Source organism: Hymenobacter sp. BT491, assembly GCF_014349165.1.
GTDB classification, from domain to species: domain Bacteria; phylum Bacteroidota; class Bacteroidia; order Cytophagales; family Hymenobacteraceae; genus Hymenobacter; species Hymenobacter jejuensis.
The window spans coordinates 1-57,519 of the sequence record NZ_JACSJJ010000011.1 but is presented as its reverse complement, the minus strand read 5'-3'; the positions used below and the strand labels follow the sequence as shown (position 1 = coordinate 57,519).

Sequence of the window (57,519 nt, the reverse complement as noted above, 5' to 3'; positions counted from 1 at the left end):
GCTCACCAATAAGCTTACGGTCGGCATACCGGAAGGCTTTGTGCCCCTGCCCGACGACGGCATCGCGGCCAAATATCCGTCGCCGCGCAAGCCGCTGGCGGTGTTTACCAATCCCAGCGGGCGCGTCGATTTCAGCGTAGCCCAAAAGCCAACGACCTTTTCGAGCCGCGATTACGCGCTGCTGCTCAAAATCTACAAGGCCAGCATCCAGAACATGTACACCAAGGTGGATTTTCTCAGCGAAGACATTCGCACCGTCAACAAGCGCGATTATGTAGCCCTGGAGTTTGTGTCCAGCGTCACTGACAACCGCCGCGGCAGCAACCTGCCGCCCGTGCGCCGCTACCAATTTGTGCAGTACACGATCCAGGGCAATCAATTGATGGTTTTTACCTTCAACAGCCCCGCCGAAGAGCAACCGCAATGGCAACCCATTGCCCAAGCAGTTATGCAGAGCATTGCCCTGAAAGACTGATCGTTAAAGAGTACTGCTTTCTTCCTTGAGAACGTCATCCAGAGCGCAGCGAAGGATCTCTACCGCTTCGCTGAAGTTATTATTCGTGTAGAGATCCTTCGCTGCGCTCTGGATGACGGGAGAGGCTTTTGCTTATTTTACAAATATCTGATAATAAGCCAATTATAAGTCAACCAAAAAGCCACCTCAGTTGAGGTGGCTTTTTGGTTGCTGCGCTCGAATTGCGTTACGCTTGCTTAGCGAACTGCACGTTGATGCTGAGCTTTATATCTTCGCCGACCACGATGCTACCGGCTTCGGTAATGCCGTCCCAGGTTAGGCCAAATTCTTTGCGGTTGATTTTGCCGGTTACTTCAAAGCCCGCTTTGGTGTTGCCGTAGAAATCAACGGCTGAGCCGCCGTATTCCACGTCCAGCGTTACGGGCTTGGTTACGTCTTTGATGGTGAGGTTGCCCTCCAATTTATACTCGCTGCTGCCCACCTTGCGGAAAGCCGTCGATTGAAACTTAATTTCGGGGAAGCTGGCGGCGTTGAAGAAATCTTCGCTCTTCAAGTGCGCATCGCGCTGCTCTTGGTTGGTATCCACGCTATTAACGTCGAGCGTGAAGTTGATTTTTGCGTTTTCAAAGTCGTCGCCTTCTGTCTCGGCTTCGCCTTGAAATTGCTTGAACGTGCCGGTTACCGTAGAGATAACCAAGTGTTTTACTTTAAACTGCACTTCGGAGTGCGTTGGATCAAGCGTCCATTTGGTGGCTACTGCTTCCATGGGAATATGAGGTTGAAGGTTGGGGATGAAAATTGAAGTTCCTAGCTGATTGATGTAGGTACAACAAATGTACGTACATCAATTGTTCCTTGCAATATCTTTCCGCGTATTTATTTTTATTTCGAATGACGCTTTCTCTTTTCAGCGATGAGCACTACATGCGGGAAGCCCTGAAACAGGCCCGTTACGCCCTCGAGGAGGACGAAATCCCGATTGGGGCGGTGGTCGTGCTGGAGCGGCAAATCATCGCCCGCGCCCACAACCAGACCGAGCAGCTGCGCGACGTAACCGCCCACGCCGAAATGCTGGCCCTGACGGCCGCCGCCAACCACGTCGGCAATAAGTACCTCGCCGACTGCACGTTGTACGTCACCATTGAGCCGTGCGTGATGTGCGCCGGGGCCAGCTTCTGGGCGCAGGTGCGGCGCGTGGTGTACGGCGCCGCAGAAGAAAAACGCGGGTTTCGGCGCTACGGCAACTTGCTGCATCCGCGCACGGAGCTGGTAAGCGGCATCTTAGGAGCCGAATGCGGCGCCCTGATGAGCGAGTTTTTTGCCCGCAAGCGTAAATAACTACTTTTGATCGCGGGCCCGGAAGTTCTCGTAACCCCACCAGGCCCTTCGTTGTTAAGAACACTGACCAGTCCTTATTCCTTCCATCCCTAAAACCCAAAACACATGGCTTTCGAACTGCCCCAACTGCCCTATTCATACGATGCGCTCGAGCCCAACATCGACGCGCAGACGATGGAAATTCACCATACCAAGCACCACCAGGCGTACGTGACCAACCTGAACAACGCCATTGCAGGTACGGATCTGGAAAATAAGTCGATCGAGGAAATCCTACACAACATTGCCGCCGCGCCGGCCGCAGTGCGCAACAACGGCGGTGGCCACTGGAATCACTCGCTGTTCTGGACCATTCTGTCGCCTAACGGCGGTGGCCAGCCCTCGGGTGCCGTAGCCGATGCCATCAATCAGGCCTTTGGCAGCTATGACAAGTTCAAGGAAGAATTTACGAAAGCCGCTACCACGCGCTTCGGCTCGGGCTGGGCATGGCTGTGCAAGCAGCCCGATGGCTCGGTACAAATCTGCTCGACGCCTAACCAGGACAACCCGCTGATGCCCGATACGGGCTGCAAAGGCACCCCCGTGCTGGGTCTCGACGTGTGGGAGCACGCGTATTACCTGAAATACCAGAACCGCCGCCCCGACTACATCGCGGCATTCTATAACCTCATCAATTGGGACGAAGTGAACCGTTGCTTCCAACAGGCGTAGATATAACTGATTGACTGTCAATTAGTTAATGAAAAAGGCTTCTTCCTGTCGGAAGAAGCCTTTTTCATGCCCCAACGTAGCCTTTCTACAGGGCCACGCCGCCCTGCAACGCGCGGTAGACGATGGCCAGCACCAGCAAAGCGACCACTGGCACCCATGCTGGCGTCCGTACTAGGGACGGAGTTTCGGCGGCGCCAAACGAAGGATTGCGCAACGCCTGCCCAAATGCGCTCCCCAGCACCAACGGACTCATAATCGGGTAAATGATGCTCAGCACCGTCGGCAACGGCCAGGAAAGCACAGTGATCACGATCGAACCTACTACCCAGGGCCAGAAAACGAGCGCCTGCATGGCGCGCCGCTTCGTCAGGAAAGCCTCTTTCGCCGCCTGCCCTTCTACGGTAGGCACGAACCGTAAAAACCAGTTGCCTGTGCTCCGAATGATCACGACCAGCACCGCCGCCGCCAGCACTGCGGCTAGCACTGCTCCCCACGTAGGCACGTGAAGCAACGTCATGACTTGGCCCAAATCGCCGTAGGGCACAAAAGGGCTGGTCATGACGTAGCCGAGAAAATTGATCACGCCAAATACGCCCAGATACAGGCCAAACAATGCCCTACTACTCCCCGACCGGCTGCCGCGGGCCAGCAGCAGAAATAGTATGCCCTGCCCCAAACTCAGCACCGGACCCGCCAGCGCAATCAGCAACGACGCCCGATCGGACAGGTTTGGCGTCCGGCTGTCGACGTAGGAATTATGCAGCACCGGCGCGCCACCCAACGCCCACGACATCAGCGCATGCCCCAACTCGTGCAGCAGCAACGTGAGCAGAAACGCGGTCGTGTAGAGGCACGCAGCCTTCAGCACCAGTCCTTGGTCACGCGCTTGCATAGAAAGGGATAGTTAATAGTCAGTAGAGAAAATCTTTTAATAAGTATAAGCATTTGATAACCAAATACTTATTATTTATTTCACAAACAATAAGGCTGCCTGCTGCACTTGCAACAGGCAGCCTTATTGTTTATACAATTTATGCCTGCTCCGCGGACAGCAGCGGCTCGGCGTGCACGTTGCTTATTTCTTGCGGGTTGTGCTTGTGTTTAAATAACACGACAAACAAAACGGCAATCGCGAAAGCGTACAAGGCAAACGTTATCCAGATGCTGTGCCAATCCTTGGCACCCGTGGCGTCGGTGAAGTATTGTTGGATGATAATGCCGCTGAGCGAACTACCCAGCACGGCCCCAAAGCCGTTGGTCATCATCATAAACAACCCCTGCGCGCTGGCCCGAATGCTGGGCTGCGTCTGGGTTTCGACGAACAGCGAGCCGGAAATATTGAAGAAGTCGAAGGCCATGCCGTACACAATGCACGAGAGAATAATCATCCAGAGGCCCGAGCCAGGATTGCCGTAGGCGAACAGCCCGAAGCGCAGCACCCAAGCGATCATGCTGAAAATCATCACCTGCTTGATGCCGAAACGGCGCAAAAAGAATGGGATAGCCAGGATGAACAGGGTTTCGGAAATCTGCGAAATCGACATGATGAAGGCCGGGTGCTGCACAGTCAGCGTATCGCGGTAAGCCGGCACCTTATCGAAATCATGCAGGAACGTGTCGCCGTAGGCGTTGGTCAACTGCAAGGCCGCTCCCAGCAGCAAGGCAAAGATGAAGAACGTAGCCAGTTTGCGGTCGCGCAGCAACGCGAAGGATTTGAGACCCAAGGCATCGACCAGCGAACGGCTCGGGGTGTCTTTGGAGGGCGGTGGGCAACTGGGCAGGGTAAATGAGTAAATACCCAGCAGAATAGCCGCGCCGGCGGCCACGTAAAATTGGCTGGCCGACTTTTCAAAGCCCAAAAAGGTAACCGCCCACATGGCGGCGATGAAGCCAATGGTGCCCCACACTCGGATGGGCGGGTAATCTTTCACGACGTCGCCGCCGTTGCCTTTCAGTACCGAATAAGAAACGGCGATGGACAAGGCGAGCGTGGGCATGTAAAAAATCATGTTCAGCAGCATCACCCAGAACATAGTCGACGGATTGTCAACCATGGGAATGGTAAACAAAACTAGGCCGCCCAGAATATGCAGCAATCCATATAACTTTTCCGCATTCACCCATTTATCGGCAATGATGCCCATGATGGAGGGCATGAATATCGATGCGATGCCCATGGTGGAAAATATGGCCCCAAACTGCGCACCCGACCACTGCTTCGTTTGAAACCAATACGCACCAATGGTTATTAACCACGAACCCCAGATAAAGAACTGTAAGAAGCTCATCACAATAAGACGCAGCTTAATATTCATGCAGGTTTAGTTTGAAGATGGAAAAGTGGGAATTGTGATCCTAAAGATACAAGAATTCACTCCGAGGGGATTGCTGTCGAAATCTTTCGTGGGCCGCGGAAATGCCGAGGCAATTTCTCCGCTTTCACTCAACTTTATAGCGCTCACTGCGCCCGCGTAATAAGTTAACTCTCCAAGGCGCACGTATCATATAAACCACTGATAGACAATTATTTATACATCCACCTTAGAGTTAATGTGTCGCATTGAAGAGCTTGCTGATTCTTTTAGCTAACTGGCAGCAAGAGATTTTTTCGTTCGTTATGTAACACCTTAACCAACAACATATTATCTTTAAAAAGCGCCGGCACACCTCACTTTAGTATCTACTTAGTATAAAATCAGCATAAACTGAGTATATTTTTAGCATAACAAAAAACCCGCCCTGCACGATGCAGGGCGGGTTTTTTGTTATGCCAGCGAGGCAATTTAGAATTGCTCGTCGGCTTTGAAGAAGAAGTTGCCTTCGATCTGAGCGTTTTCGTCTGAGTCAGAGCCGTGTACGGCGTTGGCTTCGATGCTCTTAGCGTATTTTTTCCGGATGGTGCCCTCGGCGGCCTGTGCAGGGTTGGTAGCCCCGATCAGCGTGCGGAAGTCGGCTACGGCGTTGTCTTTCTCCAGAATAGCGGCTACGATCGGGCCCGACGACATGTACTTCACAAGGTCGTTGTAGAAGGGGCGCTCCTTATGTACCTCGTAGAATTGACCGGCGCGCTCCGGCGTCAGCAGTACTTTTTTGAGCGAAACAATGCGGAAGCCGCCTTCCTCGATCATGCTCAGGATGCCACCAATGTGGTTTTCCTGGGTAGCATCGGGCTTGATCATCGTAAACGTGCGGTTGGTTGCCATTCTGTATGGGAATTAAGACTGAAAAATAAATTGGCTGGTGATGTTGCGGGCGCAAAAGTAGCCGAAGATGAACGAAAATTTGCTGAGCGCCTCAAAAACGATAGGCCAGTTCGGCTCCTCAACCGCTTTGGCGTGGCACCAAGAGGCGACCGTGTCTTCCGATCGAACCTAATCTTGGCGCTAGTTTGTTGGGGCAAAGTATCTTTGCAGAATATTTCCGACTTTTGCCGTCTTGCACACGGCGTAAACCACCGACTTTCAGCCACCTATCAGTAGGCAATGTCCACTATCACCGCCCTGCAGGAGCTACTGGCGCAGCCCCGGCAGATTTTTATCACCACGCACCACAAACCAGACGCCGATGCCTTAGGCTCGTCGCTGGGACTGGCGGGTTACCTTCGTAAAAAAGGCCACCACGTAACGGTCGTAACGCCTTCCGACTATCCGGACTTTCTGGCTTGGATGCCCGGCAACGAAGACGTCATCATCTACGAGCGCCGCGAAAATGATGCGCAGGTACAAGACCTGATCAACCGCGCCGAGGTTATTTTCTGTCTCGACTTCAGTTGCCTCAACCGCATCAACGAGATGGGCGAATACATTCGCAACGCTCCCGGTAAGAAGGTGCTCATCGATCACCACCAAGACCCGGAAAACTTTGCCGATCTCGATTTCTCAAATCCTAAAGCGGCCGCTACCGCCGAGCTGATTTTCGAAGTGATCCGCGATTTGGGCGATCAATCGCTGATCGACGTGGGCATCGGCGAATGCCTCTACGCCGGCATCATGACCGATACGGGCTCGTTTCGCCATCCCAGCACGTCGCGCAACGTGCACCTAATCATTGCCGAACTGCTTGATGCCGGCATTGACCTTTCGGCCGTGCACCGCCGCATCTACGACTCACACAGCGAGATGCGCTTGCGCTTCCTGGGCTTTGTGCTCAAGGATAAGCTCACTGTGCTACGCGAATACAACACCGCTTACATTGCCATCACGCAAGACGAATTGCGGCAGTACCAGTCCAAAACCGGTGATACCGAAGGACTTGTGAATTTTGCCCTCAGCATCGAAGGCGTAGTATTTGCAGCCATCCTGATTGACCGTGGGCAAGCCGTAAAGATTTCCTTCCGCTCGGTGGGCGACTTTTCGGTAAGCGATTTTTCGCGCAAGCATTTTCAGGGCGGCGGTCACCACAACGCGGCCGGTGGCATCAGCTACGACCCACTCGACGTAACCGTGCAGCGTTTTCTGGACTTGTTGCCCCAGTACCAAACCCAGCTCGTGACGGCACCTTTAGCAGTTGCGCCGCCTTCGGCGTAACTTGCCCCTAGTTCGTTTTTAACCTTCTTCCCTTTTCATGCTCTTTTCACGCAATTTTCTAAGCCTGGCCCTCGCAGCCGGCGTTCTGGGCCTCGCTTCCTGCAATAAGGGCGGCGGTGATTTCGCCAAAACCAAATCCGGCATCGAGTACAAAATCTTCAAGAAAGACGGCAAAAGCTACTCTGCAGCTGGCGCCGCCGACACCAGCGGCTACAAGTCGCGGGTGGGCAAAATCATGGAGGTGCACGTGGAGTACCGTACCGGCAAAGACTCGGTGCTGCAAAGCTCGCGCAAGCAGCTGATGGGCTTCCCAACGTTTGTACCCCTCCAACCTCTGACCCAGAAAGGCACCGAGCAGGAAGCCTTCTCGCTGCTGCAAGCCGGCGACAGCGGCGTGTTCCGCCTGAACATCGACACGATGTTTGCCCGCATGAAGCAACCCGTACCGCCACAAGTGACCAAGTACGGCAAGACGCTGATGCTCTACATCACGGCCGTAAAAATCGTGGACGAAGCAACTGCTCGTACCGAGGCGCAGCAGATTCAGGGCCAGGTGCAGCAAAAGATGGCGGGCTACGCCAAGCAGCAGCTTAAGAAAGACGATGTAATCTTGCAGGACTACATCAAAAAGAACAACCTGAACGCTCAGAAAGACACCTCGGGCTTCTATTACATTGTTACGCAGCCGGGTACGGGCCCTAAGCCGAAAGCTGGCCAAACGGTTGCGGTGACTTACAAAGGCACCTTGCTCGACGGCAAAGAGTTTGACTCGTCGGACAAATCCGGTGGCAAGCCGATCGAATTCCCGATTGGCATGGGCCAAGTGATTCCGGGCTGGGATAAAGCCCTTCCGCTGCTCAACAAAGGCAGCAAGGCTACTCTGCTGATTCCTTCTTCCCTTGCTTACGGCCAACGCGGGTCGGGCCCTATCCCGGCTGACGCACCGCTCCGGTTTGACGTGCAACTAGTTGATGTTAAATAACTTATGAATAATCGGCCCTGGGTTGCAACCCAGGGCCGATTATTTTCCTCATGTTAGTATGATGCCTTCACTTTTCCGCCCTGCCCTATTGATTCGTTTGGCGGTGCTGCTCTTACTAAGCACCCCGTTGCTCACAAGCTGTCTTTCCACCAACGACGACCTTCAAAAGGCCTACGACGAAGCCCAGAAGCACGCCGAAGCCCAGAAACCAATTGACGAGGCCACCATTCAGAAGTACCTCGCCGACAGCATCAAAACCTTCACGCGGCAGACTTCGGGCTTGTATTTTGTGCCTCGCCTCGCGGGCACGGGTACCACGGCCAGAGCCGGCCAAACGGTGTCGGTGCTTTATACTGGCTCACTGCTGAACGGACAGGTTTTCGATGCTTCTTCCAAGCACGGCAACGTTCCGATTTCCTTTGTATTGGGCACTGGGCAGGTAATTCCGGGTTGGGATGAAGGCATTGCCCTTATGAGCAAAGGCTCTAAAGCCACCCTGCTGATTCCTTCGGGCCTAGCGTATGGCGCGCAAGGCAATGGCCCTATCCCGGCGGATGCAGTGCTGCGCTTCCAAGTGGAACTTGTTGATATCAAGTAACTTACCTTCACTCATGAACATTCTAATCGGGAGAGGTATTCTCCTGCGGCGCTTGGCCGTGCTGCTGCTACTGATTCCGTTTCTGTCGAATTGTAAGTCTACTAACCCTTACGACACGAAGGCGGTTAAGCAACACCGCGAGGCCCAACGTGCACTGGACGAGACGCAAATCCAGAACTACCTGACTACCAATAACATCAAGAACTATACGCGCACGAACTCTGGTTTGTACCTGATTTCCGTTGCCGATGGCACGGGCGACCTGATCAAGTCGGGGCAGCGGGCGCAGGTGCAGTACATCGGCCGGACGCTGAACGATGGTCTTACGTTTGACTCATCCTACGACAACCGTACGCCTTGCCAATGCATTGACGTGCTGGTGGGTAGCGGCGCCGTTATTACGGGCTGGGACGAAGGCCTGCAGCTCATGCGCAAAGGCGATAGCAAGATCCTGATTATTCCTTCGGAGCTGGCGTATGGCTTCAGCGGCGACGGCATCCACAACCCACCAGCGGCCATCGGCAATGATCGTGTGCTGCTGTTTGAGATGAAGGTTACCAACGTTCAGTAATGCTAGCTGAGCTTGGTCGAAGCATACTGTGTATCGTGGTGCTGCTCGCAGCCACCACGGCCACTTATGCACAATCCACGCCCGCAACCGATACGTTGCGCACGCTGAGCGGCGCTCGCTACGTGGTGTCGCAACCCGGCAACGGCACCCCAGCCAAGGCCGGCCAGCAGGTAACTGTGTTGTACACGGGGTTCTTGCCCAACGGACGGATTTTCGATTCTTCCGCTACCGAAGGACGGCCCTTGAAAATCCGCCTCGGCCGCAACGAAGTGATAAAGGGCTGGGAAGAGTTATTGCTCCTGTTGCCGCCCGGTGCCCGCGCCCGCGTCTGGATTCCGGCCGCGCTGGCGTACGGGGCCAAAGGCACCCGCAACCCCGACAACCCCGATGAATACCTGATCGCGCCCAACACGGATCTGGTATTCGACATCGCTGTGCTGAAGGTGAAATAAGGTCCTTGCCTGGTTTTTCAAAGCCCAAAAAGAAAGCCCGTCTACATGTAGACGGGCTTTCTTTTTGGGCTGCTTTCTAACCCAAATATGTCTCACAAAATGCGAAATGTAGCATACCAAGGGATGGGTACCCTCAGTTTCATCAATACATTACAATGACTGCTGTAAGCTAATACAGGCCGCTTCGAAGCCTCAGTCTCAAATTTCGTCCAACCAGCAGCAAAATGCAGCGCGGGCGGTAAGTTCGACCAGTTCGTTTTTAACATTGGTAAAAAGAAGAGCGTGGGTTATTCAGGACCTTTGCCCCTACACGTTTCTTAGCAGCAATGCAGTGGTTATTTTTGGTACTGGCCGGGTTGGCCAAAGCCGCATTTAGTTTCGGCTTGGGAAAGGCCAAAATGACTGCGGTCGCTGAATCCGTCGGGCGGTACGCTGCCTTTGCCGGCCGTGCGGTGCTGAGCTTTCATCTACCCACCCTCAGCTTAGCGCAATTTGAGTTTGGCGCGTACGCGGCTCAGCGTAACCTGCGTGATGCCCAGATACGACGCAATGTGCCCCAGCGCCACGCGGTGCAGCAAGTGCGGGCTCTGCTGCAGCAAGTCCGTGTAGCGCTCCTCGGCGGTGCGGAACTGCCGGGCAATGAGCTGCTGCTCGGTTTGTCGCCACACGCGTTCCGCCAAGACCCGCCCCCAGTTGGCCAAGTGCAAATCCGTCTGATACAATTGCTGGAGCGCGTGCGTGTTGAGTCGGTACAGGTTGCTGTCTTCCAGCAATTCGATGGTTTCGTAGCTCACCGCCTGCTCGGTGTAGCTGCGAATCGAGACGAGTACGGTTCCCTCAAAGGAAAACCAAAAGGTCACCTCCCGGTCCGCCCGCCGAGTGTAGGCCCGCGCCAGCCCGCGCTGCAACACATAGACGTGGTGGGCAAGGGCATCGTCCCGAAACAAAAGCGTGCCTTGCGGCAATTCGACATACTCTGCTAAGGCGAGCAGCCTATCGAGCGAGGCCTGCGGCAACGGATAGGTGGCGTGCAAAATCTCGGAAAGGGTCATGCGCAATACCAGAATAGAAAAATAACCGGGGTCGCCCGCCCGGCGGAATTCGAAAAATAGCAGCGCAATTCAATAGCGCCACAACCCGTCATCCTTTTTCACCACCATCCAACGAGCACATGAAGCCCATCACCATTAAAAGAGTAACCCTGCTAGACGTTGACCGCTTGCAGCAGATTGGCCAACAAACATTTTTCGAGACGTTCGCGGCCAGTAACTCCGAGCAGAACATGAAGACTTATTTGGAAGAAGGCTTCTCAATTAAAAAACTAACCACGGAGTTACAGGAGCCCAATTCGGAATTTTATGTTGCCGAGCTGGCGAATACCGTCATTGGATATCTAAAATTGAACACCGGGCCAGCACAAACAGAGCGGCAAGCGGACAACGCATTTGAAATTGAGCGGATTTATGTGTTACAGGCGTTTCACGGGAAGAAGGTAGGGCAGTTGCTCTACGAAAAGGCGCTGCAACTGGCCACGCATGCCCAAGCCAACTACGTGTGGCTAGGCGTGTGGGAAGAAAACTCGCGCGCCATCCGCTTCTACCAGAAAAACGGCTTCGTTGCGTTTGACAAGCACATTTTCAGGCTGGGCGATGAAGATCAGACCGACATTCTGATGAAGCTGCCTCTATCCGGAAACCGCTAACGGACGGCTCTACAAAGGCGGATGCTAAAGTATTGCGTTTTGTACCATGCGTTCCGCTTTTTGAGAGGTCTCCACAAACTATTCAGCCAGCACTTCCGACAGAATATCGAGCGAGCGAATATCCCCGAGCTTTTCGATGTGCAGCTGGTAGTAGCGAATCAGCACGTCGAGCAGCTCGCGGCGGACGCGGCCGTTGGGGACGGTGGCATGGGCCGGATCGCGGAGCAACTCGTCGAAATACTGCTCAAACTCCCGCAGCCGCAGTACCGCCGGCCCGGTCGCGCTGCTGCCCGCCACGGCCGGTGCACTGGAAGCAAATGCCACCTGCGACGTGATTTCTTCGCCGGATTCGGCTCCGAAACCCAGGTAGTTGGTCAGGCGGAGCAGAAACACCAGCGCAAAGTTTTCGAACCCGCTGGCTTGTTGGTCAAAGGACAGAATGGAATCGTGGAGGAAATTAAACAGCGGCTCATTTTCTTCTTCTTCCATCACCGTCCGGCTCACGACTTCCGACAGAAACAGCACCACGCTGCTTTTGGCCATGTCGAAGGGGATGTTGCGAAACGACTCGGAGCAGCGAAATTCTGACAACCGCGTGATGCCGCCCTGCCGCGAGGTGTACGCCACCAGATCCAGCAGGGTAAACGGCTGAAACAGCGCAATCCGGCCCGGCGGCTTGGCCTTGCGCACCCCGTTGATGATGTACGTTTGCAGCCCCAGACGCTCGGTATATACTCGTGCTATGATCGAACTCTCGCGGTACTTGATGTAATTCAGGACGATACCTCGGGTTTTAATCAGCATAGGTTCTTTGTTGGCAGTTGTTACTTAACAAGTATCCGTCGCTAAATGATCAATTTTCGCTCAAAAAGAGCGAAACAGATTATCACATAAATATTTGACAATCAAATATTTATGTGATAATAAAACAAGCGAGTCAATCACTTGATTACCGCCAGCTTGCTGATGCAGCCTTGCTTGCCATCGGCAGTGGCGGAAAGCACCAAGTACACGCCCGACTCGACGCGGCGGCCGTTGTAATCGTTGAGGTTCCAGGTGACGGTGCCGCCCGCGGCGCGCGTCTGGTAGACGAGCTTACCCGCCACGTCGGTGATTTTGACATCGGCGTTGTTGGCCAGGCCCGAAATGCCCACTTGCCCGCCAAAGTTGCTACGCACGGGGTTCGGAAATACTTTGGCGCAATCGGGGCTGCCTTCCGTGACGGTCGCCGACCCGCGATAGGAAACGACGCCCGCGTCGGCTGTCACGACAAAAACTTCGCCGGTGCGGTCGTTAATGTCTACGTCCACGACGCTGTTGGAGGGCAGCGGGCTGTTGGAAGTCGTAAAGTGCTGAATGGCCTCGTCGCCCTCCGCATTGAACAGCCACAGGCCGTTGTCGGTGCCGAACCACTTGCGGTTGGCGCCATCCACGGCAATGGTTTTCACCACTTCCGTAAACAACGCCGGGTAGTTGGCACCCTCGCCCCGCTTCACGGTAGGCGTGCGAAAGGCACTGCCCTGCGTAAAGGCCAAACTCGGATCGTTGAATACGGCCACGCCCTTGGTGGTGGCTACCCAGATATCGCCCAGCCGGTCTTTCACGATGTCGTAGGCATCGGTTGCGGGCAGTCCATCGGCGGTGGAAAAGCTGTGGGTGGTGCGGTTGGCCGGATCGAAAGCGATGACGCCCAGCACCTGCCCGCCGGCCCGCGCCGCCGTCACCCACGCCACGCCGTAGTCGTCGAGCGCAATGCGTTCCAGATTCTCGGAGCCCGGAAAATACGGCAGTCGCTCCCAGGTCGAAGCCGTGGGGTGAAACACAAACAAGCCCGACGTATTGCTGCTTTGGTGGCGATTGACCACCCACACATTGCCGTCGGCGTCGGTGGCGAGGTCGGTGAGACGTGTGTAATTCAGATCGCTGATTGACGAGATGAGCGGGCTGTTGGTGGGCGTAAACCAGCGAAAGCTGCCGGGGCCTTTCCATTCGAGCAGCCCGTTGCCGTAGCTGGCTACGTAGAGTGTGCCATCCGGCGTGCGCACGCCGCGTGACAGGTCCTTGGGGTTGGGAAATTGATTGCGATCCGGGATGGTCTGCGAATTGATGTTCGTCCAGCGGCCTTCCTTGAATTCGTAGAAGCCGCCGTAGTTGTCTTTTTGCAGATAGCGGTCGGCATACCCGCCCGAAAACACGTCCACAGTGTTGGTTTGGGCGTTGGCCAACACGCTAAACGAGGTAACACTGGCGGGCGCGTTGGTCAGAAAATTTTCGGCTTGCTGGCCATCGCTGCTCACTTTCACCAAGCCGTTCAGCAAGTCGGCTACGTAAAAGCTGCCGTCTTTGCCGCGTTGCGCCGCAAACGGCACCCGAATCAACGCGTGCCGAATTTCGCGGGCCGCCGCGCTCGCTTGAGCATTAAACAGCAAGAGCCGGCTTTCATCCGTCACCAGCAGCCCGGCCCGCGTGGGCGTCAGCTGCCGCACGGCGGTGGTGTACACCCGCGGTTCGGGCCGCCACGCGCCGCTGCGGAAAACTTGCAGGTTATCGTTGTTGAGGCCGGCGTACACGTGGCCGTTGTAGGTAGCCAAGGTGCTGAAGCGATCCTCCGCGTCGGTGGTGCGCGTGGGCAAATCGGTGGTCCAGCGGCGGTAATCGAGCAGGTTGTCGCTGAGCCGGCCACGCATAAGGCCTTTGGCCGTGGCGGCGTACAGCGAGTCTTTCAGCACAGTAGTGGCGCTCACCCGGATGGTTTGGCCGTTGGGGCCGATGTTGCCGTAGGAAGCGCGCGTTTCCAGCTTCACCATGTCCAGCACCACAATGCCGAAACCCGCGGAGATATACGCCAGCTTGTTGTTGAAATACACGTGGTAGATGTCGCGGTTGCCCGGAATCTGCTTGCGCACGATGTCGCCCACGTTCTGCACCGTGCCGTCGGGGCGCAACACGTCGAGGTTGTTGTTTTTGTAGACCACCAGCACCTGCCGCGTCACCGAATCGTAGGCCACGGTGCGAACACCTACGTCGCTGAGCCCCTCGCGCCGCGACAGCAACGTGGTGGTATTGAGCGCTTTATCGTAATAAAAAAAGGAGTTCTCCGTGACCACGTACACCCGGTCGCCGGCGTCAGCGAGGGCTTTGGCTCGGTCGATGGGCAAATGCAGCTGCCAGTCGCCGTAGCCGACCGCGTTCTGAGCCAAAACCTCGCCCCCTGCTAATGCGCAGATAGTCAACGTAATACACCAAAGGCAACTGCGTAACGCTGGGGTCATCGGGGCAGGGAACGAAGGCAAAAAGAACGATACAGGAAACGTCCGGCGCCCGGAATTAGTGCTTGGCGGCTACGCTGGCCGCTTCCGGGTTTTTGCCCTTCATGCCTTCCAAAAAGCAGTAGCGGCAGCGGGCTTCGTACGAATCGGTTTCGCCAAGCAGAATCTGGTCTTCGGAGGCAGCAATACGGAACGAATACGACGCAATTTCGCCGCACCGCACGCACACGGCGTGCACTTTCGTAACATACTCAGCCACAGCCATTAAGGCCGGCACCGGACCAAACGGCTTACCCATGTAGTCCATGTCCAGCCCCGCAACGATGACGCGAGTGCCGCGGTTGGCCAGCTGCACGCACACGTCCACCAACGACTCGTCGAAAAACTGCGCCTCATCGACGCCCACCACATCGCAGCCGCTGGCCAGCAGCAACATTTCCTGGGGCAAAGCAACGGGCGTGGAGCGAATGCTGTTGGCGTTGTGCGACACCACATCGTGCTCGTGATACCGAGTATCGAGGGCGGGCTTAAAAATCTCGACTTGCTGGCGGGCGATTTTAGCCCGGTTGAGGCGGCGAATCAATTCCTCGGTTTTGCCCGAAAACATGGAGCCGCAAACCACTTCAATCCAGCCCCGGCGGGGCACTTCGCGGCCATTGCCGACACGGGGTTCTATAAACACAGAATTCTCAGTTGTCAGTTGTCAGTAACCGGGCGCGCCCAGCCTATTCACAAATCTAAAGTACGACTTTCGCCGGCTAGCCTCAAGCCAGAAGTTGCCGCCGCGAGCGGAAGCGCACGTACTCAGGGCTTTCCGGTTCGGCGAAAGTTTTTCGTAGGTATAACAGCTAACCCTTCAAAACTTACCCGGCGTACTGTACATGCGGCAACATAGTAGCCCGAGGCACTTTGCCGGTGACCTGGCCTTCTGGCAACTGGGCCTGGCAGGTGAGCCGTTCGTGCGGAAGTAGCCGGCCGGCTGCGCGGTAACGCAATTCGGAGGCCGTAAGCGGCGTTAGATGTTCGCCGCCGGCTAGTATCTGTAGGCGGCACGTCGTACACCGCCCTTTCGCGCCGCAGGCATGCATCCAGTCGTGGCCGGCGGCCTGCAAAGCGGCCAGCAACGTAGCGCCCGCGGGCACGTCCAGCGTAGCTCCAGGCAGATTTTGCACAGTCAGAGTGGGCATCTTTCCCTAAATTGCCCGTTGAATCAGGCTCTCGATGAAGGACAAATATAGCCAAGCAAAGCGCGAACAATACGGCCGTCGGCTGGCCGCGCACCTCTGCGACCAACACTTCGCCACCCAGCCCGCCGCGACCCTCGATGGGCCGGCTGTGCTCCGTTTTACGCCCATCCGGCAGGTAAATCTGTTTGTGGTGCAGCAACTGCTCGCGCAATGGACCGGCGAAATGGCCCGGCTGCGCAGCCCCTACTTTGATTTTGAAGACGCCGACGTGCGCCAGGCCCTCACGCAGTTCATGAACGTGCTTTCGCGGCGCATCAAGGTGGCGCGGGCGGCGTTCGAGCCGCTACTGGCCCGCGCTATCAGCGATACGCTGGGCCTAGCCGCCGATCCGGCGCAGGCTTTTGAACAGAAGCTGTTGGGCAATCAGCCCTCGCCCACGGTAGCCCAACTGCGCGACAGCCTGCGTTACATTGATATTGACAAGGCTCTCTTTCAGGAGTTTATCGACTCCTTGGCAACGGACAGCCCACTGGAACGCGAGCAAGTGCTGAGCCGCTTCCGGCTGTATCAGGAGGCAAATTATAAGCGCCATCAACCGATGGAAAAGCTAGTTGAGGAGTTCGGCAAGCTGCTGCCCCTTACCGAAGCCGAGCTACGCGAATCAGAACCCGCCGCTACGCTAACGCCCGTTGACGCCCCGGCTCCGGTTGTGCAGGCCCCCGTTGCTGCGCCTGAGCTTGCGGCAGCGCCTGCTCCAGAACCAGAACCGGCACCTGCGAAAGTGATGGCGCCGCCGGTTTTTGACCCCGTGCCTGTGGCGGAGCCAGTGCAAGTAGCGCCTGCTGCTTCAGTGGCAGCACCGCGCCGCCCCTTGGCAGAAGCTACGGCGCCATCCGGTGTACCGCTGCACGCCAAGCTAAAAGCCGAGCACACTACTACGCCGCTTAGCGAAACGCTCCGCCCGGAGCGCTCCAATGCAATGCTTGCGGAGAAAGCGCCGAAAGTAGAATCGCTGCGGGAAGCGATTTCCATCAACCAGCGATTTAGCTTTATCAACGAGCTGTTTAACGGCGAGAACATGGAGTATCACGCTGCTATTCAGCACCTTGACACCCTCCCCGACCCGGACACAGCCAAACGCTACGTCAGCGAAGATTTGGCCGGCAAGTACGGGTGGGTGCGCAAGGAAGAGCACGTCAATAAGCTCCTCAAGCTCATCGACCGAAAGTTTGCCTAGCGCTCGCGCTGCCGTGAACGCTGCCCCAAGCCCCAGTGCACACCTTGGCTGGCGACGGCTGTTGCTGGTGTATCTGTTTGCGATCGGCGTAGTGGCCGGCAGTGCCTACACTATGTACGTGCACTACGATTTCTCCCACTCGCCCGACACACGCAGCTACCTGCGCATGGCCCACGGCGAATTTGGCGGAGTGCGCGTCACGCATCGCTACCGGGTTCTGGTGCCTTTCGCGGCGGCCGGCGTTGCGTGGCCGCTCAACCAAGTGTATGCCCGCATCTGGCCGCAGCGGGCCCACGGCGAATGGCCGCTACGGCTGGGGTTTTACTTTGTTAATACGCTGCTGCTGGCGGCGGCGGGTGTGGTCATGTTTCAAACCTGCCTGCTCTACGAAGCGTCACCGGCTGCAGCGGCTCTGGCAATAGTAGCAGTGCTTACCAGCCGATGGGCTGTGTACATCGCCGGCTTGCCGCTCGTCGATAGCTTGTACCTGTTGGTATTGGCGCTCGCATTTTACGCGGCGCGCAGTGGCTCGGGCTGGGCGTTGGCAGCCTGCCTGTTGCTGGGGCCGCATACCAAAGAGTCTTTCGTCTTTCTGGTGCCGTGGCTGCTGATCTTCGGGCAGCGCGCCGGGCGTTGGCCAGTGCAACTCGCTTTGCTAACCATTTCTCTTATAATCACTTACGGTGTCCGACACTGGATTGACGTGCAAGCGGGCGCGCCGCCGCAAGAAAGCGTAAACAACGCCTTGGCCCACGTTCAGAACCTCACCTATTCGCTCCGGCGGTTGTTTTCGGTGAAAGGAGCCGGCGAAATCTTCAGCATCTTCGGCTTTTTCACGCTGCTTTTGCTGGCAGGCCTGCGCGGCGGTCGAGCCGCCGCGCAGAGCTGGACGCAGCCCCTGGGCTGGGCGGGTGCCAGCTTTTTAGTCGTTGTAGCCGTGCACATGCTACTTTCCGGCGATTTAGGCCGGATGGGCTATCTGGCAGCACCGGTTTTTGCGGTGGCTTTTGCGCTTATTCTTACCCGCCACCCTAGCTTTCAGTGGTTGCAGAGCAACAAGTAAACAGCGAAAGTTAATTACGTAAGTGTTTTATTATCACACACTTATACATCAGGTGATTTAATGGATCTCTTACGAAGTCCGAGGGCTGCACCCAAGGCTATTAATGGGAAGACCGGCACCAGAAACCGGGCTGCACCCAACGGCCCGGTAAGAAATACCACATAGAACACCAATACGGCTACCACTAGCCGCAAGGGCCACGCGTAAGACCTAGAAAGCAGGAACTGGCCCAGCAGTACCAATCGCAAGCCATTAGCTATCGCTATTACCAAAAGCGCAACCAGCAGCGCTACAGGCATTTGGCGCACATACTGCCAGATAGCAGCGTACCCTTTGGCATGCAACTTGGCCAACAAACCCACGTCGGACTGGCTAGAGAGCCCCAAAAAATGCACCCAGTCGAAGCGGCCGGGGTCGAGGAAGCAGTTGAGCGTTCCTTGCATATGTAACCGAACGGCTATCAACGGGTAACGGGCCAATACCGACCAGCTTTGTGCCGTGATGTAGCGCTGCTGTGCAGCAAAAGAGGGCAATCTATTTCCCTTTACAACTACTTCACGCACAAAGCGTTCCGCGGACTCGGTGCCTTCGGTTTGCTGCAACACGCCGCGCACATTGTAACGCAACAGGTTGATTTCAGCAATGCTGGAAAAATGAAAATACCCGGTGCGTTGGTAATTCCAGCCCTGAAAAAGCAGTGCCACCAGCAGTGGCAACAGGCCGCATGCCAACAGCGCCAAACGGCGCGTACGCCAAGCAACTACGGCGCTAATAAGCAAAAAAACGGAGCAAAACGGGTAAAAAACGGGCTTGGTAAGCATCGCCGCCGTCAGGGCCAGCGCGGCGCCGAGTAGGTAATCCAGCTTTTGCCGTTCGCTGTAAGCCCACGCACAATACCAGAGTACCACCACACAGGTTTGCAGCAGCAACTCACTCATGAGCACGTTGGCGTAGATCAACTGTGCAGGATAAGTAGCAATTAGGACTAATAATGCCCCCCAGTTCCAAGGCTTTGGTTGGTGGCGGCGTAGGCAGAGCGCTATCAGGCTTAAGTTGAAGAAGCTCAGTAGGTTCTGCACCAGCAACACTACCCAGGGAAAACCTTCAGAAGTGCCTCCCAAAGCCAGCAGGAACAACGGGTAGCCTGGCGGCCGGATGGTGTATTCCTGCGGGTGCCGGGGCTCGGAGAGCGGCAGCGCGTACAGCTCACCAGCTTGCCGGAGGTTAGTGGCCGCCGTCAGGTAGCGATCAGTATCCGGAAATGTATAGTGTTGATTACAAACCTGATACGCAAAAAAAGCACCGTGTAACACTCCCAGCGCCAGCCAAAACCAACGGGGCACTGCGGGCAGACGTTGGTCGGCGAAGGAGGGGCTGCGCATTACGCTTTGGGCTAGCGAACCAAGTCTTGCTTGCGGTACGCGTCGATGGCCAGCAAAATAAACAGCAGCGTTGTAAAGGACCACAACGACGAGCCACCGTAGCTAAAAAAAGGCAGCGGAATGCCTACCACCGGCGCCAACCCGATGGTCATGCCGATGTTGACGGCGAAGTGAAAGAAGATGATGCTGGCTACGCAGTAGCCGTACGTTCGCCCAAACACAGATTTCTGACGCTCAGCCACATAGATTATCCTGACCAGCAGCGTCATAAACAGCCCGATCGTGACCAGTGTGCCGGCCCACCCCCACTCCTCGCCCACCGTGCAGAAGATGAAATCGGTGCTTTGTTCGGGCACAAAGTCGAATTTGGTTTGGGTGCCTTGCAGGAAGCCCTTGCCCACGAAACCGCCCGAACCAATGGCAATCTTGGATTGCGTAACGTTCCAGCCCACGCCCAGCGGGTCGGCCGAGGGGTTGAGGAGCACCTCAATGCGCTTGCGCTGGTGCGGCTGCAATACGTTGTTGAAGAAGAAATCAACGCCAAATACCATCCCAATTACCAGCGCCCAAATGGAAATGGCCAGCGGCAAATGGTGGCGGAGCACCCGCGTATTGAGCGCCAGAACCAAGGCCAAAATCACAGTAAAAGCACCTAGTAGCCAGAGCTTTGGCACGAGCAGGGCCAATACCAGAATAATGCCGGCAGCGGCAATAATCAGGAGGATAAGCGGCGACATGCCTTCGCGAAAATATGCCAGCAGAAACGCTCCGAACACCAGCGCCTGCCCCGTTTCGTTGGACGCGATGATGAGCAGCGGCGGCAGCAGCGTCAGGCCGGCCAGCGTGAGCTGATCGCGCCAATTTTGCTGCCGCAGGTTGATGCCCGCCATAAACTGCGAAACGGCCAGCGCCGTGGTAAACTTGGCAAACTCAGCCGGTTGCAGACGAATTGGCCCCAGCTCCAGCCACGAGCGCGAGCCCGCGATGGGACGCGCAATGAACAGCGTAGCAATGAGTAACAAAATCATGCCCCCGTAGAGTACGTAGGCAAACGTGTCGTAGGCCTTATAATCAATCACGACCAGCACCACGATCAGCACGACAGCCGTGCCGATCCACAGGATCTGCTTGAACCAGTTGAACGCCATCAGCTCGCCAAAGCTCAAGTGGCTCAGGGGGTTAGCGGGTGCGTCGGGCGAATAGCTGGCGGCATACACATTCAGCCAGCCCAGCCCGACCAGCAGGACGTAAAGCCCGACGGTAACCCAGTCAATGCTTCGGCTATAACGTGCTGGTAAGGAAGCCATTACTAATGTATTCTGATAAAACTTTCTGCGGGCCGCATTACCCATTCTTCCCACCGCTTCCGGTAAGGAGCAACGTTGCCGCGTAGGTATTTTTCCATCATTAGCGCCGCCATAGGCGCCGCCGAAGTGCCGCCAAAACCGGCATTTTCGATGAAGACTGCAATGGCTATTTTGGGATCTTCGACGGGCGCAAAGGCTGCAAATGTGGCGTGGTCGTAGCCGTGCGGGTTCTGCACGGTGCCGGTTTTGCCGGCTACCGAAATGCCAAACTGCGCCAGGCTGGCCAGGTTGCCCGTGCCGTTGCGGCCGTCGACTACTTCCTGCATGCCGGGAATGATGTCTTCGAAATGGCGCTGATCGACGCTGGTGTAGTGCCGCTCGCGGTACTCGGGCAGCGGGCCACCGTTGCCAATGCCGCGCACAAAATGCGGCGTGTAATAATAGCCACGGTTGGCGATAGTCGCCAGAATATTAGCCATTTGCAGACCCGTCACCTGCATTTCGCCCTGCCCGATTGAGAGCGAATAAATCGTGCGGAAGTTCCAGCGGTGCAGGCCGTAGCGCTTGTCGTAGAAGTCAGACGATGGAATCAAGCCTTTGCGCTCGTTCAGCAGATCCACGCCCAACTTGTCGCCCAAACCAAACGACATCACCTGTCGGCGCCACTCCGAAAGCCCCAACCGCACATCTTCGCGGGCGTTGCGCGAGCGGCCGCGCAGCAATGCGGTCCGCATCACTTGGTAGAAATACGGGTTGCAACTGTTTTTGATGGCCACGCTCAGGTTGCGCGGTGGCTCGTGCCGGTGCGTGCAGCGCACTAGTTTCCAGTTGCAGTCGAAACCCGTTTGCGGCGTGACTACGCCCATTTGCAAGGCCACCAGCTCATTGACTAGTTTAAATACAGAACCCGGTGAGTAAGAGGCAGTTAATGGCCGGTCGATGAGCGGACGCTCGGGGTTGTTGAGCAGGTCCATGTAGCGGTTGCCCATGCCTTTGCCGCTGAGCATCGCCGGCTCGAAGGTCGGAGAGGAAACGAAGGCTAGAATCTCGCCGGTTTTGGGATCGAGCGCTACAATGGAGCCGCGCTTACCGGCCATCAGCTCTTCGCCGTACTTCTGCAAGTCGATGTCGATGCTGGTATGTAGGTCTTGACCTGCTACCGACAGCGTATCGAATTCGCCCCCGCGGAAAGCGCCTTTCTCGATGCCGCGGACGTTGACCATGCGATACTGCACGCCCCGACGCCCCATCAGAATGGGTTCGTAGAAAGATTCCAGCCCGGAAATTCCGAGGAAATCGCCGGGCGAGTACTTCGCGTACTTTGGCTTTTCCAGGAAGGTCGGCGGAATGGAGCCCACGTAGCCTAGCGCGTGCGCCAGATTCTGGGTCTGGTACGAGCGGGCCATGCGCGCTTTGATGCTAAAGCCCGGAAAATCAATAAGATTGTCCTGAATAGCGGCCAGCTCCGGCGTGCTTAGATTTTGCACGAGCGGCGAGGCCTTCACGCGCGAAAAAGCTTTGGCAGCCTTCATGGAAGCGCGCAACTCTTCGAGCGGCAATTGCAGCAGCTGGCAGAAACGCGCCGAGTCGAGCTGCTTGACTTCGCGCGGCACCACCATCAGGTCGTACACAGGCGTATTTTGCACAAGCAATTGGCCCTTGCGGTCGTAGATGAGGCCGCGGTACGGCACCTGCACCAGCCGTTGCAATGTATTTCGGTCGGCGGCCAGCTTGTAGCTACCGTCGAGCACTTGGATGTAGAAAAGGCGAGCCGCAAACACCAGCGCGACGGTCAGGAAAATGGCCTGAACTACGTACTTGCGACCTTCGAGGTATTGCAAAGCGATGAATCTGATTGGTATTGGCTTCCGGTCCGGCGAACGGATTTGCAAAGGTACAACGCCCTAAGCGTCTCCTCCATGCTGAACACCAATTACTCCGTAAAAATGCACGCCAGAAATCCGAAAAATTCTTCGCTGAACGGCTTAGCCACAAAGGGATTTCCCGCAACCGAGCAAATTATAAATATCTTATAATCAATAAATTACGTTCTTTACCGCCCGCGACGGCGACTGGGAAAGAACACCAACTGCACAATCAGCAGCGTGAGGCCGGTGAAGAGCGAGCTGACCACGATTTTGCCCAATGTGAGCCCGATGCTGCGCAAGCTACCTAGCTCCAGCAGGAAAAAAGCGGTGTGGTGCAGCACCACGAGCAGCGACAGATACACCATGAACCATTGCCAGCCCATCTGGTGGATGTTGACCGAGTCGGTGGCGTCGTAGCCGTCGCGGGGCGTGAGCAAGCGCAGTACCCACGGGCGCAGATACGTCAGCAGCACGGCGGCGGCGGCATGCACGCCTCCCGTGTCGTAAAACAAATCCATGGTGAAGCCCAGCACAAACCCGAGCAGCAACTGCACCACAATGGGGGTGCTAATGGGCAAAAACAACAGAAACCCCAGGTAAAAAAAGCACCAACCCAGATCGAACAGCACCAGCTTGCTCACGACCAGCACGTGCAGGGCCACATAAAACGCAAACCGCAACACGGTGATTAGCAATACGCTCGCTCCTCTCATGGCCGATCCTCCTCTTCCGGTTTCATGCCTGCTCTCGTCTCTATGGTATCGCGTTCGGCTTTGGGCCGGCTGCTGACCACGTACACGTAAGTCAGGTTGGAAAAATTGACCGCCAAGCGCACGCGCACCGTCCAGAAGTTCTTGTCGGGCTCCTTCACAAAAGAGTCGATGGTGCCGATCAAAATCCCTTCGGGGAATACCGCGTTGAAACCCGACGTCACGATGGTATCGCCGCGCACGAGCTTGTTCTGGCGCGGGATGTTGTCGAGCAAGGCGTGGGTTGGGTCGTCGCCCAGCCATTTGATGGCGCCCTGCGTGCCGTCGCGCTGAATCTTGGCCGAAATAAGGGTTTTGGAGTGCAGCAACGAAGTAGCCGTGGCGTAGTGTTCGCTCGTCACTTTGATGCGGCCCACTACCCCGGCCGCCGCCACAACACCCATCCCGTTCTTCACCCCGTCGCGGCTGCCCACATTAAGGGTGATGTAGTTATCCACATTTCGAAGCGAATTGTTGATAACTCGGGCCGGAATCAGTGGATAATCCGGATCGTGGGCCGGCAACGGGCGCAACCCCAGCAGCAGCGAGTCGGGGTGGCCCAGCACATGCAGGCGCGCCTGCGTCACGCTGTCTTTGCTGACGGGCAACGAGTCGGCCACGCGGTTCGACAAATCGGAACGGTAGAGTTGCTGGCGCAGCAAAGCGTTTTCCGCCACCAAGCCGCGGTTAACGTCCACGAGGCGAAAGTAGTCGTAGATGCGCGTGCGCACGTCCAGCACCTGGCCCACGTAGGAATTGGCCGAATTGAAAAAGGCGGCCCGCTGATACGCACTATTGCGAATCAGGAGGTACAAGCTCAGTACTTCCAGCAGCCCGAACACCAGGATGCCCCGGTAGCGGAAGAGGAAAGCAAAGAGATTTCTCATTTTTCAATCAACAGGAAACAGGCAGAAAGCAATATTTTGAAAGACCAGATCATCAACAGTCTACAACTATTTGATTATCAAGCATTTACAAAACAACCACTGGTCACTGTCAATTGAAAAATGAGAAGGCTGATCTAGGTCAAGAGCACGCTCTTGAAGGCCGCAATGTTTTTGATGGCCGCGCCGGTGCCGCGCACTACGGCACGCAATGGATCTTCGGCAATGTGAATCGGTAGCTTGGTCTTGACGGCCAAGCGCTTGTCGAGGCCCCGCAGCAAAGCGCCGCCGCCCGTCAGATGAATGCCGTTTTCGTAGATGTCGGCTGACAACTCGGGTGGGCTGATTTCCAACGCTTTCAACACGGCTTCTTCGATCTTGGCCACCGACTTATCGAGGGCAATGGCGATTTCGGAAGACGTTACTTTGATCACTTTCGGGATGCCCGTCATCAAATCGCGGCCGCGGACTTCAAAGTCGGGCGGCGTGATTTCGAGCTCGGTGAGGGCGGCGCCTACTTCGATTTTGATGCGCTCGGCCGAGCGTTCGCCAATCAGCAGGTTGTGCTGGCGGCGCATGTAATCGAGAATGTCTTGGTTGAACACGTCGCCGGCCGTCTTGATCGACTGATCGCACACGATACCCGACAGCGCGATAACGGCAATTTCGGTAGTACCGCCGCCGATGTCGATGATCATCGAGCCGATGGGTTGCTCCACGTCGATGCCAATGCCGATAGCGGCGGCCATGGGCTCCTGAATCATCCAGACTTCCTTGGCGCCCGCGTGCTCGGCGGAGTCACGAACGGCGCGCTTTTCTACTTCCGTGATGCCCGACGGAATGCAGATGACCATGCGGTGCGAAGGCTGAAACAGGCGGCGCCGGGTATCGATCATCCGGATCATGCCTTTGATCATTTCTTCGGCGGCGTGGAAGTCGGCGATTACACCGTCTTTGAGGGGCCGAATGGTGCGGATGTTGTCGTGGGTTTTTTCGTGCATTTGCTGCGCCTGCCGACCCACGGCAATCACTTTATTGGTAGTCCGATCTTTTGCGATGATGCTCGGCTCGTCCACCACGATGTTGTCGTTGTGAATGATGAGCGTATTGGCCGTGCCCAGGTCTATGGCAATGTCGCTGGTAAGGAAGTTGAAGAAACCCATTGAGTAACGGCAAAGAGAAGATAATGGGCGGGTTGCGCCCGGAAAAAGTGCGGCAAAAGTACGGAAGTTTCACCGAAGCACCACCGTCTGTCGCACGCGACAGGCGAAGGTTGATGAGGCCGGTTAACGAAGAAGTTGCCTATAACATTGTGTGGCAAACTCAACTGTTGGAGCCTTCTTTTGGCCCTTTGGGCGAAAGAAGGCGTGCGCAAACGCGACCAAAACAGGCCTGAACAAAGCTCCAACTTGCGGATACAGCAAGCCCCGTTGTCGGCCAGAATTGCGGTGACAACGGGGCTTGCTGTGCTTTCAGCAAGGTAACACCTAGAAGAGTGAATCGACTCGCACGGAGCAGCTAAAAAGGTGCTTTTATTTTGCTTAGTGCTTGAAGTGCCGCACCCCGGTCATGACCATGGCCAGGCCCAAACGGTCGCAGGCGGCGATGCTGTCTTGGTCTTTGATGGAGCCACCGGGCTGCACCACGGCCCGGATGCCGGCTTCGGCCGCAATTTCCACGCAATCGGGGAAGGGAAAGAAGGCATCGGAGGCCATTACGGCGCCATTTAGGTCGAAACCAAACGCCCGCGCTTTCTCAATGGCCTGCTTTAAGGCGTCGACGCGTGAGGTTTGGCCCACGCCCGAAGCCAGCAGCTGGCCCGGCCGCGCCAGCACAATGGTATTGCTCTTGGTGTGCTTGCAAACTTTGGCGGCAAACACCAATGCTTCCGTTTCCTCAGCCGTTGGGGCCGATTGGGTTACGACTTTAAAATCAGCGGCCGTTTCGGTCTGGCGGTCGAAGTCCTGCTCGATGATGCCGTTGAGCAGCGTTTTGATTTGCTTCCGCGGGAACTCCACGGGCTTCTGGCGGAGCAGGATGCGGTTTTTCTTGCTTTGCAGAATCGGCAGGGCGGCCGCGTCGAATTCCGGCGCAATCAGCACTTCAAAGAACAACTTGTTCAGCTCCTGCGCCGTGGGCTCGTCAATGGGCTTGTTGAAGATGATCACACCGCCAAACGCCGACACCGGATCGCAGGCCAGCGCGTTCACATACGCCTCGCGCACCGAAGCGGCCTGAGCCACCCCGCAGGCGTTAGTGTGCTTTAGAATGGCGCAGGCAGGCTGCTCATCTTCAAATTCGGCCATCAGAGCTACGGCCGCATCTACATCCACTAAGTTATTGTAGCTCAATTGCTTACCGTGCAGCTGCTCGAAGAGCGCACTCAAGTCGCCGTAGAACGTGCCGGCTTGGTGCGGGTTTTCGCCGTAGCGCAGCGGCGTGGCCGGCTTCTGACTGACTTTCAGGGTTGTACCTGCCAGCGCGGTGCCTTGGCTCATGTACTGAAATATCTGGGTGTCGTAGTGCGACGTGGCCTCGAACGCCGCCGCCGCGTACTGCCGCCGATCTTCCAGGTCGGTGGCGCCGTTTTTGGTGCGGAGCAACTCGGTAACCGCTTCGTACTGGTCGCGGCCACTGACCACAAGCACGTCGCGATAATTTTTGGCGGCGGCGCGCAGCAACGAGATGCCGCCGATGTCAATCTTTTCAATTACGTCTGCTTCCCCGGCGCCGGAGGCTACGGTTTCCTCAAACGGATACAAATCAACGATTACTAGGTCGATGGGCGGAATCTCGTGCTGTGCGGCTTCTTGCGCATCGCTGGCTTCGTGGCGGCGCTGCAAAATTCCGCCAAACACTTTGGGGTGCAACGTTTTAACTCGACCGCCAAACACCGCCGGGAAACCCGTCAGGCTCTCCACGGCCGTTACTTCGGCGCCCTGCTCTTCCAGAAATTTCTGCGTGCCGCCCGTCGAATACAGCTGTACGCCGTGCTCCTTCAACAGCGCTACCAACGGCTCTAATCGGTCTTTGTAATACACGGAAACGAGGGCGGAGCGAATGGCTTGAGGCTGCATGGTCAAAAGAAGTTAGGCTGAACAAATGACGGCACGAAGGTAGCTTGCCCGGCGCCGTGGCCCCAATGGCCTGTATTACCGAATTGTTACGCGCGGGCTCTTCTCTCGGATACCATGAACTTGGTTTTCCGTCGGCACACGCCCCGGATTGCGGATTTAGCTGCACTTATAAGTTGATTTCACACCGCTTTAGGCTCTACTTCTGACGTAAGTAAGGCGCAGGGTCAACCTTCGGCTTCCTTTTCAAGTTGAAAGAAATGTATGTCAATTGCCTCACAACCTTCGCCCCCGACCGCGCCCCCGGTCGATGCGCTGCCGCCGCTCTGTCCGGAAATGGCAGCCGCCCAGCTCGCGCCGCGCCTAGCTGCTCATGCTATTCATTCTGACTATGAAGGCGGTTTTCCGAGCGAAGAGCTGAACTGGCTGCGCGAAGCAGGACTATTGGCTGCTCCTTTGTATAAATCGTTGAATATCAATTATTTATACGATAACCTTTTGTATTTTTCGCTGCGTACCCTCAAGCACATTGGGCGCGGCAATCTGGCGGTGGGGCGTGTGTACGAGGGGCATGTCAATGCGCTGCAATTAGTCCAGCGGTTTGGCCAACCGGAACAACTGGCGCGTTGGGCCGCCGATGCCGAAGCGGGACATCTGTTTGGGGTTTGGAACACGGAAGCGCACGACGGCGTCCGGCTCGAGCCGCTGGCGGACGGGCGCTACCGGATGCACGGCAGCAAAACCTTTGGCTCCGGCGCCGGGCACGTCACACGGCCTCTGATTACGGGAGCCCTGCCCGACGGAGGCTGGCAGATGGTTGTGTTGCCGGCCGACCAACAGTCGCCGGTACTCGACAAATCATTTTGGCGGCCTTTGGGCATGCGAGCTACCGCTAGCTTTAAAGTCGATTTTACGGGGTTGGAACTCAACGCCGAGGATTTGCTGGGCCAGCCCGGCGATTATTACCGCCAGCCGTGGTTTAGCGGCGGCGCCATTCGGTTTGCCGCCGTGCAGCTGGGGGGCGCCGAGGCTGTATTTGATGAAACCCGCCTCTTTTTAAACCAGCTGCACCGCACCGACGACCCGTACCAACGCATGCGGTTGGGGGAGTTGGCCCTGCTGGTCGAGAGCGGCAACCAATGGCTACGCAGTGCCGCCGAACACGCGTCCCGGCCCGCCGCTATCGCGGAGCCAGAGGCCACCGTTGCCTATGCCAACCTTACCCGCACAGCCATCGAAGACATTTGTTTGCGGGTGCTGCAACTGGCCGAGCGCTGCGTAGGTGCCCGCGGCCTGTTGCGTCCGTTGCCCTTTGAGCGCTTGCACCGCGACCTGACCCACTACCTGCGCCAGCCCGCTCCGGATGCCGCTATCGCCGACGCTGGCCGCTTTGTGCTTTCCGAGGCAAATACCCCTGCTCATGCCCTCTGGAATGACTAATACACAGCCCATTAGCTTCAAGGCCCTGCCCATCAGAGAGTCCGCTTTTGCCCAAACGCTTGGTCCTACGGTGGTGGTGGCACCCCACCCCGACGATGAATCGCTGGGGTGCGGAGGCTTGTTGGCGTTGTTGAGAGCCGAGCAAGTGCCGGTGAGTGCTGTGCTGGTGAGCGATGGCACGATGTCGCATCCCAACTCACAGAAATTTCCGCCCACCGCCCGCCGATCGTTGCGCGAAGCAGAATTTCAGGAAGCGCTTGATTTACTGGGCATTGCCCCCGAACACAAGCTTCTGATGCGCTTGCCCGATGGCGCCGTGCCGGGCTTGCAGGTACCGGGCTTTGCAGAAGCCGTTTTGCAGCTTATTTCCTTCTTTACAGCTACTGCCCCGGCCACAGTGCTGGTGCCCTGGCGCCGCGATCCGCACCCTGACCATCGGGCAACCAGCCAGCTTGTGCGGGCGGCGCTGGCGGCGTTGCCCAACGCGCCGCGTTTGCTGGAATACGTGGTGTGGGCCTGGGAACGGGCGGCCCCGCACGAGTTGCCCCAGACCGGGGAAGTGGAGGGATGGCGTATCGACATTGAGCCGGTGCTGGCGCAAAAACAAAAAGCCATTGCCGCGCATCGCTCCCAGCTCACCAACCTAATCGACGACGACCCAACGGGATTTCAGCTGGCTCCGCAGATGTTGGCGCATTTTGCCCAGCCCACCGAGGTGTACCTCGAATACACAAACTATTGATTATAAGACATTTATATAAAATGAATAAGGATCAGCCCAATACCCTGCCGCCTGACTATTTCGCCGGAGTTTATCAGGCCAACGCCGACCCGTGGAAATTTGAGACCAGCCCGTACGAGCACGAAAAATATGCGACTACGCTGGCCGCTTTGCCCCGGCCTCGCTACGGGCGGGCTTTTGAAGTGGGCTGTTCGTTGGGCGTCCTGACCGAGCAACTAGCAACGCGCTGCGACTATTTGCTGGCCGTAGACGTTGCGGAGGCGCCTTTGGAGCGCGCCCGCGCCCGGTGCGCCAACTTGCCGCAGGTCGAATTTCGGCTGATGTTTCTGCCCAACGAGTTTCCGGACGGCAGCGCTTTTGATCTGATCATGCTGTCGGAAGTTGGCTATTACTGGAGCCTGCCCGACTTGGAACGCGTAGCCACAGGCCTGCTGGACCGTTTGGCGCCAAGAAGCCAGCTGCTGCTTGTACATTGGACTCCCGTCGTGCACGATTATCCGCTCACGGGCGACGAAGTGCATGAGTTTTTTCTTTCTCAAGCAACTGTTTCGGGCCCTTTACGCCACCTGCACGGCCAGCGCTACGAAACCTACCGGCTCGATTTGTTTGAAAAGCGTTAGCGTACTGGCCGCTCGTAGTGCCTAATGAGCTGGCGTACTTCGTCCAAGGCCTGTTGTAGTGGCACCAGCGGCCAGCGCTTGTCCCATAAACCGGCGGTAGCGCGCTCGGCCGCTACCCAACTCCAGAGCGCCCCAAACGTAGCCGCTTGCGAGAGTTGCAAGGCCAACTTTATGGCTGAAATGCCCAAGGATGTGCTTAGCTCACGTACGGTTTGTCTGTCGGGGGCGACGGCTGCCATGCGCACGGTAGCCCAAAGCGAGCGCAACTGCCTGCGCGTCTGCCACTCCTGAAGCAAGCATTTTCCGCTTTCTACCTGTGGCTCACGCTGTTGCTGGTGCAGGCGCGACCATTGGCGCAACTGCCACGAAAGCCCTACTGCGACGCGCCCCGTTTGGCGGTCGGAGGTGAGTACGCGCACCAACGGGCTATGGCGCACGCGCAGATCGTGGCGACGCAGGGCCTGATAGAGCGCTTCATCTTCCAAATATTGCACGACTGGCAGTCCGCCTACCTGTCGGTACGCCTGCGGCGTAATGGCAAAGCTGGCCCCAAAATGCTGTTGATGGCGCGGCCACGCGTCGGCCGGGTCCGGGTCGATCAGGCTTTCGAGGCGCGCCCGCAGCAACCGATATACAGCGTCGCGCAGGTGGTGCCGCCGACTTGCCACCGAAGCCCGGCAAGTACCCGCAATGGTCAGAATCCGGCCGCCCACGGCATCGGCGCCGGCTGCCAGTTCCACGTGCGTGGCAGCAAGCCACGTCGGCGCCACACAGGTATCGGCATCGGTGCTGGCAATGAAGCAGTTAGGCAATTTGTGCAACTCCAACCGCCGATACGCTTCGTCCATTAGCAAGCGCCGGGCTCGGCCTACGTGCGCCTCGGCAGGCGGAAGCGTCAGTTCCACCACGTGTAGCGCCACATCCGGGTTGGTTCGTGCAAAGCGCCGGGCCACCTCGGCCGTTTGGTCGCGGCAGTTGTTGGCCAGCACAATGATTTCGTAGCTACGACGGTCGAGCGGAGCACCGTCCAGGTCGGTTTGGGCTGCCAACGCCGTCAAGGCGCGCTTAAGATGGCGCGCTTCGTTTTTGGCCGGAATGATAACCGTGGCTAGCAGTTGTGAGGCGGGTGGCGCGCCGATGTACAAGCGAGGAGCCGATGCCATCGGCTCGCCCCCACCCTGAAAGCGCAGGGGTAAAACAGGTTCCATTGACTCGCTAATACGCCGATTCCCGCGCCGGGGTGTCAACTGCCGTGCTAATAAATAATAAATTAATCAGGCTTGGCGGCTACCCGCGTTAGCAGCCTGTTGGGAGTTTCTGCGCAGTGTCGAGCTTCGCTGCTCCTCATCCGCCGGTAAGTCGAGCACTAGCTGACTTGGCCTGAAAAGCAGAATGGCCCTTTCTGCTCGAAAGGGCCATTCTGCAAAACTTTAATTATCAATCACTTAGAAGGCTTCTCCTACTGCAAAGATGATTCCGGAGTTGCCACCTGAGCCCACACCGTAGTCAAGGCGAATGTTGAGTCGGTCGCGGCGGTTGAAGCGGAAGCGGGCACCTACGCCGCCGGCAAACTTGGTACCGTCGAAGCTATAATCGGAGAGCTTGTAGCCCACTTGCCCCACGCCCAAAAACGCGGCTCCGTCGAAGCGCCAAAATAACTTTTGGCGAATTTCGGCCTGAAACGTGGTGAACTGGCGGTCGCGGAAGCGGGCTTCGTAAATGCCGCGCATCAGGTAGGTATTGTTGTAGAGCGAGCCGCCCAGCGTGGCGCCCATGCTGCCCAGCTCGCGAAAAGGCACACTGCCCGAGTGGTATTGCCCCAAAAATTGCAGCGCCAAAATGGTATTGTTGGAGCCAAACAACGGGTTGAAATGGCGTGCATCCACTTGGTAACGCGTGAACTTATAGTCGCTGCCCAGCGCCGACCCGTTGAACAGCATGTGCGCATCCACGTAATTGCCAGTGTACGTAGCCAGCACGTTGTCGCGGCCGTCGTATAGGAGCGCCGGGCCTAGGCCAGATGTAATTCCACCGCTCCGCTCCTGCGAGCTTAAGCGGTTATACACGTTGAGGGGGTTGTTGCCTTGGTCGACCGGGTCTTTTAATTTTACGTCGCCTAAGTTGGTAAGCCGGTAGCGCAAGCCCACAAACAGGTTGGGTACTACTTTGGCCAATGCCTTCTCATCGAACACGAAAAGCGGATACTTTATCTTGACCTCGTCGCTCTTGCGCGTGTCGTTTCCGCGGCCGTAGTAGCTGAAAACCAAGTCGTAATAACTCAGCTCGCCCGAGAAAAAGAATTTTTCTTCCGGCGTAAAGATGTTGTGGGTAAGCTGCAGTGTGGTTTGCTTTTTCTGCGAAATCCAGCCCAGCAACCGGACGTTCGACTTGCGCACGGTGGTGTCGGTGCCGAAGCGCCAGACTGGCAAAATGGCGAGGCCGCCTGCAAAGCCGGTTTCCTGCTGGTAGAAGGCAATCGGCACCGGAATAAAGCTGGGCTTCTCCTTCTTGTCTTTGTCTTTCTCGGGCGGGGTAACGGCCACAACGGGCGCGACAGTAGTCACCCGAACGGCTGAGTCGGGAGAAGCAGGCGTGGTAACCGATTGAGCAGATGCAAGTTGGCCTAACAGCAGCAGTGCCGACAACGGGTAGAGAAAACGCATATAGTGGGCTGGGGATAGAAAGCTGAGCAATAACCCTGACTAAGTACTAAATAAACGTCTTTTTAGTCAATTTTTACTGTCCGCCTTGTTAACGCAGAATCGGCCAAACTGTTTTGCTAGCCTCCTACCAGCAGCATAGACAGCACGCCGGCCAGCATGATCCATTTGCACCAGCTGCTCAACCTCGAAAAATCGCGGCGGCGATCGGCGTGGGCTAAATACCGTCCCAACAACCCCAAGGGCACCCATACAGTAAGCCACAGCCATAACCCCAGGAGCCACCGACGATCTTGCGCGGCCTCCCAAATGGTACCCGTCAGCAGCAGAAACAAGCTGAGCAGGAAAAAGCCGGCTACCCACTTGGTGCGGGCCACACCCCACACAATGGGCAGCGTACGGCAGTCGTGTTGCGCATCGCCGCGCATGTCTTCTACATCCTTCACGATTTCGCGCACCACCGTGAGCAGAAAAGCAGCCAACGCATATACCCACACCGTAGGGCTGCCGGTGCGCAGCTGTAGTTCGGGCAGCAGCACCAGCGATGCCGTGAGGGCGCCGATGCTTACATTTCCGACTAACGCTACGCGCTTAAACCGAATTGAATAGCCCCACAACAGCAGCGCCGAGCCCAGATGCACCAGTCCCAGCAACGGCGACAGCAAGCCGGCGACCGCTATGCCAATGCCCGTAAGCACGAGATGAGCCAGCATCGCATGCCGCCGATTGATCACTCGCCCCACCACCAAGCGACTGGGCCGGTTGATGGCGTCGATCTTGACGTCGTAGTAATCATTGATGACGTAGCCCGCCGCCGCCACACTGAGCGTCGCGACTACCAGCAAGCCAAACCTGGGGGCCAACAGGGCCTTTAGCAGCTCGTTGGGCAACAGCAGACAAGCCCGCACCAAGCATAGGCACAAGGCCATCAGCACGAGGTTGGGAAAGCGAATCAGCCGCAACAGCGGGCGATCGCTGCCACCACCACCCACAGGCGGCAACTGAGCAGAAGGCAGGGCGGCGGAAGGCATGGCGGAGTAACAGAAACCAATTAGCAAAGATGCAGGGCGGCGCGCGTAATCGGGCTACCTGCCACCAGATCAGGCCCAAAAAGAAAGCCTCTCCAAAGGGGAGAGGCTTTCTCAGCAAGAAAAAAACGTAAGTAGGCAGGAACCTACAGTTTCTTCACATTCACCGCGTTAACACCTTTGCGGCCTTCCTGCGTGTCGAACTCCACGCGGTCGTTTTGTTGAATTTGGCCCCCGTTAAGACCGGTTACGTGGACGAAGAAATCTTCCTTCGTGCCGTCTTCCGTAATGAAGCCGTAGCCCTTCGACTCATTAAAGAATTTTACGGTTCCTGTTTTCATGAAAAAAATAAAAAAGGTGAATGGATGAGTGGGTAAAGATAGAGGGATTTTAGAAAATCACAACCCACTCAGGACGCTCACAAGGGCACAAAACCGAGAAAACGTGCTGTTGTCCAGCCTACTACGCGGGCAGGTTACCAGGTCTTCTGGGCTTTCATTACCGCCTCAATCAGCTCGCGTACGGCACCCTGTCCGCCGCCTTTGGTGGCCACATAATTGCTGATGGCCAGTACGTCGGAGGCGGCATCTATGGGGCAAGCAGCCACGGCACACCGGCGCATTACCTCCATGTCGGGCATGTCGTCGCCCATGTAGGCGATGTGTGCCGGGTCGAGGCGATGCACGTTGATGTAGGTGTTGAAGATCTTCATCTTGTCGTCGACGCCCAGGTAGATATCGAGCACATCCAGCGACTCCAAGCGCTTGCGCACGCCTTCTTCCTCGCGCCCCGAAATGACCACGATGCGGTAGCCCTTCCGCAAGGCATACCGGATGGCATACCCGTCGCGAATGTGAAAGGCACGAGCTTGCTCGCCGGAGTTCAGCGCCAATAAAGTACCGTCGGTCAGGACGCCATCCACATCGAGGACGAAGGCTTGCACGGTGGACAGGTCAGGCGGGGTAAGGGGGGCAGGCATCACCAGAGATAAGAAGAAACCGGTAGCGTAGCCAAAGTCGTATCCGTGAGGAAGTTAGGCTTTGGCCAATCGTAGCCGCCCGCAGGCAGCTACGACGAAGATTTGTAATTACTTAATAATCAATCACTTATTGATTATCGCGCCATTCATAAACCCACTTGGCCTGAATCTGTTCGAGGTGGCCTTCCGTGGCTTGTTCGCGGGTGCCTTCGAAGTTGGGCAGTGTGAGCACCCATTCCAGCAAATCGGTAAAACGGATCCGGTAGATCTTGTTTTCCGTGAAGTCGTCCCCAAATTTTTCGTAAAGCGCCATGGCGATGTCCTCGTGGTCGCTCCACTTCATGGGAGGCTCAAAGTGATTCATAGGGTAGGAATATCAGGTGGTAGGTTAGCCGTTAACTGGATGCTGATGCGATTATTCATAACTATTTAACAATCAAATAGTTATGAATAACAAAAGCCTTAATGTCCCAAGAACTCCTGTGGGGGCAGCAAGATTACCAGATCCTCGTTGCCTTGCACAACGCACTGGCATCCAAGGCGGGAATTGATGCGCGGATTGACGGCGCGATCGATGAAATCCTCTTCTTTATCGCTGATTTCGGGCAGGTCGTCTTCGCCCTGCAACACGTACACGTGGCAAGTGCTGCAACCGCAAACGCCGCCGCAATTATGCTGCAAGTGTATTCCGTTGTTGAGGGCAACGTCCAGCACCGATTCGCCCTGCGCCGCAACGTGCGTCTGATCGGGCTGGCCGTCCTGAAACTTAAAGGTGATATTGACAGCTTTCACGGCGTGACTTATTAAGCAAAGCTAAATGCGGGCACGAAGGTAGGCACCCCCGCCCCCGAATCAAAGCTACTTCGGGTCTTCGTTGTTTCGAGCCGGCGCTTGCGCTTGTTGCTGAATGCTGATTGTCAAGGCCTTGTATAAAGCCTGCCATTGTGGGTGGGCCGCCAGCACAGCCTCGTGCCGGTGCAGCGTAGGCGTATCCTGGCGGGCGGCCGGGCCCGTCTGGACGGTAAAAGGTGGGTTGGCCAACGCCTTTTCGGTGGTTTCGCGCACCAAGGGCGCCAGCAAGTCGAACGGCAAGCCGGCTTCCTGCATCAGCGCGTGGCTGATGCCCAGCACATGATTGGTAAAATTGCTGGCAAACACGGCCGCTACGTGCAGCGCCAAGCGCGCGGGCGTGGCCACCAACCGCACGTCGTGGCTCAGGCTGTGCGCCAGCCGAAGCAACGTGGCTTCGCCATCCGTTTCGGCTGCTTCAATGCACAAAGGCACGGTTTCCCACGCCACCGCGCGGCCAGGACTGAACGTTTGCAGCGGATAGAAAACACCTCCCCGCACCCCGGAATACGCCGCAAAGACATCTAATGGCAGCGCGCCGGCCGTGTGTGCCACCAACGCATCTATCGGGAAATGAGCCACTTGCAACACACTCGCCACGGCTGCATCGGGCACGGCCAGCACGAAAACATCGGCCTCCAGGTGCCGCAAATCGGGGTCGGCACCGGCCGTTGCGCCGTGTAAGCGTGCTGCCAAACTGGTAGCGCCAGCCGCCGAGCGACTCCAGATGTGCACCACCCGATGGCCTGCCTGCTCCAGCGCCGGTGCTAGGTGCGCGGCCACCCGCCCCGCCCCCAGCAACACCACGCGCAACGCGTTGGGAGAAGAAACAGCAGCAGTTGGGAGCGCAGGAAGTGGCAGCATACAAACGGACCAGTTTGGTAACTAGAAGTTTTTCTAAAAAAATCAGGACATTGTAAAGGAAGCTTTTGCAAACTTCCCGTAAGAAACTGTGTCTTTATGCAGTTGTCAAAAGCGCTTTATTTCTCACTTACCTTATTTTCTTTCGGCATGAAACATACTTACGCTACGGGTGCTCTGCGAACTGCGAAGAGCGGCTGGTGGAGCGCCCTTCGATTAACGGGGCTCACGGCGTTGCTCGCAACGGTATTAGGGGCGTTTACGGCCCAAGCCCAGGATTTGAATTACAATGAGTACAGCGTCCAGATCGCGCAAGGTACTTACACGGATCTTGCCGCCACGGGCACAGCTATTACCACCACCAGCACCGACGACGCCAATTCGGCTGCGCAGCCCATTGGCTTCACCTTCAACTACAACGGCGCCGCTTTCACGCAGTTTGTGTTGAACACGAACGGCTACCTGCGCCTAGGCAGCCAGAATCCGTCGGCTGCCAGCTATTTCAACGGTGCCGAGAACTACGGCGGCGGCCCACTCAACAGCGCCGATGCGGCCGATGTCAACCTGCTTCTGCCCTTCAACGTCGATTTGGTGGCCGGTGCCAGCCCAGCCGAATACCGGGTCGCGACTACGGGCACCGCGCCCAACCGCATCTGCACGATCCAGTGGAAGAATGTGAGCGACAAATCGCGCGACGGGGTGGTGGCCAAATACACCAACTTTTCTTTTCAGGCGAAGCTGTACGAGGGCACCAACGTCATCGAGTTTGTGTACGATGTGCCTACTGCTGCTTCTATCGCCGCCAACCAAGACTTTTTCAAGGCGGCCGCCGTCGGCATCAAGGGTTCCGGAAAGGCTGCTAACCAAGCGGTTGTGCTGCAAAAGTCTTCCGCCCAGGACTGGACCGAGGCTACGGCCTTAGGCCGCAACTACAGCGGCCCGGATGAGAACCGCTTCAACTTCCGGGCGAGCACCCGCCCAGCGGCCGGCACCACGTACCGCTTTACGCCTGGCCTGCCCCGCGACGGTGGCATTACGGCTATCTATACGTTAGGCCGAATTTCTCCCGAAGCACTGCCCCACACGGTGAAAGCTGCCGTCATCAACTTTGGCACAGCGGCTTTCGCCAATGCCACGGCTACGCTCCAAGTAACCGGCGCCAATACCTTTACCAGTTCCAAAACGTTCTCGTTGGCCCGCGGCGAAGTGCGCGAAGTAGTCTTCGATCCGTATCCGGCTACGCTGAACCCCGGCACCAACACGCTGACTGTAACGCTCACCAGCGACGACGAAAACAGCGACAACAAGCTTACCACCTCGCAGGTCGTTACCACCAACCAGATCCTGTACACCGACCCAACCAAGGATTTGCAAGGCGGCCTGACCTATGGGGCAGCAAGCGGGCAACTAGCCGCGAAGTTTGTCATCAACCAACCCACCACGGTAAGCGCCATCACAGCGCGGTTTAAGGACGTAGCGGGCAATACGGCCGCGTACCGGTTCTTGCTCTACGACGCAACCGGCCCCAACGGAACGCCGGGCAAAACTCTCTATACTTCCGATGTGCAAACCCGCACGGCCGCGGGCGGCGAAGTAACGCTACCCGTGCCTAACGTCTTGGTTAACAGCCCTTTTTATGTGGCTATTGCGGAGCAAACCGGCGCTAGCAGCGGCATCGGGTATCAAATTGAATTCCCGTTGCGGAAGGCGACTTATTATGCCAACGATCTCAACAATGGTGGCTGGGATGAGTTTGGCGACGTAGGTTTAGAGGGCGCTCAGTTGGCTCTTGGTGTTACGTTCGGAGCAGCTCCGGCTTGCGGTGCGCCCATTAATGTGAGCCTGAGCAACATCACCGCAACCTCCGCGGCGGTCAATTTCACACCGACCAGTGGTACAGGACCTTACGTAGTAGAATACGGACCCAAAGGCTTCGCACTTGGCACGGGCACAACGGTAGCGGGCACGACCTCGCCCATCGCTCTGCCCGGTCTTACGGCAGGCACTACCTACGACGTTTACGTTCGCAAAAACTGTGGCGGCACGGCCGGTACCAGTGCCAACAACGGCCCTTATGCGCTCACGACGGCATGCCAGGCCGCGAGCACCGTACCCTACGCCGAGAATTTCGACGCCCGAACCGCCCCGGCTCTCCCCTGCGGTGTTACGGTCCTAGACGCCAATAACGACCAGTTTGGCTGGGAAGTGGCACAAATACAAGGCACGCCTAGCACGCCCAATAGCATTGTGTACAGCTACAATAGCCTAGACCCCGCGATTGGGGCCGATGATTGGTTCTTTACGCCGGCGCTTTCCCTGAGCGCGCTTCAGCAATACACGGTGTCGTTTAAGTACCGGGTGGGGGCTTTCAACAACGGACCGGCCATTCCCGAAGGCCTAGAAATCCGGTATGGTACCTCGCCAACGGTGGCGGGCATGCCGGCGGCCAATACCATATACACCAGCACTACCTTGGCGGCCCAAACCTTCACTGCGGTGAATTCGCAACCATTGCGCCCCACCGCCAACGGGCAGTATTACATTGGTTTCCACGCCATTAGCCCCGGCGACGCCTTCTTCCTTGCCATCGACGACATTGCCATTACGCCCACCGTGCTATCTGTAAATACGGCTTTGTCGCGGGCCATCAATGCATATCCGAACCCAACCACGGGCCGCCTGACCATCGACCTAGGCGCTACCAGTGCCCGCAAGGTGCAGGCAGCAGTAGTCAACTCGCTGGGCCAAGTCGTGTACACGCGCACGCTCACCGGCAAGCAGGACCAACTGGACCTTTCGGCACTCGCAGCCGGCATCTATACCCTGAAGCTTGACATTGACGGCGAAACGGCCGTGAAGCGCATTGCGGTGCAGAAATAAGAGCCTTACGTCCTTAAGCAATAAAAAAGCCGTGGCATGTGCCACGGCTTTTTTATTGCAAATGTTTGTCAATCAATTACTTATGCTACTTTTTCAGGCTGGCGCAATGCGCGAGGCCTGCGGGCAGTAGCTGGTTCTGGTATGGCAGCTACAGTTTCGCGGGCTTCGCGCCGGCGCCGCACAATGGCCATTCCGAAGCCCACTGCCATCAGCAACGTGCCACTCCACAGCAGGTTGATGAAAGGCTTCTGCATGGCTTTCAGGATGATATAATCCTTCTGTGTGGTGCTCACTCCAAACGTGAACTTGCCCTTGGTGGGGTCTACGTTGACAAAGCTCAAGCGCAGACCGATGTCCTCTACTTCGTCCGGCACGCGGCCAATGAGGCGGTTGCGCACCACAAACACCGGGTGCACGTGGTATTGCTTCTTCTCGCCGTACACCATAAAGTCGGCCTGAATCGCCAGATCGCCTTTTTTCAGGCCCAAGCCTGCGGTCTCGTGCGCTGGTTCTACGCCGCGGAATACGCCAAAATAATCGTTAACAAACAGCGTATCGCCCACCGACAGCACGTGCTCTTTCACTTCGCTCCAGTCCTTTTCCTTGTTCGGGTCGGGCGTGGCGGCGATGTGCGAGTAGATGTCGTGGGTTAGGAATTTCTTGATGTCAGGCGAAGCCAGCAGGCCACCCATTTCCTCGTTGGCCTGCGCCCGTGGATACAAGACAAAGGCTTCGCCGGTTTTCTTGTCTTTGTATTCGACGCGGTAATACGTGTTTTCGGGCAGGATATTGAGTGTGTCGCCGGCTTTGTAATATACCTTATCGCCTTGCTTGATATCGGCGCGGGCTAAGGCTTTATACTCATCGTCGGTGCGGAACAGCACTTCTTTGTTTACGTACTCGGGCAGGCCGGGCACTTCAAAATACTGACCGGTGTAGCTCACGTCGTAGCCGTCCATCGGTGCCGATTCGTTGCGCCACAGCAGCACGTTGTCACGGTTGATTTCTTCCGTGAATTCACGCGAATACAGCAATCCCGACGAGTTCTTGGAGATGATGTTGGAATACCCAGCCGACGCCAAGATACCCAGCAGCATCAGCGCGATGCCGATGTGGGCCACCCCGCCGCCCGACAGGCTCACCTTCCGCTTCACCAACGTCAGGACCATGCTCAGGTTGGCCAGTACCCCAAACAAACCAGCCGTAAGTACCACAATGTATACCGGGCTGATTTGCAGCTTGTTGTAACGCACCAATAGAATAATCAGCGAAGCGCCTAGCAGGGTTAGGATACCCGGCACGGTGAGGGAGTTGGTCAAGCTTTCCTTGTCGTTTTTTTGCCACCACATCACCTGCGCAATGCCCGACAGCAGTGCGATTAGCACGCCCATCCAGAGCTGGAACTTGGTATAGTGCGCAATCTGGTCGGCGGGCAGTGCCAAGTTGGACTTGATGCCCACAAAGCCCAGAAAAGCGTTGTATACTGGTATACTGGTAGTTACGAGCACCTGAAAAGCGCCCAAGCACAGCACCGTAGCCCCCACAAATACCCACAGCTCGGAGTTGTAAGTGGTGAGCTCTTTATCAGTGATCGGAATTTCTTTCCAGCGATACCATAGCAAGCCGATAGCCAGCACCACAAACGCGGCGAGGTAGACAATCAGCTGGCCCGAAAGGCCCAAATCGGTAAACGAGTGGACGGAAGCATTGCCCAATACCCCGCTGCGCGTCAGGAAAGTGGCGTAGAGCACCAACAGGAACGTGGTGATTACCAACACAAAAGAGGTACGCAACGCCGTTTTACTGCGGCGCCACAGCACCATGCCGTGAACGGACGCCACCAGCACCAGCCATGGAATGTACACGGCGTTTTCAACCGGGTCCCAGTTCCAGTAGCCGCCGAAGTTCAACGTTTCGTAGGCCCAATACGCACCCATCATGATGCCCACGCCCAGCACCAGGCCGCCAAACAGCGCCCAAGGCAACGCGGGCTTCACCCACTTGGTGAGTTCGCCTTTCCAGAGGCCGGCGATGGCGAAGGCAAACGGCACCAGCGTCAGGGCAAAGCCCAAGAACAGCGTCGGCGGGTGAATCACCATCCAGTAGTTCTGGAGCAACGGGTTCAGGCCTGTACCATCTTTCGGAACGAAATTCGGGTTGAGCTTGAAGACTGGCAGATCGGTCAGGAAGTCGCGCAGGAGAATGAAAGGCGAAGAGCCAATCTTTACGTTCAGCAGCACCACGCCCAAAATCATGGACGTCAGGAACAGCTGTACGAAGGCAAAAACAGCCATTACCGGCGCTTCCCACTTGCGGTTGAAGCGCATGATGGCCAGGCCCAAGCATACGTGCCAGAAAATCCAGAGCAGAAAGGATCCCTCCTGCCCTTCCCAGAAGCAGGAAATCATGTAGTACACCGGCAGGTGGTTGCTGGAGTGACTCCAGGCGTAATAGTATTCGTACCGGTGGCTGTGAATGATGATGAACAAGCACGTAATGACCGACACCACGGCCGCCCCGTGCAGCAAGAAACTTCCGCGTGCAATGCGCAGCCAAGAAGCGTCGGTTTCCCCCAGCGGCTGATTGCGGGCAGCCATGAAATAGGAATACGCCGCCACCGTAGCCGCCACAAACGCCACGATGATGCTCAGATGCCCGAAGTCGCCGATGAAGGTATTTAACATAAGTGCTTGATTACTAAATAAATACAGCTAACTGTTCGAAATCGATCTTGATATCCCAAACAGCCAGGGTTGTGCTGACTTTTCTTCTAGTTGACTGAAGCCGTCGCGCCTTTGATGTCCTTCTCAACATATTTGGACGGGCACTTCAGCAAGATTTTGTCGGCCACAAACACGTTGTTGCGCATGGAGCCGGTGATCACGATTTGTTCGGATTTGTCGAAATCCTGAGGCTTGGGGTTGAAATACACCACGCGCTGCGCAATGCGATTGGTATCTACCAGCGTGAAAGCAAAGTAGTTGGGATCGAGCGTTGGGTTGTACTCGAGGCCCAGAATCCGCTGCCCGTCGCGGGGCAAGCGACCGACGACGTGCACTTTGGTCGGGCTGCCTTCCGCCGCTAATTCGCGGGCTTCTTTAAAAGAAACGTATTGGCTGACGTCGCCAGCGGTGCTGAGAATGATACCAATTGCGGCTGCAATGACCGCCAAAACGAGGATATGCGATTTTTTCATGGAGCTTGTACAGCGAAAAACGCGGCGCCGGCATCGTTGTAGCCGGCTGTTCTGAACAACCAAACCGGCCCGAAAAATCCGTCGGACCTACGGAAAATATTATTTAGTCGCGCACCTCGCGTTCGAGGCGGCTGATCTTACGGTCTAGGGAGATCAGGTAAGCCAGCAGGCCCACCAACACCGTCACGATTACGGCCACCACGACGTAGATTTTGCCACTTTGACGCATGGCATCGGCCATTTCGGGAGCATCGGCGGCGGCCGTCTGGGCCAAGGCCTGCCACACCGGAAGTACCAGCGCGGCTAGGAGCAGCAGGGCGCTACGCAAGCTGTTTTTCATAAATCTTTTGTTTCAAAAACGTCAGGCGGGTAGATACCTGCGTGATCCAAACGCCCAGCAACGTCCAGCCGATCACGGCCGGATAGAATACCAAGCGCATGTTATTGTCGAGGTCGTACTTGCTGAAACCAGGGTTGCCGCCGGCACCGGGATGCAACGAATCCTGCATGCGGGGCAGGATAAACAACAGCGGAATGGCCGCCGCGTAGGCGAATATGTTGTAGATGGCGCTCACGCGGGCGCGCTGCTGCTCATCCGTAAAGGACGACCGCAGCACGAGGTAAGCTCCATAAATCAGCATGGCAATGGCGGCACCGTTCAGGCGCGGATCGGAAGCCACCCACCACGCACCCCACGTGAAGCGCGCCCACGTGCTGCCCGTAAGCAACCCCAAGATCCCCAGCACCATACCGGTTTTGGCCGATTCGTGGGCCAGCACATCCAGCCGGTTGGTGGGCGTGCGCAGGTAACGGATGGAGTAAATCATGGACGTGGTCAGGATGATGGTCATCGCAAACCACATGGGCACGTGGAAGTAGAGGTTACGGATGGTCTCGTTGAGAATCGCCAGCCGGGGTACGTGTGCCAACAAGCCGGCAACGGCTGTGTACAGCAGCAGAATCACCGTCAGGGCTTTCCACCAGTTTTTTTTCATGTTTGAGAGCGTGCGAAGCAGAGGTGTTAGAAGAAGGAAAGGTCGGGGCAAGCAGGTGGATAAAAAATGAGGATTGTCATGTTTTACCCACTGATTTTAGGGGCTGTGGCCGGTGGTGCCTTTTTGGCGCAAATCCCTCATAGTAAACAATCTAAGCGCTGTTTTCTCTTTCAGTTAAGATATCAACTGCGCCACAAAAAAGGAAATAGCAGATAGGAAACGGCTCCCACGATCATGTTCAGGGCAACCAGCGTCAGCAAGGAGCTTTTGCTGGATTGAAATTCCAGGCCGTCCAGTGCATTTTTGGATACTTTGATGAGCAGCAACAGCATCGGAATCATGATGGGAAACCCGAGCACGGCCATTAAAGTGCTACTGTTCGTGGCTTTTGACGCGATGCCTGAAACCAGCGTAAGCGTGGAGGCAAAACCCAGCGCGCCAAGCATCACGTTGCCCAAAAACAGGGTCAGGTCTTGCACCGGGTTGCCTAATACCAAGGCGTAAGCGCCAAAGCCGATCAGAGCTAACCCCAACAGCAGCAAGGTGTTATAGCTGATCTTAGCCAAAATCACGGCCTGCGGGCGCACCAGCGCATAGTAGTAGAGCTGCCGTCCGCGGCTCTCCTGCAAAAATCCTTTGGCCACCGCATTAACGGCCGTAAAGAGCAGGATAATCCAGAACAGCGCATTCCAAGCTGGGGCCGGGAGCTGGCCACCCCGAAGCGCAAAGCTCAGGTAGCATACAAATACGGTGCTGCCTACATAAAGCAACATGCCGCTAAGCGCCGCCCGCTGCCGCAACTCCAAGCGGAAGTCCTTCTGAATCAAATACCAAATCTCACGGAGGAGCAGCACGGCGCAGCGGATAGTGAAAGGGGCTGCAAAGATACAACGCGTTTGGTTGTTAGCCGCTAGTTGAGTTGGCTTGGTTACCTGACCCGGTATTGGCTACTAGTTAGCCTTATTCGACGCTGGCAGTATCAGGCCGGAGTTCGTGAGTAGCTGCGCTGGGCATGCCGAGGCCTAAAACAAAAAGGCCCGGAATATTCCGGGCCTTTTCATAACTATTTATTAATCAATTACTTACTAAAAGTCGTAACCGAGGGAGAAGTAAAATTTCGGCCCTCTCTGCACATAGTCTTCCTGGCCCCAGGCGATGTCGGCTTTGCCGTAGAAGCCCAGCAACGTTGTGCGGATGCCGGCACCATAACCAAGTAGCAGCGGGTTGCGGAAGTTGACCACGGTAGCCGTAAAAGCGTTGCCGTTGCCACCGGTTACCTGCGTGTTAAAAGAATTATTCTCGTTGAACGGGTTAGAACCCGAGTACGCCGAGCCTGCGTCGCCGAAAGCCGTGAGTTGCAGGTTGCGGAAGAAGCCCGACGTGATGGGCTTACGCGAGAGATACTGGATGATCGGCACGCGCAATTCCGAGTTGAACAGCACATACTTAGGCCCCGTACGCTTGTTGTAATTGAAGCCGCGCATGTTCGTCACGAACTGTTGGTAGAAGATCTGTGTCGGGTCGATGCGCGACGGATCGTAGAGGTCGCGCTGGGCGCCTTCGTAGCGATTGTTGAGCCAGTTGTCCATACCGCCGAGGCGGAACGTTTGGGCTGCCGACCCGAAAAACTGGCCATAGCTGGCACGATTGGCCCAAATAATCTGCCGGTGAATCTTCTGGTAATGCCGCAAGTCGACATACAGCTTCCCAAATGACAAGTTCTTGTCATCCAAGCTATTGAGCTGCTGCACTCCGACCTTCATGCGCGTGCCTTCCAACATGTTTACGCCGGTGGCAATGGCGTTGTCGAACACCAACTCACCGCTTACGCCCAAGTAGTTGCGGCTTACGTCGAGCGTGTCGGAAAAATAATTGAGCATGGTGCGCGTCACGTTGACGAAACGCGGCCCTACCCGAACGCTGACGTTGTGCGTGAGCGGATAAGCAATGGTAGGCGATACCTCATGGCGGCCGTAGCGTACGCGGCCATTAGACTCAGTATCAAAGAAATACGCTTGTTTCTGATACCCAATGCTCCAGTCGTAGCGGTGGCGCAGGTTGGTGTATTCGGCGAAGATGTTGCTGGTTTTCAGATCGGTCAGCGCGAAAATCCCAGCCTTAATGCGGTGATCTTCAAACAGATCGGACATGTTGGCCTGCCCAATCAAACCGAAGCCCAGCAACGGATCGACGTACAGCGACGACACCACGTTATCAACGCTGAACCGCGTATCGTAGCGGAACGGCCCAAGCGTACCCGTCGCGTCGGTGGGCGCAGCCGTTGGCAACGCCACTACCGTAGCCGAGCGTTTGCGCCGAGAAGGTGCCTGCGAAGCCGGAATATCCTCGTCGAACTTGTAGTCGTTGGTATTGACCTGCTCCTCGGTTTTGCGGGGCGGTTGGGCAGCAGCGGTGCTGTCCGCGACTGCCGGAGCCGGATTTTGGCTCAACCCGGTCGAGTCGGTGGGTTGAACCACGGGAGGGGCGGGTACGGCGGCTTTCTTGGGCCGCGACCGATCTTCTAGCGTTTCCTGGCGTGCCGTTTTGTAAAGGGGCATGTTCTGCGCCAGCGCAAAGTTGGGGTAGAGGTACACAAAATCGCGGGCCCGATCCGAAGCCACAAACCCGAGTGCGCCGGTGGTAGCGTTGTAATCGTAGTCGTCGATGTTGTTCAAAAAGCTGCTGACCGGCGCGCGCTGCTTGGTGCTGATGGTGTAGCGGTAGAGGCTACGCACTCCGCTTTCTTCGCCCAAATACAGAAACTCATCGTCGGAAATCGCACGGGGTCGGCCTTCGTTGGAAATCGTACTTACCAGGGATTCAACGGGTTGGGTACGACCGTCGAGGTGATACAGGAACAGGTCGTAGTTATTGACAACGCTGCCGAAGCTGCCTTTAGCCGTGCCGGCCGAGTCGAGCCAGCGGTTGGAGCTGAAAACAATACCCTGGCCGCCGGGCAGGAACACGGGCTGCACGTCGTCGAATACATCGTTGGTCAGCTTTTCCGGCGTGCGACTACCGGCCCGAAGCAAGTACAAGTCATTCTGCCCGTTACGTACACCACTGAATACCAACGCCTTACCATCCGACGAATAGCTCAGGTCCAGAATCTGGGAGAAGGGCTGGAAGATGGACGTGCTGCGCTTGAACGACGGGAAGATCTCGCGCACTTTACTCAAAAACGTAACTACATTACCATCAGCCGATTGCAAATGTAGTGCCATCTCGCCTCGCTCCGATTCGGCGATGGCTACTTGGCCATTGCCGCGCCACGCCAGTACGGGCAACCGCTTTTCTACTTCCTGATCGGGCGTTTTGTAGCCGCCACGAGCAATCACGTGCTTGCCCGACCCGTCGCGGTTGGCAACGAGCACGCGGTAGCGGCCCTGCTCATTGGACACGTAAGCCAGGCGCTGGCCGTTGGGGCTCAGCACCGACTGCGAATACAGAATATTTTTGCGGTTGCTGCCTGTCAGCTCGGTTTTCTCTTCCGGCAATACAAAAGCCGTTTGCGGCTGTGCGTTGAGCTGGCGGTAGTAGGTCAGCCAGTCTTTCAGAAACACTTTATACGGCACGTTCAGCGAGCTGCTGATGCCTACTTCCACGTCGCGCGTGATGCGCGTCAGGTTCAGAATGTTCTGAATGGTGGTGTAGCCGTAGCGCTCCGCAATGTAGTTCCAGATGCTTTGGCCCGCCAGCTGCGGATTGCGCAGGAAAAACGGCGCCGTGCGGGTGCCTTCGTTTTTCTTCACCATGTCGCGCATGTAGTCGTCCATCTCCACGCTCCAGCCTTCGGCGGCGTAGTTGGAAGCGCCCCCGATAAACCAATCGGGTAGCTGAAGCAGGTAGCTGCTCTGGATGACTTCCTTCAGCGAGCCGCCGTACATCATGTCGTTGAGCAGCACGCGCGTCACTTGGTAGCTCAGGTCGCGCTTAAACTGCGTCTGCTGGCCCTGAAACGCGATTTGCACCTTGCTCATGCGCAGCAAAGCCGTTTCGCCGCCCGTTTGGTACTTGTCCGTATCGAGGCCCACGTTGCTCTGCCGCTGGTCGCCCACCGAGTTAAAGAGCATGATGGTGGTCTTCGAATAAGGGTAGTAGCCGATCAGCGAGGTAATGCGCTGGAGCTCCTTTTCGGCGTAGTCGGCGGCCCGGCGGGCGATGGTTTCGCCGCCAGCGTAGTAATAAATGTTAAAGTTCTGTGTACTAAGCAGTTGCCAATTAAACTCCTTGTACTGAATTCGCACCCGGCCAAACGGCTCTTGGGCCGTTTGGGCTTGCGCCTTGCTCCCCGGCAGGAGCAACCCAAGCACCAGCGCAACGGGCGTGGCCAAACGTCCGATGCGGCGCAACATAGAATAGGATAAGTGCTTCATAAAAACGCTGAAAGCGAAACCTCAGAGAGAAATGCCGACCGACGAGCGGGCAGCTATGTACAACGCAGAATACCGTAAAATATTGACCTCAGGCCACAGCTCTTTCTCGGTGTTTTCCAGCACGTTGGCGAAGTGAGCTGCCAGTAGCGGAGCCACCATAATGCCCTTGGAGCCGAGGCCATTGAATATACTCACATTTGGCATTGCCGGATGCATGCCAAGCAGGGGTTTTCGGTCCTGCACCGCGGGCCGTACCCCGGCCCGTTGGTCCGTCACCACGAAGGGCAAATCAGTGATCTGGCGCAAGCGCTGAACCAGCTCGGCACGGGCTTCTTCGGTAATGCCTTCTTTGAACGGAGGCCAGCGGTAGGTGGCGCCTACGCGAAAGCTTCCGTTGCCCAAAGGCACTACGTAAGCGCCCTTGTTCAAGACCATTGTCTCCGTCAAACCGTTGCATTGCACGTCCAGCACTTCGCCCGGATTGGGCCGGATGGGCAACCAGTTAAAATAGGGATTTCGAGCGGCTGTAGCCCCTTCGCAACAGATGAAATGGCTTGCGCGCACTTCGCCGGCGTACGTGACTTCAGTTGCGTCTACAACAAGCTGCTCCCAATCAAAAGTTTCGGCGCGCAGCCAACCCTGCTGCTGGCCTTCGGCCGACAAAGCCGCCAGCAATTCGCGCACGGCTACGTGGCCGCCGTGCCGGATGCGCACGCCGCCAAAATCCATTCGCACGCCTTCGGCCGACGGCGGGTCGGCAGTGATTTCTTCCACAAAATCTTCCCACGGATTGTCGGCGCTCCGGGCCATGACGGAATTCTGCTCGGCCACCGTTGAGAACAGTTTTAGGATGGGTTTCTCAAAGAAAAACTGCTGCCCAAAGTGCTGCTCCAGTTCCCGGTAAAAAGCCGCAGCTGCCGGCAGCAGTTCCGCGGCTTTCCAAACCAGCGAAAACCGTTGGCCCGTAACAGGATTCATCAGGCCCGCCGCCACATTGGAGGCCGAGTCGGGGCGTTGCGCATCGAACACGAGCACCGACCGGCCACGCCGCCGCAGCTCATACGCCAGCGTAGCGCCGGCAATGCCGTGGCCCAGTATAAAGTAGTCGTAGCTCGTCATTGGAGCAAAGTAAGAGGAAAACCAGCACCAAGCCCTACGCCGCGCGCCTGTGCGTTCACGTCAAGACTCGTAACTTACCTCCCAATTCCGTTCGGCCTGCGCCGGTTCCATTTTATCGCTTCTTATGACCGTTTCTGGTTTTACGTTCAACGCTTTTTCCGAAAACACTTACCTGCTGCACGATACCACTGGGCAGTGCGTCGTCGTCGATCCCGGTTGCTACGACAAAGACGAGCAGCAGGCGCTCAAGCAGTTTATCGAAACCGAAGGTTTGCAAGTGGTTTTGCTGCTCAATACGCACTGCCACATCGACCACGTATTCGGCAATAAATTTATCCTCGATACCTATAAGGTACCCTTCCTGATTCACGAAGCCGACCTGAGCACGCTGCGCGCGGTACCGGCTTACGCGCCCAGCTACGGCTTCCCCAACTACCAGCCCGCCGAGCCCACTAGTTTCCTGACGCCGGGCAAGCCGATCCACTTTGGCGAAACGGAGTTAGAAGTGCGCTTTACGCCCGGCCATGCTCCTGGCCACGTAATTTTATATCATGTTGATAGCAAGACAGTTATCGGAGGCGACGTACTATTCCAAAACAGCATCGGCCGTACTGACTTGCCCGGTGGCAACCACGCAACACTTCTGGAAAGCATCCGGACGCAGCTGCTCACACTTCCCGACGAGGTGACGGTGTACCCCGGCCACGGGCCGGCTACGACCATTGGCGCCGAACGCCGCTCCAATCCTTTTCTGCGCTAGTTCTGTTCCCGCGTTTCTCCCCATGAAAAATCACGTACCCAACGCGGTAACCTGCCTGAATTTGTTTTCGGGCTGCCTAGCCGTGCGCAACATCTTCGCCGGCAACCTAGAATTGGCTGCCTACCTCGTGGCGCTGGCCGCCGCCTTCGATTTTGCCGACGGGCTGCTGGCCCGCGCGTTGCGTGCCTCCTCTCCCATCGGCAAAGACCTCGACTCCTTGGCCGATATGGTCTCGTTTGGGGTGGTGCCGGGCGCGTTTTTGTTTCATCTGTTGGCCCTGAGCGCGGCAGATTTGCCGTTTTGGTTGCCCTATGCGGGTTTTATTGTCACGGTGTTTTCGGCGTTGCGCTTGGCCAAGTTCAACAACGACACGCGCCAGACGAACTCTTTTATCGGGTTGCCGACGCCAGCCTGCACGCTGGTTGTGGCTTCGCTGCCGGTTATCTTGGCCCACGACACCTACGGCCTCTCGCACATTGTGCTTAACCCTTGGGGGCTGCTTGCCCTGACGCTGCTCTTGTCTGGCTTGCTGGTGGCGGAGTTGCCGCTTTTTGCGCTTAAATTCAAGAACTTAAGCTGGCAGGACAATTCGCTTCGGTTTGTGTTTTTATTGCTTGCGCTGGGGCTGTTGGTGGTGCTGCAAGCGGCGGCGGTTCCGGTGATTATTCTGCTTTATGTAGTGCTATCGATGTTGCGCCCTTCTTATGGATGAGTTTCGATTCGGCATTCACAATATTTAGCGGATTTGCTAGTTAAGTAACACGACCGATGAACTGCCCATTCGTCAGCTGTGTTGAGCCCGCACTTTCCGCCCCTGCTCCAACGTATTGACAGATACCTTTATGCGTTTTTTTTACCTGCTTCTGTTGCTCTGTGCGCCCGTGCTGGGCGCCCTGCAGTCGGCGCAGGCGCAATCGGTGGCGCATGGCGAAATAACGTGGCAGGGCTACAGCGAAATAGTAGGTAGCAACGGGCAGTCGCGGCGCGTACCGTTCTTTTCGGGCGCCGGCTTTCAGCCCGGACAGTTGGTAGGCCTATATTCGTTGCGGCTGGAAGGCGCCGTTGCGCAGGGCCAATTGCAAAACACTGTCTATCAGCCATTTACACTCTTGGACAGTAAATTACTAGAAGGCAGCACTTTACCCACCGATCTGGGGCTTCGCCTTACTACGGTCACGGAGATGAAACTGCCGGTGAGCTACCTCACGTTGCTGCCGGTTCGCCGCAATGCACAGTCGGGGCAACTGGAAAAGTTGGTTTCCTTCGACTATGCCTACTCTACTGCCAGCTCCAGTAACACGGCCCGCCGCGACGTACAGCGCGATTACGCCAATAATTCGGTGCTCAGCCAAGGCACTTGGTATAAAATTGGGGTGCCGGAAAGCGGAATTTATAAGCTCGATAAAAGCGCGTTGCGCAGCCTTGGACTCGACGTAAATACGCTCGACCCGCGGCGGCTGCGCATTTATGGCAACGCCGTTGGGATGCTGCCCCAAGCCAATAGTACCCGCCGCCCCGATGACTTAGTAGAGAACGACATCTTCGTTTCGGGCAACAACAACGCGACCTTCGACGACGACGAATACGTGCTATTTTACGCGCGCGGCCCGCACACTTGGGAGCGCGAACCCAACGCCACGCGCTTTCGCCACATCCAAAATATCTACACCGACACGGCCTATTATTTCGTGTCGGTGAGCAGCACGGCGTCCACGCACCGGGTCGGTACGGCGCCGGCGCCCAGTGGCGCGGCTACGGCGCGCATCACCACCTTCACCGACCGTCAGTTTTACGAGCACGACCTAGTTAATCTGCTGAAATCGGGGCGGCAATGGCTGGGGGAAAACCTGAGCCCCAAGCAAAACCCCAGCGCGTCCAAAGAGGTCGCGTTCGCAATGCCAGATGTAGCGGCGGGTACCCCGGTGCAGGTCACATCATCGGTAGCGGCTTCGGCAGTCAACAGCACTTCTTTCCGACTATTTCTCAATGGTTCACAGCTAATTGGCAGTCAAACAGTTGCACAAAAGAGCGGCGGACAATATCCTGAGCGGGCCAATACAAGCATCACGACGTTTCCGGCGCCTGTTGCTTCTCCCGGCACCGATCTGCGCGTAAAAGTGACCTTCGACGGCACTTCTGATGCCGAAGGCTGGCTGGACTATCTGGAGGTGAACGCGCTGCGGCCCTTGCGCCTGAGCGGCAGCCAAGTCGAGTTTCGCTCTTTCGAAAACGTGCGCGCCAGTGCCGTCAGTCAGTTTGTGCTCGACAACGCAACGGGAGCCACAGTGTGGGAAGTGACCAATCCGCGCCGGCCGGTGGCGTATGCGCTCACGGGCGGCAGCTTTAACGCCGTTACGGATTCGGTGCGCGAGTTCGTAGCCTTTACGCCTGGCAACATTACCAAAATCCCGCGGGGCTTTGGGCGGGTCGCCAATCAAAATTTGCACGCGCTCAACACCGACGGCAAGCTGGATTTGGTAATTGTGACGTATCCGCCGTTTCAGGCCGAAGCCGAACGCCTAGCCGCCCACCGCCGCACCCACGACAAACTCAATGCGCAGGTGGTCACGACCACGCAGGTCTACAACGAGTTCAGCTCCGGCGGCCAAGACGTGACGGCCATCCGCGACCTGATGAAAATGGTCTACGACCGCGCTCCGGCTGGCAAACGCAACTTCCTGCTGCTGTTCGGCGACGCGTCGTTTGATTATAAATCCGACCCGACCAACGACGCTACCAAGTTTCCGGACTGGTGGCGCACCGAGCGCGTACCGTTTCCTAGCTCGCCCGAACCAGACAAGATCAACCAGAACTTTGTGCCGGTGTACGAGTCGCGTGAGTCGTTCAAAATCGTTTTCTCATCGCAGATAACGTATTCATCTGACGACTATTACGGTCTACTCGACGACGACGAAGGTGAGTGGGCCGAAGGCGATTTTGTGAAAGCCGAAGCCCTAGACATTGGTGTGGGCCGCTTGCCCGTCAATACGCCTAGCGGCCAACCGCGCTCCACTACGCAGGCGGCCTTGGTGGTTGATAAGATGATTGGGTACGACAGCCCCAACGCGTACGGCAAGTGGCGCAACCGCCTCACCTTCATCGCCGACGACGGTGATAACAACCTGCACGTTTCCTCGTCGACGGAACAATTCACCGAGCCTTTGGCGATTAGCCAGCCTGCGTACAACATTCATAAGGTTTATCTCGATCTGTATCCGCAGGTTTCGTCGTCGGCAGGGCAGCGCTCGCCCGACTGCAACCGCGCCATCGACGAAGCCATTGAGCAAGGCTCGCTGATGACGATTTATAATGGTCATGGTGGTCCCATCGCTTGGGCTGATGAACAGATTTTTTCCAAAGCCTCGATTGAACGGCTGCAAAACCAGCAAAAGCTAACTTTCTTATTTACAGCCACTTGCGATTTTAGCGTTTACGACAGCCCAGAGCTTACTTCCGCCGGCGAATCAGCCCTAACCCTGACGCAGGGCGGCGCGGTAGCCTTGCTGACGACGACACGTTTGGTTGTCTCGAATAATAACGAGTTGCTGAGCCGCCGCTTTTACGACGCGGCATTCACGCCTATCAACGGGAAAATGCCGCGCCTTGGCGATGTGGTAGCCATTGCGAAGAATGGCAGCATCGTGGGGGTAGGCAACCGTAACTTTTCTCTGCTCGGCGACCCGACTACGCGCCTAGCTTACCCCGAGCAAACGGCTGCTGTTCTGACACTTAACGGCAAACCGCTAGCGGCCACGCAAAACGATACGCTGAAGGCTTTGTCGCGGATAAAGCTCACTGGCGAGATTCGCAACGGGGCCACGACCAATGCCGGGTTTTCTGGTGTAACGCAACTCACTGTGTATGAGAAGCCTTCTACCGTCACCACGCTGGGCAACGAGCCTTCGACGTTGCCTAATAATGGCCGCATCCCGATTCAGGTACAGGAAAATATTATTTACGACGGCCAAGCCACCGTGCGTAACGGTCGGTTTCAGGTAGAGTTTGTCGTACCCAAAGACCTCAACTATAGCGTGGGGTTGGGCAAAATCAGCCTTTACGCTTTCGATCCTACCAGCCGCATGGATGCACATGGTGCTTCGGCGGTGCCGGTTGGCAGCGCCAGCACTTCGACCTTGCGCGATACAATCCCGCCGGTCATTCGCCTGTTTATGAACGACGATGAGTCGTTCGTCTTTGGCGGCCTGACGAGCACTAGCACGACTATGCTGGGAATCCTAGCCGATTCCAGCGGCATTAACACAGCCGGCTCGGGCATCGGGCACGAGATCACGGCTACGCTCGACAACGACGCCTCGAAGCTCATCGTCCTCAATGATTTTTATACGGCCGACGTCGACAAGTTTCAGCGGGGCCGCGTGCGGTATCTGTTCAAAGACCTCTCCACGGGTCCGCATTTGCTTCGCCTCAAAGCGTGGGATACCTTCAACAATTCAGCCGAGAAGGAAATTGAGTTTATTGCGGCCCGCACCGAAAAACTGGCGTTGCAGCATGTGCTCAATTATCCCAACCCGTTTTCCCGAAATACGACCTTTCATTTTGACCACAACCGCGACGGCGAAGAGCTCGACGTCCAAGTGCAGATTTTTACCGTATCTGGCAAACTTGTCCGCACGTTGAGCACAACGGTTATGGCCAGCAACTCGCATCTGGCGGCCCTCTCTTGGGATGGCCGCGATGAATTTAGCGATCAACTGGCCCGCGGCGTGTATGTGTACCGAGTGAGCGTACGTTCTCCGCGCGACGGCTCTACGGCTTCGAAATACGAAAAACTGGTCATATTAAACTAAGCCCATTCAACCTAACGGCATTTTCGCCTACCTTCCCGAACTACCTTCTTCTCAACTATGATTTTATCGAAGCTGCCCTTGCGTTTTGCGCTTCTGTCTGGCCTACTGGGGATTTCTGTGGCAACTCATGCGCAGCAGCGCATCAATGCCATCACCACCGCCGTTCCTATTCTCACGCTCAGTCCAGATTCGCGTTCCGGGGCATTAGGCGAAGCCGGCGTAGCTATTTCGCCGGATGCCAATTCGGCGTTTTATAACGCAGGCAAATTGGGCTTTGTACCCTATAAGTACAGCGTTTCGCCTTCGTATTCTCCGTGGCTTCGCGCCGTAACCGACGATATGGGTTTGGCCTTTTTGTCGGGCTACGCTAAGCTTGGACAACGCTCGGCCGTTTCGGCGTCGCTGATGTATTTCGACTTGGGTAACATTTCCTTCCGCAACTCGTCGAATCAGCCTTTAGGTGATTTCAACCCAAAGGAATATGCCTTCACCGTATCGTACGGTCAAAAGCTGAGCGAATATTTTGGTATCGGCGCATCAGCTCGCTACATCCGATCCAACCTCACTGGTGGCTTGGCCGGCATCGACAGCAAGCCCGGCAATGCCGCAGCAGTAGACTTGGGCGCTTATTACAACCGGGACCTCTCCATTGGGGCCGGCAACTACAACTTAGGGCTTGGCGCTTCAGTTAGCAACATAGGCAATAAGATTACCTACACAGACCCAACGCAAGCGGACTTTCTGCCAACAACCTTAAAGGTAGGGGCAGCCATCACCCGTGAGCTTGATCCATATAATAAGATCACCTTGACGGCCGACGCCAGTAAACTACTGGTGCCGACACCTTATTATATAGATGGCGACACTACCGGCCTAGGCAAGAAAATCCAGACCGAGAATCTAAAGCGCCGTCAGAAAGGTGTAGTTGCAGCAGCACTCGGCTCGTTTTCAGATGCGCCAGGTGGCTTCAGCGAGGAGATGAAAGAAATCAATCTTTCGGTCGGCGCGGAGTATTCTTACAACGATCTGATCATGGCTCGTGTCGGCTATTTCTACGAAAATCCAATGAAAGGTGCCCGCCAATACCTCAGTTTCGGCTTAGGTGTTCGTTATCAGGTATTTGGCGTAGATGGTGCTTACCTATTGCCTAACAACAAGGACAACACTCAAAACCCATTGGGACAAACCATTCGCGTGTCTTTGCACTTTAACTTCAACAAGCTTGAAGAAGCATTTGGTCCTGGTGGCGATACCACCCCGTCAACTAACTAGTTTTTATGCTCGACCGACAAGTCGCTCCTCCCGTTCAGCCGCTGGCCAGCGTTACGCTGCCCGCGGCTGACGTGTTTTCACTTCCTAACGGAGCCCGTTTGCACGTTCTTCGCAACGATGCTCAGCCTGTTATCCGTTTGCAATTGGTGTTTAATGCAGGCAAATGGTATGAGCCTGCTGCTGGTGTGTCTCTCCTGACAGCCCGTATGCTACTCGAAGGAACCAGCACCCGCACAGCCCGTCAAATTGCCGATGAAGTCGCTTTCTATGGAGCCTCTTTAGAATGCGAACAAGGTTTTGATCGGGCTACTCTAACACTGTATTGCCTTTCACGCCATCTGGAGAAGCTGCTACCTCTCGTAGTTGACGTTGTAACTGAAGCAACTTTTCCAGAAAGTGAGCTCGAACAACTTAAAATGCGCACCATTCAAAACGTGCGTATCGAGCGACAGAAAACTAGCTATTTAGCTGCGGAGCGGTTTTCACAAAACCTCTACGGTGCTACTTTCCCCTACGGCCTCATCTTTGATGAAAATGCATTTCAGACAGTGCAGGCAAGCGAGGTAAAGAAATTTTACGCAACTAATTATAAATTAGGTAGTTGCGAGATTTTCTTATGTGGCGATGTATCTAATCAACACCAAGATCTCATACTGAAGATGCTTGGGGAAGGCCCGAAAAGTTTAATAGCTATAGAAGAAAACGTAATTAAAGCCACCAGTGGACCATTACTGGATTATGTTACCGTAGCCGATAGCTTACAGTCATCGTTGCGAATAGGAAGGCTGTGGCCATCCCCTACCCATTCTGACACTCACCAAATGCAAGTATTAGTTAAGGTATTAGGAGGGTACTTTGGCTCACGTCTTATGAAGAATATTCGCGAGGATAAAGGGTTTACTTATGGTATATATGCCAGTATAGGGCCGCGTGAACATGCTACTAGCTTTGTCATCGGAGCCGATGTGAACGCGGCTAGCACCTCTTCTGCAATTCAGGAAGTGCACCATGAATTACGTCGACTTCAAGAAGATCTAATTCCTTCCGATGAGCTTCAAACGGTAAAGAATTACATGGCCGGCAAATTTGCTAATGAACTCAGTACAGTTTTCGAGCAATGCGACAAGTACAAAAGCATAGTGTTTCTAAATCTTCCCACAACCTATTACACTGACTTTTTGGATCAAATTAGATCTGTTAACGCTCACACTTTACAACAATTAGCGCAGCATTATTTAACTCCTGATGCTATGATAGAAGTCATTGCAGGACCTACTCGTTAGATTGGCTACATATATCTATAAACAAAAAGCCGGATTGATCTGATATAGATCAATCCGGCTTTTTGTTTTACTATGAGAATATGGCAAGTACAATCATGCTTTATCATTGATCAACCTGTCATATTGCTTAGATTAGATATATTCTTCCCATCCTGTATCACGCGGTATAATACTAGAGATAGTCAGGTGGGAGGGCATATAAACGCGGGGCGGCCCCCGCTCCGCATCGCCTGAACCCCGAAGCGGGGCAGGGACGCCGGGGCGGGGGCCGCGGGC

General features: G+C 56.2%; 52 protein-coding genes (1 of these 52 only partly in view). 20 read left to right on the top strand and 32 right to left on the bottom strand.

Features of this window, described 5'->3' with window-relative positions; all coding sequences use genetic code 11:
- On the top strand, positions 1-475 hold the 3' portion of the coding sequence (locus tag H9I52_RS22525; RefSeq protein ID WP_187455740.1) for a hypothetical protein. 92 nt of this gene lie to the left of the window's left edge; the window shows 475 of its 567 coding nt (coding positions 93-567); the start codon falls outside the window, past its left edge; the stop codon is at positions 473-475.
- Positions 476-701: 226 nt separating this feature from the next.
- Here H9I52_RS22525 and H9I52_RS22520 read toward each other — a convergent pair whose 3' ends face one another.
- Positions 702-1,241 (bottom strand): YceI family protein, encoded by a 540-nt coding sequence (locus tag H9I52_RS22520; protein ID WP_187455739.1) that lies wholly within the window; start codon positions 1,239-1,241, stop codon positions 702-704.
- Positions 1,242-1,366: 125 nt separating this feature from the next.
- On the opposite strand from H9I52_RS22520, the gene H9I52_RS22515 reads away from it, so the two are divergent.
- Together H9I52_RS22515 and H9I52_RS22510 are read left to right on the top strand one after the other, a co-directional pair.
- The gene (locus H9I52_RS22515; RefSeq protein ID WP_139514771.1) at positions 1,367-1,813 is read left to right on the top strand and encodes a nucleoside deaminase; all 447 of its coding nucleotides are present in this window, start codon (positions 1,367-1,369) and stop codon (positions 1,811-1,813) included.
- A 105-nt stretch (positions 1,814-1,918) separates the two neighbouring features.
- Positions 1,919-2,524, top strand: coding sequence for a superoxide dismutase (locus tag H9I52_RS22510; protein ID WP_187455738.1), 606 nt, complete (start codon positions 1,919-1,921; stop codon positions 2,522-2,524).
- 85 nt (positions 2,525-2,609) lie between these two features.
- On the opposite strand, the gene H9I52_RS22505 is transcribed toward H9I52_RS22510, so the two are convergent.
- The 3 genes from H9I52_RS22505 to H9I52_RS22495 all read right to left on the bottom strand — a co-directional run bounded on the left by H9I52_RS22505 (position 2,610) and on the right by H9I52_RS22495 (position 5,727).
- Positions 2,610-3,416: a hypothetical protein gene (locus H9I52_RS22505; protein WP_187455737.1), complete on the bottom strand. Its 807-nt coding sequence runs from the start codon at positions 3,414-3,416 to the stop codon at positions 2,610-2,612.
- A 139-nt stretch (positions 3,417-3,555) separates the two neighbouring features.
- Positions 3,556-4,839 (bottom strand): nucleoside permease, encoded by a 1,284-nt coding sequence (locus H9I52_RS22500; RefSeq protein ID WP_139514774.1) that lies wholly within the window; start codon positions 4,837-4,839, stop codon positions 3,556-3,558.
- 468 nt (positions 4,840-5,307) lie between these two features.
- Positions 5,308-5,727 (bottom strand): nucleoside-diphosphate kinase, encoded by a 420-nt coding sequence (locus H9I52_RS22495; protein WP_139514775.1) that lies wholly within the window; start codon positions 5,725-5,727, stop codon positions 5,308-5,310.
- Positions 5,728-6,006: 279 nt separating this feature from the next.
- Between H9I52_RS22495 and H9I52_RS22490 the strand changes: the two genes are divergently transcribed.
- Genes H9I52_RS22490 through H9I52_RS22470 form a run of 5 tightly spaced genes read left to right on the top strand, consistent with a single transcriptional unit; the run spans position 6,007 to position 9,653 of the window.
- Positions 6,007-7,050: a DHH family phosphoesterase gene (locus H9I52_RS22490; RefSeq protein WP_187455736.1), complete on the top strand. Its 1,044-nt coding sequence runs from the start codon at positions 6,007-6,009 to the stop codon at positions 7,048-7,050.
- Positions 7,051-7,087: 37 nt separating this feature from the next.
- Complete coding sequence (locus H9I52_RS22485; protein WP_187455735.1) at positions 7,088-8,032, top strand: FKBP-type peptidyl-prolyl cis-trans isomerase; 945 nt, start codon at positions 7,088-7,090, stop codon at positions 8,030-8,032.
- Between the two features lie 58 nt (positions 8,033-8,090).
- Complete coding sequence (locus H9I52_RS22480) at positions 8,091-8,630, top strand: FKBP-type peptidyl-prolyl cis-trans isomerase (RefSeq protein ID WP_187455734.1); 540 nt, start codon at positions 8,091-8,093, stop codon at positions 8,628-8,630.
- A 13-nt stretch (positions 8,631-8,643) separates the two neighbouring features.
- On the top strand, positions 8,644-9,201 hold the full coding sequence (locus H9I52_RS22475) for an FKBP-type peptidyl-prolyl cis-trans isomerase (protein WP_165699312.1): 558 nt from the start codon (positions 8,644-8,646) through the stop codon (positions 9,199-9,201).
- A 35-nt stretch (positions 9,202-9,236) separates the two neighbouring features.
- Complete coding sequence (locus tag H9I52_RS22470) at positions 9,237-9,653, top strand: FKBP-type peptidyl-prolyl cis-trans isomerase (RefSeq protein WP_187455733.1); 417 nt, start codon at positions 9,237-9,239, stop codon at positions 9,651-9,653.
- A 335-nt stretch (positions 9,654-9,988) separates the two neighbouring features.
- Here H9I52_RS22470 and H9I52_RS23165 read toward each other — a convergent pair whose 3' ends face one another.
- The gene (locus H9I52_RS23165) at positions 9,989-10,120 is read right to left on the bottom strand and encodes a hypothetical protein (RefSeq protein WP_262386198.1); all 132 of its coding nucleotides are present in this window, start codon (positions 10,118-10,120) and stop codon (positions 9,989-9,991) included.
- 15 nt (positions 10,121-10,135) lie between these two features.
- On the bottom strand, positions 10,136-10,705 hold the full coding sequence (locus H9I52_RS22465) for a Crp/Fnr family transcriptional regulator (protein ID WP_187455732.1): 570 nt from the start codon (positions 10,703-10,705) through the stop codon (positions 10,136-10,138).
- A 119-nt stretch (positions 10,706-10,824) separates the two neighbouring features.
- Here H9I52_RS22465 and H9I52_RS22460 point away from each other — a divergent pair, with 119 nt between their 5' ends.
- Positions 10,825-11,355, top strand: a complete 531-nt coding sequence (locus tag H9I52_RS22460; RefSeq protein WP_187455731.1) for a GNAT family N-acetyltransferase — start codon at positions 10,825-10,827, stop codon at positions 11,353-11,355.
- Between the two features lie 78 nt (positions 11,356-11,433).
- On the opposite strand, the gene recO is transcribed toward H9I52_RS22460, so the two are convergent.
- The 4 genes from recO to H9I52_RS22440 form a co-directional block, all read right to left on the bottom strand.
- Positions 11,434-12,159 carry a DNA repair protein RecO gene (gene recO, locus H9I52_RS22455; RefSeq protein WP_139514781.1) on the bottom strand — a complete coding sequence of 242 codons (726 nt, stop codon included), beginning with the start codon at positions 12,157-12,159 and terminating at the stop codon, positions 11,434-11,436.
- A gap of 137 nt (positions 12,160-12,296) precedes the next feature.
- Positions 12,297-14,555 (bottom strand): T9SS type A sorting domain-containing protein, encoded by a 2,259-nt coding sequence (locus H9I52_RS22450; protein ID WP_187455730.1) that lies wholly within the window; start codon positions 14,553-14,555, stop codon positions 12,297-12,299.
- A gap of 127 nt (positions 14,556-14,682) precedes the next feature.
- The gene (locus tag H9I52_RS22445; RefSeq protein ID WP_187455729.1) at positions 14,683-15,306 is read right to left on the bottom strand and encodes a thymidine kinase; all 624 of its coding nucleotides are present in this window, start codon (positions 15,304-15,306) and stop codon (positions 14,683-14,685) included.
- Positions 15,307-15,487: 181 nt separating this feature from the next.
- Positions 15,488-15,811 (bottom strand): 2Fe-2S iron-sulfur cluster-binding protein, encoded by a 324-nt coding sequence (locus H9I52_RS22440; protein ID WP_187455728.1) that lies wholly within the window; start codon positions 15,809-15,811, stop codon positions 15,488-15,490.
- Positions 15,812-15,845: 34 nt separating this feature from the next.
- Here H9I52_RS22440 and H9I52_RS22435 point away from each other — a divergent pair, with 34 nt between their 5' ends.
- Together H9I52_RS22435 and H9I52_RS22430 are read left to right on the top strand one after the other, a co-directional pair.
- Entirely contained in the window at positions 15,846-17,048 is a 1,203-nt protein-coding gene (locus tag H9I52_RS22435) for a hypothetical protein (protein WP_187455727.1), read from the top strand.
- A gap of 13 nt (positions 17,049-17,061) precedes the next feature.
- The gene (locus H9I52_RS22430; protein ID WP_187455726.1) at positions 17,062-18,111 is read left to right on the top strand and encodes a hypothetical protein; all 1,050 of its coding nucleotides are present in this window, start codon (positions 17,062-17,064) and stop codon (positions 18,109-18,111) included.
- A gap of 41 nt (positions 18,112-18,152) precedes the next feature.
- Here the strand turns inward: H9I52_RS22430 and H9I52_RS22425 are convergent, their stop codons facing one another.
- From H9I52_RS22425 to purH, 7 genes are all read right to left on the bottom strand, one after another.
- Entirely contained in the window at positions 18,153-19,493 is a 1,341-nt protein-coding gene (locus H9I52_RS22425; protein WP_187455725.1) for a hypothetical protein, read from the bottom strand.
- A gap of 11 nt (positions 19,494-19,504) precedes the next feature.
- Positions 19,505-20,800, bottom strand: a complete 1,296-nt coding sequence (gene rodA, locus H9I52_RS22420) for a rod shape-determining protein RodA (protein WP_139514788.1) — start codon at positions 20,798-20,800, stop codon at positions 19,505-19,507.
- Positions 20,801-20,802: 2 nt separating this feature from the next.
- On the bottom strand, positions 20,803-22,641 hold the full coding sequence (gene mrdA / locus H9I52_RS22415) for a penicillin-binding protein 2 (RefSeq protein ID WP_187455724.1): 1,839 nt from the start codon (positions 22,639-22,641) through the stop codon (positions 20,803-20,805).
- 212 nt (positions 22,642-22,853) lie between these two features.
- The gene (locus H9I52_RS22410) at positions 22,854-23,381 is read right to left on the bottom strand and encodes a hypothetical protein (RefSeq protein WP_187455723.1); all 528 of its coding nucleotides are present in this window, start codon (positions 23,379-23,381) and stop codon (positions 22,854-22,856) included.
- Complete coding sequence (mreC, locus tag H9I52_RS22405) at positions 23,378-24,304, bottom strand: rod shape-determining protein MreC (RefSeq protein ID WP_139514791.1); 927 nt, start codon at positions 24,302-24,304, stop codon at positions 23,378-23,380. The genes H9I52_RS22410 and mreC overlap by 4 nt, the downstream gene beginning before the upstream one ends.
- Before the next feature lie 134 nt (positions 24,305-24,438).
- Complete coding sequence (locus H9I52_RS22400; RefSeq protein ID WP_139514792.1) at positions 24,439-25,464, bottom strand: rod shape-determining protein; 1,026 nt, start codon at positions 25,462-25,464, stop codon at positions 24,439-24,441.
- Positions 25,465-25,842: 378 nt separating this feature from the next.
- Entirely contained in the window at positions 25,843-27,378 is a 1,536-nt protein-coding gene (gene purH / locus H9I52_RS22395; RefSeq protein WP_139514793.1) for a bifunctional phosphoribosylaminoimidazolecarboxamide formyltransferase/IMP cyclohydrolase, read from the bottom strand.
- Positions 27,379-27,639: 261 nt separating this feature from the next.
- Between purH and H9I52_RS22390 the strand changes: the two genes are divergently transcribed.
- The 3 genes from H9I52_RS22390 to H9I52_RS22380 are packed head-to-tail and all read left to right on the top strand — an operon-like array spanning position 27,640 to position 30,177.
- Positions 27,640-28,815: an acyl-CoA dehydrogenase gene (locus tag H9I52_RS22390; protein WP_262386197.1), complete on the top strand. Its 1,176-nt coding sequence runs from the start codon at positions 27,640-27,642 to the stop codon at positions 28,813-28,815.
- On the top strand, positions 28,808-29,557 hold the full coding sequence (locus tag H9I52_RS22385; RefSeq protein WP_187455722.1) for a PIG-L deacetylase family protein: 750 nt from the start codon (positions 28,808-28,810) through the stop codon (positions 29,555-29,557). Before H9I52_RS22390 ends, H9I52_RS22385 begins: the two co-directional genes overlap by 8 nt.
- Before the next feature lie 20 nt (positions 29,558-29,577).
- Entirely contained in the window at positions 29,578-30,177 is a 600-nt protein-coding gene (locus H9I52_RS22380) for a class I SAM-dependent DNA methyltransferase (protein WP_187455721.1), read from the top strand.
- On the opposite strand, the gene H9I52_RS22375 is transcribed toward H9I52_RS22380, so the two are convergent.
- The 8 genes from H9I52_RS22375 to H9I52_RS22340 form a co-directional block, all read right to left on the bottom strand.
- Entirely contained in the window at positions 30,174-31,385 is a 1,212-nt protein-coding gene (locus H9I52_RS22375) for a glycosyltransferase (protein WP_187455720.1), read from the bottom strand. The genes H9I52_RS22380 and H9I52_RS22375 overlap by 4 nt on opposite strands.
- Positions 31,386-31,622: 237 nt before the next feature.
- Entirely contained in the window at positions 31,623-32,840 is a 1,218-nt protein-coding gene (locus tag H9I52_RS22370; RefSeq protein WP_187455719.1) for a BamA/TamA family outer membrane protein, read from the bottom strand.
- 116 nt (positions 32,841-32,956) lie between these two features.
- On the bottom strand, positions 32,957-33,868 hold the full coding sequence (locus H9I52_RS22365; protein WP_187455718.1) for a geranylgeranylglycerol-phosphate geranylgeranyltransferase: 912 nt from the start codon (positions 33,866-33,868) through the stop codon (positions 32,957-32,959).
- A 143-nt stretch (positions 33,869-34,011) separates the two neighbouring features.
- Entirely contained in the window at positions 34,012-34,206 is a 195-nt protein-coding gene (locus H9I52_RS22360; RefSeq protein ID WP_139514799.1) for a cold-shock protein, read from the bottom strand.
- Positions 34,207-34,340: 134 nt separating this feature from the next.
- On the bottom strand, positions 34,341-34,844 hold the full coding sequence (locus H9I52_RS22355) for a KdsC family phosphatase (RefSeq protein WP_187455717.1): 504 nt from the start codon (positions 34,842-34,844) through the stop codon (positions 34,341-34,343).
- A gap of 127 nt (positions 34,845-34,971) precedes the next feature.
- On the bottom strand, positions 34,972-35,208 hold the full coding sequence (gene iscX / locus H9I52_RS22350) for a Fe-S cluster assembly protein IscX (RefSeq protein ID WP_139514801.1): 237 nt from the start codon (positions 35,206-35,208) through the stop codon (positions 34,972-34,974).
- 98 nt (positions 35,209-35,306) lie between these two features.
- Complete coding sequence (locus H9I52_RS22345; RefSeq protein WP_139514802.1) at positions 35,307-35,636, bottom strand: 2Fe-2S iron-sulfur cluster-binding protein; 330 nt, start codon at positions 35,634-35,636, stop codon at positions 35,307-35,309.
- A 66-nt stretch (positions 35,637-35,702) separates the two neighbouring features.
- A complete protein-coding gene (locus H9I52_RS22340) occupies positions 35,703-36,557 on the bottom strand; it encodes a Rossmann-like and DUF2520 domain-containing protein (protein ID WP_187455716.1) in 855 nt (284 codons plus the stop codon).
- Between the two features lie 147 nt (positions 36,558-36,704).
- Here H9I52_RS22340 and H9I52_RS22335 point away from each other — a divergent pair, with 147 nt between their 5' ends.
- The gene (locus tag H9I52_RS22335) at positions 36,705-39,434 is read left to right on the top strand and encodes a T9SS-dependent choice-of-anchor J family protein (protein WP_187455715.1); all 2,730 of its coding nucleotides are present in this window, start codon (positions 36,705-36,707) and stop codon (positions 39,432-39,434) included.
- Between the two features lie 80 nt (positions 39,435-39,514).
- Here H9I52_RS22335 and ccsA (H9I52_RS22330) read toward each other — a convergent pair whose 3' ends face one another.
- The 7 genes from ccsA (H9I52_RS22330) to H9I52_RS22300 all read right to left on the bottom strand — a co-directional run bounded on the left by ccsA (H9I52_RS22330) (position 39,515) and on the right by H9I52_RS22300 (position 49,120).
- The gene (gene ccsA, locus H9I52_RS22330; protein ID WP_139514805.1) at positions 39,515-42,118 is read right to left on the bottom strand and encodes a cytochrome c biogenesis protein CcsA; all 2,604 of its coding nucleotides are present in this window, start codon (positions 42,116-42,118) and stop codon (positions 39,515-39,517) included.
- A gap of 86 nt (positions 42,119-42,204) precedes the next feature.
- Positions 42,205-42,630 (bottom strand): cytochrome c maturation protein CcmE, encoded by a 426-nt coding sequence (locus tag H9I52_RS22325; protein WP_139514806.1) that lies wholly within the window; start codon positions 42,628-42,630, stop codon positions 42,205-42,207.
- Between the two features lie 103 nt (positions 42,631-42,733).
- Positions 42,734-42,970 carry a CcmD family protein gene (locus H9I52_RS22320; protein WP_187455714.1) on the bottom strand — a complete coding sequence of 79 codons (237 nt, stop codon included), beginning with the start codon at positions 42,968-42,970 and terminating at the stop codon, positions 42,734-42,736.
- Positions 42,951-43,676: a cytochrome c biogenesis protein CcsA gene (gene ccsA, locus H9I52_RS22315; RefSeq protein WP_139514808.1), complete on the bottom strand. Its 726-nt coding sequence runs from the start codon at positions 43,674-43,676 to the stop codon at positions 42,951-42,953. Before ccsA (H9I52_RS22315) ends, H9I52_RS22320 begins: the two co-directional genes overlap by 20 nt.
- A gap of 131 nt (positions 43,677-43,807) precedes the next feature.
- Complete coding sequence (locus tag H9I52_RS22310; protein WP_222940614.1) at positions 43,808-44,476, bottom strand: heme exporter protein CcmB; 669 nt, start codon at positions 44,474-44,476, stop codon at positions 43,808-43,810.
- Between the two features lie 234 nt (positions 44,477-44,710).
- On the bottom strand, positions 44,711-48,001 hold the full coding sequence (locus H9I52_RS22305; RefSeq protein WP_262386196.1) for a hypothetical protein: 3,291 nt from the start codon (positions 47,999-48,001) through the stop codon (positions 44,711-44,713).
- Positions 48,002-48,022: 21 nt separating this feature from the next.
- A complete protein-coding gene (locus tag H9I52_RS22300; protein ID WP_187455713.1) occupies positions 48,023-49,120 on the bottom strand; it encodes an NAD(P)/FAD-dependent oxidoreductase in 1,098 nt (365 codons plus the stop codon).
- A gap of 124 nt (positions 49,121-49,244) precedes the next feature.
- Between H9I52_RS22300 and H9I52_RS22295 the strand changes: the two genes are divergently transcribed.
- The 5 genes from H9I52_RS22295 to H9I52_RS22275 all read left to right on the top strand — a co-directional run bounded on the left by H9I52_RS22295 (position 49,245) and on the right by H9I52_RS22275 (position 57,243).
- Entirely contained in the window at positions 49,245-49,880 is a 636-nt protein-coding gene (locus H9I52_RS22295; RefSeq protein ID WP_187455712.1) for an MBL fold metallo-hydrolase, read from the top strand.
- Between the two features lie 22 nt (positions 49,881-49,902).
- Positions 49,903-50,592 (top strand): CDP-alcohol phosphatidyltransferase family protein, encoded by a 690-nt coding sequence (locus H9I52_RS22290; RefSeq protein ID WP_187455711.1) that lies wholly within the window; start codon positions 49,903-49,905, stop codon positions 50,590-50,592.
- Between the two features lie 130 nt (positions 50,593-50,722).
- Positions 50,723-54,688: a type IX secretion system sortase PorU gene (gene porU / locus H9I52_RS22285; protein WP_187455710.1), complete on the top strand. Its 3,966-nt coding sequence runs from the start codon at positions 50,723-50,725 to the stop codon at positions 54,686-54,688.
- Positions 54,689-54,745: 57 nt separating this feature from the next.
- Entirely contained in the window at positions 54,746-55,960 is a 1,215-nt protein-coding gene (gene porV / locus H9I52_RS22280; RefSeq protein ID WP_187455709.1) for a type IX secretion system outer membrane channel protein PorV, read from the top strand.
- A gap of 5 nt (positions 55,961-55,965) precedes the next feature.
- Entirely contained in the window at positions 55,966-57,243 is a 1,278-nt protein-coding gene (locus tag H9I52_RS22275) for a M16 family metallopeptidase (RefSeq protein WP_187455708.1), read from the top strand.
- The last annotated feature ends 276 nt before the right edge of the window (positions 57,244-57,519 follow it).

Bases quoted from the DNA above. Each gene is read 5' to 3' on its own strand.
- H9I52_RS22335 (WP_187455715.1), top strand. From the start codon at position 36,705: ATGAAACATACTTACGCTACGGGTGCTCTGCGAACTGCGAAGAGCGGC.
- H9I52_RS22500 (WP_139514774.1), bottom strand. From the start codon at position 4,839: ATGAATATTAAGCTGCGTCTTATTGTGATGAGCTTCTTACAGTTCTTT.
- H9I52_RS22385 (WP_187455722.1), top strand. From the start codon at position 28,808: ATGACTAATACACAGCCCATTAGCTTCAAGGCCCTGCCCATCAGAGAG.
- H9I52_RS22325 (WP_139514806.1), bottom strand. From the start codon at position 42,630: ATGAAAAAATCGCATATCCTCGTTTTGGCGGTCATTGCAGCCGCAATT.
- H9I52_RS22370 (WP_187455719.1), bottom strand. From the start codon at position 32,840: ATGCGTTTTCTCTACCCGTTGTCGGCACTGCTGCTGTTAGGCCAACTT.
- H9I52_RS22300 (WP_187455713.1), bottom strand. From the start codon at position 49,120: ATGACGAGCTACGACTACTTTATACTGGGCCACGGCATTGCCGGCGCT.
- H9I52_RS22275 (WP_187455708.1), top strand. From the start codon at position 55,966: ATGCTCGACCGACAAGTCGCTCCTCCCGTTCAGCCGCTGGCCAGCGTT.
- H9I52_RS22435 (WP_187455727.1), top strand. From the start codon at position 15,846: ATGAAGGACAAATATAGCCAAGCAAAGCGCGAACAATACGGCCGTCGG.
- H9I52_RS22355 (WP_187455717.1), bottom strand. From the start codon at position 34,844: ATGCCTGCCCCCCTTACCCCGCCTGACCTGTCCACCGTGCAAGCCTTC.
- H9I52_RS22360 (WP_139514799.1), bottom strand. From the start codon at position 34,206: ATGAAAACAGGAACCGTAAAATTCTTTAATGAGTCGAAGGGCTACGGC.
- H9I52_RS22485 (WP_187455735.1), top strand. From the start codon at position 7,088: ATGCTCTTTTCACGCAATTTTCTAAGCCTGGCCCTCGCAGCCGGCGTT.
- H9I52_RS22515 (WP_139514771.1), top strand. From the start codon at position 1,367: ATGACGCTTTCTCTTTTCAGCGATGAGCACTACATGCGGGAAGCCCTG.
- H9I52_RS22400 (WP_139514792.1), bottom strand. From the start codon at position 25,464: ATGGGTTTCTTCAACTTCCTTACCAGCGACATTGCCATAGACCTGGGC.
- H9I52_RS22365 (WP_187455718.1), bottom strand. From the start codon at position 33,868: ATGCCTTCCGCCGCCCTGCCTTCTGCTCAGTTGCCGCCTGTGGGTGGT.
- H9I52_RS22305 (WP_262386196.1), bottom strand. From the start codon at position 48,001: ATGAAGCACTTATCCTATTCTATGTTGCGCCGCATCGGACGTTTGGCC.
- H9I52_RS22460 (WP_187455731.1), top strand. From the start codon at position 10,825: ATGAAGCCCATCACCATTAAAAGAGTAACCCTGCTAGACGTTGACCGC.
- H9I52_RS22375 (WP_187455720.1), bottom strand. From the start codon at position 31,385: ATGGAACCTGTTTTACCCCTGCGCTTTCAGGGTGGGGGCGAGCCGATG.
- H9I52_RS23165 (WP_262386198.1), bottom strand. From the start codon at position 10,120: ATGAAAGCTCAGCACCGCACGGCCGGCAAAGGCAGCGTACCGCCCGAC.
- ccsA (WP_139514805.1), bottom strand. From the start codon at position 42,118: ATGTTAAATACCTTCATCGGCGACTTCGGGCATCTGAGCATCATCGTG.
- H9I52_RS22320 (WP_187455714.1), bottom strand. From the start codon at position 42,970: ATGAAAAACAGCTTGCGTAGCGCCCTGCTGCTCCTAGCCGCGCTGGTA.
- H9I52_RS22290 (WP_187455711.1), top strand. From the start codon at position 49,903: ATGAAAAATCACGTACCCAACGCGGTAACCTGCCTGAATTTGTTTTCG.
- H9I52_RS22505 (WP_187455737.1), bottom strand. From the start codon at position 3,416: ATGCAAGCGCGTGACCAAGGACTGGTGCTGAAGGCTGCGTGCCTCTAC.
- mreC (WP_139514791.1), bottom strand. From the start codon at position 24,304: ATGAGAAATCTCTTTGCTTTCCTCTTCCGCTACCGGGGCATCCTGGTG.
- iscX (WP_139514801.1), bottom strand. From the start codon at position 35,208: ATGAATCACTTTGAGCCTCCCATGAAGTGGAGCGACCACGAGGACATC.
- H9I52_RS22490 (WP_187455736.1), top strand. From the start codon at position 6,007: ATGTCCACTATCACCGCCCTGCAGGAGCTACTGGCGCAGCCCCGGCAG.
- purH (WP_139514793.1), bottom strand. From the start codon at position 27,378: ATGCAGCCTCAAGCCATTCGCTCCGCCCTCGTTTCCGTGTATTACAAA.
- H9I52_RS22380 (WP_187455721.1), top strand. From the start codon at position 29,578: ATGAATAAGGATCAGCCCAATACCCTGCCGCCTGACTATTTCGCCGGA.
- H9I52_RS22410 (WP_187455723.1), bottom strand. From the start codon at position 23,381: ATGAGAGGAGCGAGCGTATTGCTAATCACCGTGTTGCGGTTTGCGTTT.
- H9I52_RS22295 (WP_187455712.1), top strand. From the start codon at position 49,245: ATGACCGTTTCTGGTTTTACGTTCAACGCTTTTTCCGAAAACACTTAC.
- porU (WP_187455710.1), top strand. From the start codon at position 50,723: ATGCGTTTTTTTTACCTGCTTCTGTTGCTCTGTGCGCCCGTGCTGGGC.
- H9I52_RS22390 (WP_262386197.1), top strand. From the start codon at position 27,640: ATGTCAATTGCCTCACAACCTTCGCCCCCGACCGCGCCCCCGGTCGAT.
- H9I52_RS22495 (WP_139514775.1), bottom strand. From the start codon at position 5,727: ATGGCAACCAACCGCACGTTTACGATGATCAAGCCCGATGCTACCCAG.
- recO (WP_139514781.1), bottom strand. From the start codon at position 12,159: ATGCTGATTAAAACCCGAGGTATCGTCCTGAATTACATCAAGTACCGC.
- H9I52_RS22475 (WP_165699312.1), top strand. From the start codon at position 8,644: ATGAACATTCTAATCGGGAGAGGTATTCTCCTGCGGCGCTTGGCCGTG.
- H9I52_RS22340 (WP_187455716.1), bottom strand. From the start codon at position 36,557: ATGCTGCCACTTCCTGCGCTCCCAACTGCTGCTGTTTCTTCTCCCAAC.
- porV (WP_187455709.1), top strand. From the start codon at position 54,746: ATGATTTTATCGAAGCTGCCCTTGCGTTTTGCGCTTCTGTCTGGCCTA.
- H9I52_RS22425 (WP_187455725.1), bottom strand. From the start codon at position 19,493: ATGCGCAGCCCCTCCTTCGCCGACCAACGTCTGCCCGCAGTGCCCCGT.
- H9I52_RS22480 (WP_187455734.1), top strand. From the start codon at position 8,091: ATGATGCCTTCACTTTTCCGCCCTGCCCTATTGATTCGTTTGGCGGTG.
- H9I52_RS22510 (WP_187455738.1), top strand. From the start codon at position 1,919: ATGGCTTTCGAACTGCCCCAACTGCCCTATTCATACGATGCGCTCGAG.
- rodA (WP_139514788.1), bottom strand. From the start codon at position 20,800: ATGGCTTCCTTACCAGCACGTTATAGCCGAAGCATTGACTGGGTTACC.
- H9I52_RS22440 (WP_187455728.1), bottom strand. From the start codon at position 15,811: ATGCCCACTCTGACTGTGCAAAATCTGCCTGGAGCTACGCTGGACGTG.
- H9I52_RS22465 (WP_187455732.1), bottom strand. From the start codon at position 10,705: ATGACCCTTTCCGAGATTTTGCACGCCACCTATCCGTTGCCGCAGGCC.
- H9I52_RS22520 (WP_187455739.1), bottom strand. From the start codon at position 1,241: ATGGAAGCAGTAGCCACCAAATGGACGCTTGATCCAACGCACTCCGAA.